Source organism: Bradyrhizobium ferriligni (genome assembly GCF_056837965.1).
The window spans coordinates 57,413-103,601 of sequence record NZ_JBXEJO010000028.1; the positions used below are offsets into that span (position 1 = coordinate 57,413).

Genomic DNA, 46,189 nt, shown 5'->3' on the forward strand with positions numbered 1-46,189 from the left:
ACAGCGTGAAGAAGGAAGAGCTGATCCCGCCGGGGTCGCCGCTCGACTTTGTGCCGAAGCAGAACTTCAGCTGATCAGGGAGCAGGGGCCGTGGAGCAGGTTGCAACACGTTGTTGTTCGAAGCACGGGGAGGCGCGGAACGGCGTCGCATCCCCGGTGATCGGCCCCGCCAGCGCTACCCGCCGGGAAGACATGGTCTGGATTCCCGGCGGCGCATTCCTGATGGGTTCGAACGCCTTCTACCGCGAGGAGCGTCCGGTCCGACCTGAGACAACGGCCGGCTTCTGGATCGACCGTCATCCCGTCACGAACGCGCAGTTCCGCCGCTTCGTCGAGGCAACGGGGTATGTCACGTTCTCGGAGCGAACGCCGACTCGGGAAATGTATCCGGACGCGGCCGAAGAATTCCTCGTTCCGGGTTCGCTCGTGTTTGTCAAACCGCCGCGCCCGGTCAGCCTGCGCGATCATCGCGCCTGGTGGGCCTATGTGCCCGGCGCGAACTGGCGGCATCCGAACGGGCCAAACAGTTCGATCGCCCAGAGGGACAATTACCCCGTCGTGCACGTCAACTACGAGGATGCCCAAGCCTATGCGGCATGGGCCGACAAGGCGTTGCCGAACGAGGTGGAATGGGAGTTTGCCGCTCGCGGCGGGCTTGAGGGTGCCGCCTACGCCTGGGGTGACGCGGCCAACCCCGACGGGCGCTATCTCGCCAACACCTGGCAGGGGCGCTTTCCCTTCGAGAACCTCGCAGAGGACGGCTACGAGGGCACCTCTCCGGTCGACGCGTTTCCGCCGAACGGGTACGGGCTCCATGACGTCTGCGGCAATGTCTGGGAGTGGACAGTCACGCCCTATGCGCCGGCAGGCGATGCCGAAAAATCCTGCTGCCATCGCGAAAGCCTCGATCCGCGCAGAATGCTGCGGGTCGTCAAGGGCGGCTCGCATCTGTGCGCCCCCAATTACTGCCTGCGCGCGCGGCCTGCCGCGCGCCAGGGCGAAAGTATCGATTCATCCACAAGCCACATCGGGTTCCGCTGCGTCGTGCGCGGGCCGAACTGATCAGGGGAAACCCATGCGAGCATCCTATCTCTTTACCAGCGAGTCCGTGTCGGAAGGTCATCCCGACAAGGTCTGCGACCGCATCTCCGATGAGATCGTCGATCTATTCTTCCGTGAGGGCGCCAGGGCTGGTGTCGATCCCTGGAGCATCCGCGCCGCTTGCGAGACGCTGGCGACCACCAACAAAGTGGTGATCGCTGGGGAAACGCGCGGGCCGTCCTCGGTGACCAACGAGCAAATCGCGCAGGTCGCACGCGTCGCGATCAGGGACATCGGATACGAGCAGGAGGGGTTTCACTGGGAAAGCGCCGACGTCGAGGTGCTGCTGCACCCGCAATCAGCCGACATCGCGCAAGGCGTCGATGCCGACCAGCCCGGCACCAACCGCGAGGAGGGCGCGGGCGACCAGGGCATCATGTTCGGCTACGCGACGAACGAGACCCCGGCGCTGATGCCGGCCCCAATCTTCTACGCCCATAAGATCTTACGGTTGATTTCGGAAGCCCGCCACGCCGGTGAGGAAAAGGTGCTGGGACCAGACTCCAAGAGCCAGGTCACCGTGCAGTACGAAAACGGTAAGCCGGTCGGCGTACGTGAGATCGTGGTCTCGCACCAGCATCTAATCGAGGACATGAGCTCCGACCAGGTACGCGAATGCGTCGAGCCCTACGTGCGGGCGGCGCTCCCTGAAGGCTGGATCGCGGACAAGACGATTTGGCACATCAATCCGACCGGAAAATTCTTCATTGGCGGTCCCAATGGAGACGCCGGGCTGACCGGGCGCAAGATCATCGTCGATACATATGGTGGTGCGGCGCCGCATGGCGGCGGCGCTTTCTCGGGCAAGGATTCTACCAAGGTCGATCGCTCCGCAGCTTATGCGGCGCGCTATCTCGCCAAGAACATCGTCGCCGCTGGGCTCGCCGACAGGGCAACGTTGCAGCTCTCCTACGCCATCGGCGCAGCGCGACCGTTGTCAATCTATATCGACACCCACGGCACCGGCAAGGTCGCCGAAGACAGGTTGGAGAAGGCCGTCGCCGAATCCATGGACCTGACGCCGCGCGGCATCCGCAAGCATCTCGAGCTCAACAAGCCGATCTACGCGCGAACCGCCGCTTACGGTCATTTCGGGCACGAGCCGGAGGCCGATGGCGGCTTCTCCTGGGAAAAAACCGACTTGGTTGATGCGCTCAAGCAAGCCATGAGTTGAGCGCCATGACGACGATGGACGAAACGATGAGCCAGATCGCGTTTGAAGACACGCCGTCGATTGCATCGGTGATGTCGTCTCCCCGCGAATTCGTCCGCGAGGTGCTCGCGGGCGTGGTGACGGCGTTGGCCTTGATCCCCGAAGTAATTTCCTTTTCCTTCGTTTCCGGTGTGGACCCAAAAGTTGCTCTGTTCTCGTCTGTTGTCCTAGGACTCCTAATGTCGGTGCTGGGTGGCCGCCCCGCGATGGTAACGGCGGCGGCAGGCTCAATCGCGCTCGTGATCGGCCCGATGGTCAAAACACATGGTGTTGGATACATTCTGCCCACGATCGTGCTGGCCGGCTTCATCCAAATTGCTTTTGGCTTACTCGGACTTTCGCGATTGACGCGCTTCATTCCACGATCGGTGATGATCGGTTTCGTCAATTCTCTAGGCCTCCTGATCTTCTTCGCGCAGGTGCCTCATATCCTCCATGTACCGTGGCTAGTGTACCCCCTGTTTGGACTGACGATCGCAATCGTGTTGCTTGCGCCACGCCTCATTACGATTGTTCCAGCGCCTCTTATCGCCATAGTGACGATCACAACAATTGTCATTCTTGGCCATCTCGTCGTTCCCAACGTCGCTGGCAACAGCGGCGCGATTGCGCCGGGACTTCCAGGAATCACACCGCTGATTGTTCCGGTCAACCTGCAGACCATAAACATCATCTGGCCGACGGCTCTCAGCGTTGCGCTAGTTGGACTCCTCGAGTCTCTTTTAACAGCCAAGCTGGTTGATGAAGTCACCGACACGCGCTCGCACAAAGGGAGGGAGTCTTGGGCCCTTGGCCTCGCAAACATCGTCGCCGGCTTCTACGGCGGGATCGGCGGCTGCGCGATGATCGCGCAAACCGTCGTCAACGTGAAAATCGGCGGGGCCCGTTCTCGGGTGTCGACGGCGGCGGCCGCGGCTGTCCTGCTTGTGCTAGTCACTGCATTGAGCGGCTTAATGGGACAAATTCCTTTGCTGGCCTTGGCGGCAGTCATGATGATCGCAGCTGTAAAGACCTTTGACTGGCACAGTGTGGCGCCAACGACATTGAAGCGAATGCCAAAATCAGAGACCGCCGTGTTGGTCATAACAGTCGTGATCACCATCGTCACTGGAAACCTGGCTTTCGGTGTAGGTGGTGGCGTTCTCCTCGCCATGGTGTTGTTTGCGCGCCGCGTCGCGCATGTCATCCGGGTTGAACGAAAGCCCGGTGAGGACGGAATATCGGTACGCTATTTTATTCACGGACCCCTCTTCTTTGGAAGTAGTAACGATCTTGTAGAACACTTCTCCTATGCGGATGATCCGAAGAGTGTCACCCTCGACTTCACGCATTCTCAAATTTGGGATGTATCGACCGTTGCGGCACTCGATGCGATTGAAACAAAGTACCACTCGCTGGGACGCAGGGTAGTCTTTGTTGGACTCGACTCCCGCAGTATGGCTTTTCATGAACGATTGACAGGACAATTAGCCTAGCTGGGGATGATTGATCAGTATGCCTGTCGTGTTTTCTGATCCACCGCATGGATTATTGTTTCGACTGCGGACGCTCATACGCAAGAACGAGTTTTTTCTCACTCCTATAGCCATCCTCGTCGGATGTTTCTCGGGCTTGACCGTGGCACTTATGAGCTGGGTGTCTCAATTGGCTCATGTGGCGATCTACGGTATTCCCTTGGATGTGCATCTCAGCGCGCACGAGTCTGTAAGCCCGGCCGCGGCATTGATGGCTCCCGCTTTTGGTGGTCTTGCTCTTGGATGGATGGAGTGGGGTCGGCGGCGATGGAGGATTTCGAATGCCGTCGACCCGGTCGAGGCGAATGCGTTGCGCGGCGGAAACATGTCTTTACGGGATAGCCTCGTGGTCAGCGCACAAACCCTCCTCTCGAATGGATGTGGCGCATCCGTTGGTCTTGAAGCCGGATACACCCAGATCGGTTCGGGTGCCGCTTCGCTTTGTGGCCGATGGCTCAATCTTCGCAGGAACGACCTTCGGTTGATGGTGGGATGCGGTGCGGCCGGAGCCATCGCGGCCGCCTTCAACGCACCGCTGACGGGTGCCTTTTATGCCTGTGAACTAATCATTGGAGCGTATTCCGTTAGTAGTGCGGCACCAATTCTCGCTGCGTCAATCTCGGCGGCTTATGTCGCCGAGCACGTCTCCGGGGCACCTTATTCTCTGGAGGTTTCAAGCATCGCGCCGGCGTCTATTGGTCAATCCGTGGCGCTGATCGGCTTGGCGGTTATCGTAAGTCTCATCGGCATCGCGACCATGCGAATCTCCGGCTTTGCCGAGCAGATACTAAGCCAAAAATGGATTCCCGTTTGGCTAAAACCTGTATTTGGAGGTCTCTGCGTTGGGGGGATGGCGCTCTACACGCCTCAAGTGCTGGCCGCTGGGCATGGCGCGATGATTTTGGACTTCGCTAAGGTCATACCGGCCGGCCTCGTTATCACGATCATTCTGCTCAAATTGCTGGCCTGCATCGTATCTCTTGCCTCAGGTTTTCGCGGTGGCCTATTTTTTGCGTCGCTCTTTGTTGGAAGCCTTTTGGGCAAGCTTTACGGTCTTGCGACGAATTTCGTAGCTGATGGGATGTTGGTCGGCTTGGACGCCACTGTAAGTGCGCTCACCGGCATGGCAACGCTGGGCGTAGCCATCGTTGGCGGGCCACTGACTATGGCGTTTCTGGTGCTTGAGATGACCCACGATTTTCAAGTGACCGCGACGGTCTTGGCAGCATGCACTGTAACAAGCATTCTTGTCCGCGGCCTGTTTGGACATTCGTTTTCCACATGGAGATTGTATCTTCGCGGCGAGACTGTTCGTAGCGCGGACGACGTCGGCTGGCTTCGCGGGTTGACGGTATCTTCCATGATGCGGAGGGACGTGGCTACTGTTCGCCTCAACACGACGATCGCCGCGTGCAGAAAGCTATTCCTACTCGGATCGCACCAAGCGCTTTTTCTCATTGACGACAAGGGAAGCTACCGGGGAGTCGTCCTCCTGCCAGATGTCTTTTCGAGCGAAGCGGATAATAATTGCGATTCAACGGAAGTAGTCGCGTTGGCCAAGTACGCGGAGACCATGCTCACTGGTTCATTAAACGTCGTTTCGGCCATGAAATGCTTCGAGGAGGCAGAAGCCGATGTGCTTGCGGTCGTTGACCGCAACGCGGAGAATTCCGTAGTTGGCTTTTTAAACGAAGCTTATGCAAGACGTCGCTATATCGAGGAACTCAATCATGCAACCGGCGGAATCGCCACGCAAGTTTCATAGGAGAGGTCAAATGGCGTACGTCGAGCTGATGGCGATGGTTCTTCTACTGATTCTGGGACGGAGCCGCCATATCATATACACGTCGTTCGATGACATCGGCCATCCCGGCAATCCATTCGATGGAACGTAGTGTCGCCTGACCACGATCGCGCTGTGCAGGTGACGAATTGGGCTGAGCTATGCCTGATAAGAGTAGCGCAACTTCGGCCCTTTCCAGGCGGACTTATACCTCATGTGAGGTCCAATTGATTTTTGCTCGTGATCCAAGCGCATCGGTCCTATTACGCAAGAGCAATCCAGCTCCGCTTGTCCAAAGCGACATCGCTCCGGACAGTCGTCTTGCCGCGCAGCGGCGACCTTAGTGTGAGCGAGACCTGCATACTATTCCGGCATCTGGGCAGACTTCGGCAAGGATTGGCCGTTTTTGCGACGTGCAGTTTGCAAACGGAGTGATCCTCGCCAATGCTGCGCACAGCGGCCTAAGCTTCGCTTGGCCCACAGACTTAATTGATCCACGGGGCCTTACTATGAACTTCAGCACGTTCCGTTCATTTACGTCAGTGTCCGCTTTGCAGAGTTCGAGAAAAGACTGGGCTTTGCTATCGTTGCGTCTTGTGGTGGGCTACGGATTTATGGCTCACGGTCTTGCGAAGTTCTTTCGTGGTCCAGAGAACTTTGGCTACATTCTCAACGCCATCGGCGTTCCTCTGCCATACGCCGCATCTTGGCTTGTGGTGCTGGTTGAGATCTTGGGAGGCCTCGCCTTTATCTTAGGGGCATTTGTGGCGCTCGCCAGTATCCCGATGGCAATCATATTGTTTGTGGCCACCTTTACCGTTCATCTTCAACACGGCTTTAGTTCAATTAAGTTGCAAGCCTACAAGGCGGGAGTCGCCCAATTCGGTCAACCCGGCTACGAAACGGATTTGCTTTATCTCGCGGGTCTCGTCACGGTTGTGGTGTGCGGGAGTGGCCCATTCTCTGTCGATAAGCTTTCTGAAGAGGAGTAAAGGTGTTTGAGACTTCCCAGTGAGCACCTAGCCTTATGAGATGTGCGCGTTACCTGTTGCTCCCGTGTGAACAATGATACTGGCTTTCTTTGCCCGCGCAGATCACGCGCGCAGGCCTCGCGGTGTCACCAACCTTACGTTACGTCGCATAGAGGGACGCGGCGAATTCGCGCCGGGACAAGTACCCCCCCCCGCGCGACAGTCCAAGTCCAGTACCTTTCTCATGGCGGCGCGGTAACTGAACGAAAATGCTTCGTCTGACAATTGGCCCGCAACGTTGGCTCGTCGCATCCCGCGAGAGGAACAGTCAGTAATCCGGCGTTACGTTGGAAGACGTGTAGGACGATCGCCGTCAAGCAGGTAGGGGCTGGGAAGCCGAGGTGGATGTGTAGATCGGCGATCGCTCCCGTGCAGGAGAGGGCGGTTGCAGCGAGGGCCACACAATTTCAGCGCGTAATCCAGTGGCGTCGATGCGGTTCAGCAGGCGCAATTGCGCGCCGCCCGCCCGCAGCGCCAAGGTGACGATGGACAGACCAAGGCCGCTCCCAAGAGAAGACTTGTTGCGTCCCCGGAAGAAGCGATTGGTTGCGAGTTTCAACTCGTCGCCGGCAATGCCGGGGCCGGTATCCTCCACCACGAGCTTCGTGGCGTCTGCCGTGTGTTCCGTTGACCAGCGAACAGTCCCGCGTGCCGGCATGTGGCGAACGGCATTTTCGTGCAGGTTGCGAACCGCCAGAAGCAATGCTTCGTGGTTCGTGGTAACGACGGCTGAATTTAACGAGGGGTCGATGAGGACATCCGCCTCCCGGTCGGAAGCCGGCAAAGCCTGCAGCATCTCCTCCAAGACATCGCCGACGCGAACAGGCGCTAGCGGCGCGCGAGTCTCGGAATCGAGCCTCGCCATTGTGAGCAACTGCCGCACGAGCCGCGCCGTTCGATCGACAGAAAGCAGGATATGCCGGAGCGCCGCGTTTCGGATGTCCGAATCCGTAGCGGTCATCGCGATCTGCGTTTGCGTGCGAAGACCCGCGAGCGGCGTGCGCAGTTCGTGCGCGGCAAATGCTGTGATGTCCCTTTCGTGCCGCAACGCGTTTTCGACACGCCCAAATAGATTATTAAGCGAAGCGACCATCGGCTGAATTTCAGTGGGGATGCCATCGGACCTGACGGGGGTCATATCATCCGCATCGCGTCGCTTGAAATCTTCCGCCAAGGTTTGTATCGGCTTGAGGCCACGATTAAGACTGACCCAAATAAGGAGCGCGAGAAGGGGAATGATCAGCAGCATGGGCGCCGCCAATCCCTTCATGATGTCCGTCACGAAGGCCTCCCGTAAGCCTAGCCGGTCACCGACCAGAACACGCACGTTCTTCACGGGATCCTCGGCCGTAAAGACGCGCCAGGTCTCGCCCTTGATGATGCGTTCGGAAAATCCCGTTCGGGTATCGCTCAATTTTTCGCTCGGCGCGCCGCTTGATCGCGCGACCAACCGGCCGTCGAGCGACCAAATCTGGCATGAGAGCTGGCGCTCGTAACTAAGCGGGTCGCCTGGGTGGCTGGCGTCGGCATCTTTCTGAAAGGACCCGGCACCGTTACTCGAAGCAAGCGACAGGACCATGCGGGCCGCTTCCTGCAGCCGGGAATCGAGGACGTTTTCAACTTCGCGGGTCGTCCCGACATAGATCCAGCAGGTGGCGGCGAGCCAGATCAGGCCTGTTGCGGCGACGAGGATGAAAAACAGCCTGCGCTTGAGCGAATTCATGACCGGTTTGACCTCATCCGATACCCAATGCCGCGAACCGTCTCGATCCGCGATCGCCCGATCTTTGCCCGTAGCTTATGGACATGAACTTCCACGGTATTGCTCTCGATCTCCTCTTGCCAACCATACAGCTTGGCTTCGAGATCGCTTTTGGAAAAGACGACACCCGGGCGGTCCATGAGTGTCGAAAGAATCGCGAATTCCCGGCGCGACAAGGAAATGTCCGTACCGTTTACGGTCGCCGTCAATCGCGCGAGATCGAGCGTGACCCCGTCATGCGAGACGGATGAGACGGCCCGTCCTGCTTGCCGGCGACCGATGGCACGTACCCGAGCCGCGAGTTCATCAAGATCGAAGGGCTTGCCGAGGTAGTCGTCCGCACCCGCGTCCAACCCTTTGATCCGATCCGACACCTCGTCAAGTGCCGTGAGAAGAACGACCGGAATTCGATCGCCCTTGGCGCGAAGCGACGCCAAAAGATCCAGTCCGGAGCCATCCGGTAGCATGACATCAAGAACGAGCGCGTCGAACGTGTCGGCCGCCAGAGCGGCCTGTCCATCGGCGCAGTTTGAGACGACGTCGAGCGTAGCGCCATGGAGACCAAGGCCGACCTTCAACCCGTTGGCCAGAACCGTGTCGTCCTCGACCACCAGAATGCGCATATCTGCCGCTCCCTTTGCTGAAGTTCGTGTCGGCGGCCAACCTTAAGGCTGGCTTAAGGTAGCGGCGTCACAGAGGCCCCCTTCGCTACGGAAGGGTCTCCATGCCATACGTCCGCATTCTCGGATTTGTTACCTTGCTCCTGGGCTTTATCGCGGGTGTCGGGCCTGCTGGGGCAGGCGGAATAACCCCGCCCGATCAGGCGTTCCGGTTCCGTGCGGAAGCGGCCGAAAATGGCGGTGTGCGCGTCGGCTGGTCCATTCTGCCCGGACACTATCTGTACCGCGATCGCATCCAGGCCTCTGTCGACGGGCGACCTGTTCGGATCGAGACGGCGCAGGGCGAACCCAAGGACGATCCCAATTTCGGGCCAACCGAGGTCTACCACGGATCCACAACAGCAACCGTTGGGTCTGATGTACTGCCGGCCAAAGGCACTTTGGTTGTCACCTATCAAGGCTGCGCAGAGAACGTTATCTGCTACCCGCCGATCTCCAAGGCCATCGATCTGGCATCCCTGTTGGTAAGCGACGCCCCGGACGGGGCTCAGGCGGCATCCACTTCCGGCCAAGACGCGGATGAGCTCCGAATCCCAGAGACGCCGGCGGCTTCACCCACCAATGGAATCGAAGACGAATCAGCGGCGCTCTTCGGCCGCGGCCTGATCTCGACCATGTTCGCGTTCCTTGGCTTCGGCATTTTGCTGTCGCTGACGCCTTGCGTGTTTCCCATGATCCCGATCATGTCGGGAATGCTGGCGCGCACCGAGGGAGAACTATCCCTCGGGCGCAGCTTCGTGCTCTCCGCCGCCTACGTCGTCGCGATGGCTATGGCCTACGGCACGCTTGGCATCTTTGCCGCGTGGTCCGGCGAAAATCTTCAAGCCGTCCTGCAGACCCCCGCGGCGGTCTTTGCAATGAGCCTGGTTTTCGTGGCTCTGGCGCTTTCCATGTTTGGTCTCTATGAGCTCCAACTTCCGCAATCCTGGACCGCCAGACTGGCGCAGTCGGCCGGAAACAAAGGCTCGGTCGGCGGCGCGGCCGCACTCGGCTTTGGATCCGCACTGATCGTCGGCCCCTGCGTTACACCGCCGCTCGCGGCCGCCCTGATCTATGTCGGGCAAACCGGGCAAGTGCTGCACGGCTCGCTTGCCTTGTTTGCGCTCGGTCTCGGAATGGGTTTGCCCCTTGTTGCCTTCGGCGTCCTGGGCGCCAGGGTACTTCCGCGCTCTGGCGCATGGCTCATGCGTACCAAGCATGTTTTTGGCTTCGTGTTTCTTGCACTTGCCGTCTGGATGTTGTCGCGGGTTCTGCCCGTCCGGCTGATGGCGGCGGCGTGGGGAGGGTTGTTCCTCGCTATGGGGGGATATTTCCTTTTGACCTGGTTGCAAGCGAAGCCGCGTAAGGGCGCGCACGTAGCCGCAGCAACGCTCGGCGCCTTGAGCGTTGCTTACGGCGGAGCGCTTGCTGCGGGTGCAGGCGTCGCTATCTATGAACCGCTTCAGCCATTGGCCGCGCTCGGTCTCGTCACGGCGCCTGCGAACGCTACGGGTTCAGCAGACGGATTACACCTCGTCACAAACGAATTTCGAATCGTCACGAATGGAGCCGATCTCGACGGCGCCATCGACGCGGCTCGCAAGCAGGGCCGGACCATCATGCTGGATTTCTCTGCCGAGTGGTGCACGGAATGCAAGCTCATGGAGCGCAATGTCTTCTCGCAGGAAGTCGTGCGCCGGGCCTTCCGCAATTTTGTTCTCGTTCGAGCGGACCTCACGCATTATGACCGCGACAGCAAGGACCTGATGAAGCGGTTTGGCGTCGTCGGTCCACCGGCCATCGTCTTCCTCAGCCCTGAGGGCCGCGAGATCCAAGAAGCTCGGATCGTCGGCGACGTCGGCGTCTCTGGTTTCCTCAGCAAACTGGCCAAGGCGATTCGGGCCTAGCCGCTACTAATGGGAGCTCTTCCGTGAGCAACGTGATATCGCGCACTCAATTCCTACAACTTGCGGCTCTCTCGACCACCATCCTCGTGATGCCGTCCGTAGCCTTTGCGGATGACAACGAAATCACGCGAGACATGATCTTCAACGATCCAGAGACGCCAACGGGCGGCAATCCAAATGGCGACCTGACCATCGTCGACTTCTTCGATTACAATTGTCCCTATTGCAAAGGGGCCGCAAAGCCTCTCGAGAAGGTCGTCAAGGCGGACGGTAACATCCGGCTCGTGTACAAGGACTGGCCGATCCTGCACCCGACCTCCATCATCGGGGCCCGTCTTGCGCTCGCGGCGAAATACCAAGAAAAATATCTGCCCGTCCATCACGCCTTGATGAACATCGACGGGTACGGGGTCGCCGAGGAGAAAATGGTTGAGGCCACCCGGAATGCCGGTATCGATGCGACGCAGCTCGATTCCGACATAACCGGTCACGCGGACGACATCGCGCGTCTTATCAAGCGCAACCTCAATATCGCCGAAGCCATTGGTCTGCAGGGAACACCGGGCTTTTTGGTCGGGCGGTTCAAGGTCAACCAGGCTTTGAATGAGCAGGGGTTCGTTCGAGTGGTCGCAGACGCGCGCGCACGTCAAAAGACGAAATAATCGGCGCTCTCTCGGGGCAATAATTTCATGCTGAGCTCTGCTCTTTGCCGCCGCGTGCGGCTAGTCGCGTCTGCCTGCGTCCTGTCTGCCGTCCTGGCGGGCTGTTCTGTCACCGGCGGGCCGGTCGCGACTGCGTCATTCATGCCTGCCGCTTCCAGCGCTCCCGCTCATTATGCCGCGATCGGATCGGAGAAGTTTCCAATCGACGAGGTCGACACTTCGCATGTGGATCCTCAGTTTCTCAGGCAGACGGTGGCGTACCGATCACCCTATCCGGCCGGCACGATCGTCGTCGATCCGCATAAGCGCTTCCTCTATCTCGTCCAGAAGGATGGTCAGGCGACACGGTACGGCGTCGGCGTCGGACGGGAGGGGCTCGCCTTTGCCGGTACCGGTATCGTGCAGGAGAAGCGCGAATGGCCGCACTGGACGCCCACCAGCGCCATGATCGCGCGCCAACCCGATCGCTATGCCAACTGGGCGAAGGGCATGGAGGGAGGCATCGGAAACCCGCTGGGCGCCCGCGCGCTCTACCTTTTCAAGGACGGGAAAGACTCGCGCTATCGCATTCACGGAACGACCGAACCCGAGACCATTGGTAAGGCCGTATCTTCAGGATGCATCCGCATGATGAATCAGGACGTCATTGACCTCTATTCCCATATCCCGCTGGGAACCAAAGTCGTCGTCCTGTAGAAACCGCGGGCGGCTTTCAATCCTTTTGGTCCTGTCGTTGCCAATCGCCAACGTTGCGCTCGCATGGGCTGATAAACGGGATTTGAATAGTCCAATATCGGTATTTGCCCCGCGCGGCGGCGCGGTCCGAAAGTCTTAAGCTGCACTTAAGGTGCGCGTCCCCTTTGGGCGGCAGCGTAACCATCTTCAAGGATCACCTCCCATGCGTCCATTCACTCAACCCATCGAAGCGCTCCGCGATTGGGCGCCACTTCCGATCCGTCTCATCGTTGGCTATGGCTTCATGGCACACGGCTTTGCCAAACTGACGCGCGGACCGGACACGTTTGCGGTCGTGCTGCACACGCTGGGCGTTCCTCTACCCGATATCGCCGCCTGGCTCACAACTGCCGTTGAGATATTGGGCGGCGCCGCTGTCTTCACGGGCTTTCTTATTCCGATTGCGAGCATTCCGCTGGCTGTGGTGTTGCTCACTGCGATCTTCACTGTCCATCTTCCCTACGGGTTCTTCTCAGTGAAGTTGGCGCAAGTGACCGAAACAGGCACGAAATTTGGTCCAGTGGGATATGAGATCCTTCTGCTGTACCTCGGCGGGTTGGCCACGCTTTCCCTCAGCGGCTCTGGTCATCTTTCGCTGGATCGTGTGCTGGAAAAAGCTCGCTCCCGCAATGCGCATCCTGGACCAGACAGCGGGATTGTCCCGCGTCGGCTGTAACAAAGCGCGCGGCAAAACGTATGACAACGTGAGCTGACCATATTCCGTAAGGATAAACGCCGATGCGGCGCAACCAGCGTACCGCGGAACAAGGGGATGCCCTGCCGTGACAACCGAGGAGCTCATACGCGGTCTAGCAGCTGATCGGTTGATCGGACCCCGCGTCGGCATCTCCCTACTTACCGCGCTGCTCCTCGGCACGAGCCTCGTTGCGCTCATCTTCTTTTCAGCCATCGGCTTTCGGCAGGACATCGTCCGGGCCCTTGGTACCGTGCGCTTTCTGTTCAAGTTCGTGATCGTCGTCCCGGTCGTCGTTCTTGCCGTAGGAGGGACTTTCCGCAATACGACGCCACTGTCGTCAACAGGACGGTGGGGGTGGCTGCTTCTCGCGCCCGCGCTGTTGTTGACCTTGAGCGTCTTCCTCGAGCTCGCCGTTGTACCCAGCACTCAGTGGGTGACAAAAGCGATCGGATCGAACTCCGTCAATTGCATGACCATTATCCCGACCCTCGGCTCGGTACCCTTGATCTTGTTCATCCGCGCCCTGCGGCGAGGGGCACCGGCCAATCCGGGCCTTAGTGGTGCACTCGCGGGTCTTGCTGCCAGCGGCATTGCCGCGACCTTCTATGCCACCAATTGCTTTGATGACAGCCCACTCTTTGTGATCACCTGGTACCCCCTGGCGACGGGTATCTTGGTTCTGTCAGGTTACGTTGCGGGCTTGCGTTACCTCCGGTGGTAACATCTCCCTTGGCCATGTCTGTCCGGGAGTTGGAGAGCGCTGCGAGCGTCGAGCGCGGACAGCGAGAGCTTCACGATTTCCTCGATGATCCGGGATCACGCACGCTTGCCACTGCATTTCGAAACAGTCGTAGGAGAGACTGTTGTACACAAAGTCGCCGATCAAATAGGTCGGCGTTCTCTATGCCCTTATCGTTGCAAACGAGTTGCCGCTTCACCCGGTTTTGAAAGCACGCAAGCGGCACGAATCACACTCTCGACGTTGGTGTTGAGTACCGTGCGATGGATCGCGCAGACTTCAGCCTCTGAGATCCGCGGCCGAGTCGGGCGATCTACCTCTTCACAAAGCGAGTTATGCATGACTAGGTCTAAAGCTCTGTATCCAACGTCCAATGCCCATCGCGGCCTTCTTGAAATCATCGCTAGAGGACAGAACCTTGTGTCATCCTCCGTGGCACGCTGGGCGCCTCTACCGCTGCGGCTCATCGTCGGATACGGATTTGCGGAGCATGGTTTTTCCAAGCTCTTGCGAGGATCTGATAACTTCACGGGAATTCTGCACGCCATGGGGATGCCGGCCGCAAAGTTCCTTGCGATCTTGACGATCTGGACCGAGATCATTGGCGGCATGTGCGTGGCTGTGGGCGCGCTCGTGCCGTTGATCAGCGTTCCCATGGCGGTGGTGCTGTTGGTGGCGATATTCACGGTCCACTTACAGTACGGCTTTTCTTCCATAAAACTGCAGGCCATTGAATCGACCGGCGCGCGTTTCGGGCAGCCTGGCTATGAAACGGACTTGCTATACCTTGCCTGCCTGGCCGCATTGGTTATCGGTGGAAGCGGCCCACTTTCGGTTGACGGTTGGCTTGCGCGAAGAATGAAAGCGTTTGCGCCTGGGGGGCCGAACCCCCGCGAAACGTGAAGTTCGCATCCAGGCCCCCGCTTCTCAAGAGCGGGGGTGCTTGGATAATCGATAGGCCAGTATGGTGTCATGCTGGATCGCGGGAAAAAGGAGCGCACTCCGGTTCGGTTGAACATTTGTGCCATTGCGGTTGCCCCCTAACCGTTTTAGTACGGTTGATATAGAATGAACGGCGGCCCCTAGCCCCCGGGCCGTCGACCCTCTCGGGAGGCAAAACAATGAAATTCTATGACTGTCCTACGGCTCCCAGTCCGCGGCGCGTGCGCATCTTTCTCGCTGAGAAGGGTGTATCTCTCGAAACGAAGATGGTCGACCTCGCCAACGGCGAGCAACTCACCGACGCGTTCGGGGCGATCAATCCCCATCGTACCGTGCCAATACTTGAACTGGACGACGGTACGAAGCTTCTCGATTCAACCTCGATTTGCATGTACCTTGAAGAAACTTTTCCAGACCCGAACCTGATGGGGCGCGATGCGAAGGAGCGGGCGCTCATTGCCATGTGGCAGCGCGACGTGGAAACGAACGGCATTATGGCCATCATGGAGTGCTTTCGCAACAGCTCGAAAGGCTTCAAAAGCCGCGGCCTGACCGGTCCGGTCGATTACGAACAGATCCCAGAACTAGCGGAGAGAGGTCGCCAGAGAGTGCGACATTTCTTCACCGAGCTGAATTCCCGGCTCTCTGGTTCTGAATATGTGGCGGGAGTTCGCTTTACGATCGTCGATATTACCGCGTTCGTCGCTGTAGAATTCAGTCGGGCGATCAGGGAGAAGGTACCTGAAGATGCTACGCATCTTAAGAGATGGCGTGACGCCGTCGGCGCTCGTCCAAGTGCACGTGCCTGAATCGCGGGCTTTGCAATGACGTGAGCCGATAGCCCAAGGCGATGCATGACCGCGTAGGCGGACCTCGGGTATCCGCCATGCGACGCCCTCGGCTATCGTTGCGGAGACCTCTTTGGAAGGTGGGTCTAGAACGCGAGCAGAGCAGTCATCCATCGTGCGAAGATGCCCTCATTCGTCGGACGCATGCTGCGCAACCGTCTCGCCACCCGTGGCCCTTTCGTCCGATACGAAGGTTCCGGATGAATGTGTCGCAAGGTCGATCGCTTTATGTATTGGCGGATAGCAGATCGCGTTCTGACCGCAGCCCTCGTACGTGACAACGAGCTCTCCTTGTTCTGGTAACTGTTCGCCGATTGTGTCGGCTATGGCGATGCTTCGATAGACCTCCCGAAGGCTCGAGCCGGGGGCATTCGAGTCTTCGGACACACCGCGTGGCGTTGCCGATCTTACGCTGCGCCCGTCGAGGGTGGCGGTGATCCGGTCCCGATAAAGGTAATAACCCGGAGCGATCGCCCAGGTGAGTTCTAGCGCCACGCCCTCCTCGTCGTGCTCGACACTGAAGGAAAAGACCGCATCTGGATTGGCGGCGGAGGATGTTGTGTCGCCACGCCCCACCATGGGAAGGGCGAGTAGCGGAAGAGCCAAGAGGGCGCTTTGGTAAGACATCCGGCGTTGTCGCTGCATGGAAAGGGCAATCATCTTCCCAGCTTAAGGCAGCCTTAAACGCGACCGTATGATGCGACAAAGCGTGGGGCTCGATCGCCTGACGCAAGACGATCGATAGTCCAGCCGGCCAGCTCTCGCAGGTTTCAGCAGAGTTCCATGGGGGATCAGCGGGAGGGACGTTCCGCCGATAGGCGCCATGCATGCGCGATCCAAGCGGCAATGAATTGATGACCTCCCGCGTGCAGACAGAGCTCTAATAGCGCTCCGTCGCGCCGCCGCACGGAGCGCGCGCAGGTGAGCGGCGTCTCGCTGACGAAGCCGGCCCTGACGCGTGGGAGGATGTGGAGAGGCAGCGACGGCCCAAGGATCGCAAAACTGTCCCGGACGCTGTCTTGACGTACGCCTGGGCTAACCTCTCTTCCCTCTAAAGGGACCGTGGCGTCGGCAAGGCCATGGAGATGGAGAAGCACCGGCGCAGGTCCCGCGCATGCACGAGGCGCAGGGCGCCAGAAAGCGCCTGAAACGGGCGCGAAAGCCGCGAAAAGGCGCGGTTGCCGGCAGGCCAGATACCATAGCATCGACGCGCCTTGCGAAAATCCGGCGCCCAGAATACGGCTGCGATTGATGTGAAAACGCTTCTCGATATCCTCGAGCACGGCGTGGACGTACGCGAAATCATCGCGATAATGGTGAGGTGAAGAGGGGAATGACCACGTCTTTCGTTCGCCGTTGAGCGCAACGAGCGCGACGCCGAGGCGAGCGGTTACCGCCGTCAGGGACTGATCGTTTATGACGTCTGCTGCGGTTTGCTGCCATCCATGAAAAAAGACGATAGCGCCGTAAGGACGTTTCGCGGGCGCGGGAGGTGATCGGACGCGATAGCTGCCGCCGGGCACGCGGCAATCACTGTCGACGCCACATGCGAGGGCCGTCCTTGACGAAAGGAAAACGAGCATCACGAGCAGGATTGAGGCCGTCCTCACGATGCGCGCACGTTCAGGCTGGAAAAAGGATCCCAAGCGATCGCGCCATCGCGCTAATTTGTCGTCGTTGCCAGCCGATGATCACGGCAGCGCATGTCCACACGGAGCACGCTTCCTTAAAAAGGATCCCGCCGTCATTGTAGGGATCGACACCCAGCGGACTAACGAGATGAAAGAAAATCGCGCCCGTCATGAGCATGAACGCGCCAATCGCGCCTATTCCCTGAAGAGCCGGGGTGAGGATGCAGGCGGATGCAAGGATCTCGCAAAGGCCAACACCGATGCGCATGGCGCTTTCGTATCCTTGAAACCCCAGCCAATCGGTCAACGTGGTGAAGAGTTGCACGCTGCCCTCGTCTCCGAGAAGCTTGTACTGTTCATACCAAAGAAAGATAAAGGCGACATAGGCTGCGCCAATCCAGCGAATGCCAATGACCATGGGCAGCGTGCGCGATTTTGAAGCCAGAGCGACTGCAAGCAGCGCGATCGGCAAAAGGATGCCTATCAGGCCGAACTGGGCGACAGCGGGATTTCCTGTCGCGATGGCCGCGCCGACCAGAAACGTCCCAAGAATATCGCGATCGTTGAACGAGCCGGTAATCCTCATAGGGCCGCACCAAGGGAAGGTCGCACGACGCACGGTGCGCCAAGGGCGGAGGACATGCCCAGGCGACCTTAAGGCAATCTTAAGAGCGTCCCGATCACTGCGGAAGCGAGCCATCAGTGGCGCGTTGACTTCGGGGACAAGGCGTCCAAAGCGGCCAGGGCGCTTAACCGTGCAGATGTCGTTTGCAGCCGACCGAGACGCTCCAGAGCAAACCGGCTCCGTCCCCTTCTGACCGATAACCGGCGCTCAAGAAGGGCTACGGCTTGTTCTTCGTCGCCGCTACGGATCAAGCTGTCAATATAGACTTGCTCAAATAGGTCACGCTGAGCATTGCTGCCGCCGACGTCGAGCAAGGTCGACCGACCGGCGGAAAACCACTTTGCCGCCGCAACATAATCGCCTGCCTGGAACGAAAGTAACCCGCACGCCATGGTGCCGCCGATTCGCGCAGCAATCCGGCGCTCGTCGCTGCCGCACGTAAAGGAATCGTCTAGATCCGCCGTGCGAGGGCATCGGCGCTCTTCACCCGGCCGGCGCCAAGCAAGGCCAAGACGTAATGAAGGTCCGCGAAGACCAGGCGGACATCCATCTGGTGACGCTCGGCTCGGTCGCCAATATCTTCCCAACGCCCGCCGACATCAACGCCCGCATACTCGAAACGGGCGAGCAGGGACGCGCAGCTTGCAATATCGCGATAGTCGTCCGAGCACCCGACGGCCATGCGGCGATCATAGAGAGCGATGGCTTCCGCGAACCGGCCCGCCTCCATCTGGAAGAGAGCTTGATGCCAGAAAAGGTGCAGACTGAAGTTGTTGGCATGCGCCCATCGGCTGGGATCCCCGAGCCAGGAGATGCCTTCGTCGGCCCGCCCCGTCATCTCGAGCACGTGGGCAACCGCATGCCGCCCCCAAACGTCCCGTGGGGTGAGCTCGACGGCCAAACGTCCAACGCGTTCCGCCTCAGCATGGAGACCCCGTTCTTCCAGCGCGAAAGCTAGACATCCCTGCGCAAACCCCGCGTACGGATGGTCGAGGCCAAATGAAGGCACAACGCGTTGCAGCACGGTCAACATCGGCAATTGGTCGTCAAGCATGAATCGCAGCATGTGGGCAAGTTTGACGGCCAGCATGTCCCGAGGATAGGACACAAGGATGTCTTCAAGAATGACCGCTGCCCGTCGCGGCGCGTCCATTATCCATTGCTCAAGGGCTTGCAGAAATTTGTCTTCGCGATCGCTTGTCGCGCGGGCGGATTTGGCGCGCAACGCGTCATCCATGCAAACGACGGCGGCGGGGATCAAATCGGCGCGCGCCAAGGAAAACAACAAAAGCCCGTTTACTGCGTGCGCGAGTGCGAAGTCCGGATCGGCCGCGATCGTGCCGGCAAGGCGGTCCGCCGCAGATCGATCATGAGCCAAAATCGCTTCCACAGCTTCATTCCACGCCTCGCGTACCTCGTGGCTTGCCACTGCAATAGGGTATCCAGATAGGTCATCATACATCGCGCATCATCCGACGAGGTGTAATAGAAGAACATGTTAGGAAGGGCTCAATTGGCGCTACGCATGAGCAAACACTGAGGGCAATCAAGGCTGCGCTGAAACGCGTCCGGTCGATCTTTGGGCTCCGATGATGGGGCTGCTATCTTCCACGGCGTGCGCTTAAACCACCGAACCGTGCGCGCCACGAGGTAAAGCGCCGCGAATGCGGCTACGTTGATCGCCGCAACGACGAACTCCGAGCCGCCGGCAAGTTCGGCCAGGGTCGCGCCAAATCGGGCGAGCACGACGCTCGCCAAAAAAGTGGCAAGAGATTGCTGCCCGATGGTTGTGAGCATGCTGCCGATGCCGCGCCCGAGCCGCGGGCGCCATGGCTCGATGATGCTGACGACGACTTAAGCCAGGGCCAGAAAATGCACGATACGCAGTGGATGCAAATCGGTTTTTTCACGCGCATCAAACAAGAGATCGCGGATGCTGTTCAGCTCGGGCCAGCGGTCAAGAATGACACAGAACGACAACGGCACAGACGCCAAGACAAAAATCGCGCGTGCCAGCATGACCGGTGGCAAACCGAGGCGGGGAACGATCAGCCACTTCATTCCGATGGCAAAGCCGATGAAGAAGATGACTTGCCAAGCGAATGGATTCAAGAACCAGCCGCTCCCGGTCCAGGGATTTCCCGGAAGGTTGAGACCGGTTGCCCAAACAAGCGCGTAAAGCGCTACGCTAACGACGAAAGGAAGCCACGGGTGAAGCAAGCGCGCCCCGACCATAATCGGCACCATGGCCAGGATGGCAATGTACATCGGCAGAATGTCGAGAAGGTCGGGCTGCCAAGTGAGCGTCACGAGCCCAAGAAGGCACGCGCGGGCTCATCCAGTAAGGGTCCGAATTGCGCGCGCAGTATGTTCAGGCCAAAAACCGCGTCTGACGCTGCCACGAGTGTGATGAGCGCAAGAACGAGGCAGATCTCCGCCCAATAAACCTGCCAGATGCGATAACAAATCCGCGCGGTCCCGATGAGCAGCCCGTGTCGCGTGAACGTTCCGCCAAACGCGATTGCGCTGGCGACGCCCGAGCAAAAGACGAATAGTTCGGCGCCCGATGAAAAGCCGAAGCGGGCCGGAATAAACCCATTCCAGCTGTTGCCGGGCATGTGGGCAATAAAGATGATAAACATCGTGATGCCGCGGAAAAAGTCGAGCCGCTCGTCTCTTGAACGCGACGCCACTGTCGGCGTCATATCGGCTTGAGCCGCGACCGTTGACAAGCTGTTGGCGTTCGCGAATGGCACGCTTTCATAGGACATAAAGACGCTCCCCCTGGATGTGGGAGGCGTTTGCGAGTGCTAGCTTAAGGCAGACTTAAGGGCGGGCCCAAGGTACCCTTGCTGCCGACACGCGATAGCAGCTATGGCATGAGGCTGGCGCGGATGTCAGTCCGTCCATGATCAACCGATTCGGCTGGTGAGGAGCGCTGACATGAGCGATCGCCGAGGGGCGATGATGATCACTACCGTGCCGTCGCCGTCGCGGCAGACGAACTTGGCGCGCCGATGGAAACCCACTGGTTTTGATCGGTCTGCGATTGGCGTTTCACGTAGCGGTAACCGGTCTGACTCCACGAAACGACGGATGTGATCTCGTTATCCAGAATGAACTCGCCTTTGTCCGTAGTGACGGTCAGGACGGCATGTCCCTCGTTGTTTCGGTCTCGCACTACGGTGATGAGGAGAGATTCTCGCGGCCAACCGGCGTCGATCAACATCTTCCGTTTCTGCAGCGCGTAGTCTTCGCAATCTCCGTAGCCGTCGGAAGGATACGACCACTTTTCTATCGTGCCCCAATGTTCGGCGTCCGTGATTGGTTTCACCGTATCATTGACGTACTTGTTCACGCGCCAGAGATCCGCCCACGCTTTCGGCGTCATGACGATATCGCGAGCAATCGTCTCTTTCGACGTACAATCGGCCGGATGGTCGGTGCAAAATTGCGTCCAACCCATCGGGGACGAAACCACAGTGCCGATGGCCGCGCGGTCACTTGCACTCTCTGCGCCGGCGCTTACGGTAAGAAGGAAAAGGAGAATTCCTGTGTGCAGGATATTGGCGGCCTTGCTGACCATGATGCTCTCCACGGCGTCTTGAGAGCATCCATGGCACGAAGAGTTTGCGAGGCCCGTACATTATTGCTTAAAACTTGAATCTTCGCCTGCCGCGACTCATGGCGTCGCGCCCGATAATGTCGACTGCATTCGATCAGCGCCGACGGCTCCGACAATGACTTGGTCGCCGATAATGAATGCGGGTGTCCGTTTACCCCGAGCGCCTCCGCTGCTGCGAAGTTCTCCCGCAAGATGGCGTCGATCTCCGGATCTTTCAGATCACTCTTCAGCCTCGCGCCATCCATTCCATGCTCGTTGCCGTGGTGAATGCAAGGCTTCCGGTCATTGAGCCTTTGGCTTTCATTAAGGCTTCATAGTAACGCGTGCGTAACCCCGTATCGGCGGTTTCGCGCGCAACTGCCAGGGCCAGCCGGCTCGTGGCCGTAGAGTCCGGGCCCAGAATGGGAAACTCACGAAGGACGACGCGCAGCTCGGGGTTATTGTCGACCAGCTTTTGAATGTCTCCGACCGACGCTCGGCAATACGGGCAGTTATAATCGAAGAACGCGATCAGACTCATGCGGCCGTTCGGATTTCCGATGATCGTAGCCCCGCGTGAGGAAAGAAGTTGGCTGCGGTACTGTGCAAGCGCTTTAGCCTGGCCCGCCTTTTGCTGCTCTTCGGACCGCCGCTCAAGCTCGATGCTGGCATCCCGCAACACCTCCGGGTCTGCAGCAGATACTCCTTTACGACTTCGCCAATGGCTTGCCTCTGCGCCGGGGTCAAGGGCACACGAAGATCATGGGCGCGAACCGTGCCCAAAAAAGCCAGACCGGCGAGCACGGCGATCGACAAAGCGGATCGCCGGGCAAGTGTTCCAACCTTCGGCATGAGCTCTGACAAGGGGCGATCCTCAATGCGCCAAGCTTGCGTTGATGCCCCAGCCGGCCTGTTGTCCTCACGTCGACGGATAAGTGCGCGTAGGCGCGCTCCCAACTCCTCCAACTCGAACGGCTTTACCAGACAAGTATCCACTCCGGCATTGAACCAGCGAATGCGCTCTTCGACGTCGTCGACGGCGGTTAATAACACGATCGGGACGCCGCCGTTTGCGCTTCTGTGGGCGGCGATGAGGTCCAGCTCTGCCCGATCAAGCCGCGCGAAGTCGAGAACGATCGCATCGTAGCTCGACAGAAGCGGATGATGCGACCGGTCAGCGCTCATCATGGCGTTATCGACACGGAAGCCAAGCCGGCTCAGGCCGGCTCTGAGACCCGTGTGCGGCAACGGGCCGTCTCCGACAAGGAGGATACGCATGGGGAAGGCTCCTGTTTGGCTTCCCCTGCGAAGCGAAACTTAACGCTAACTTAAGGCCGTTCGACGTGAGGGGTACAATGGCGCTGAAACCCCCTGCAGGGCGAAAAGATTTGCAGCGAAATCAACCAGCCACTTCGCTTGTCCTACGACGAGCTTGTGGGCCGCAAAGGAAGCCTCAACCTTTCCGGCATTCCGGGCGTCGGTCCCAAGCGTCGCGCCGCCGAGGAACAGGTCACCAACGCACAGCGTCGCGTCGACGAACTCGCCAAGGACGTTGCCGAAACCGATAAACGGATCGCGGCGCTGCGCGAGAAGGTCAAGGCCGACGGGGAAGGGAAGGCGAATACCGCTTCTACCATCAATGCCCGCAGTACGCCTCCCGCAGAACTCGCTCCACCGTCATCGCCGGCGGTGGAGGCAACCTATGATCCCGTCGCTGACGAGACCTCACGCAAGGCGGAAACGGCGGAGCCAAGCGTGACCGGGAGCGATGGGCCATTCGAACAGGAGCCCGTTCGCCGCGGGCCTAGACGTCAGCGCGGCTCGAAGAACAGAAAGCTGGAGGTACCGGAAGATCACGAAGCTGCCTGAAGGCAAGCTCGCAAAACCCGTCGGCCGATGAGGTAACCAGCGAAGTTGACCAGGGCTATGGCCATCGGGTACCAGGCGACCACGAAGCGCGGCCTGTCGTCATTGCAGTTTGCTGCATAGAACGTCGCTGCGATCCCACTTGCGGCGAGTCCTGCGACAGCGCCTGCGAATCCCGGATTGGATGGCGCGCCGTTGCGCAGCGCCGCGAGGAAGCAACCGAGCGGCCCGATCGCCAACAGCGGAATCAACGTCAGGCAGAATCGCGCATTGTGACCGACAAGATGCGGCGTCCACTGGTTATTCGGGAGCGCCAACAACTGCACCAGGGCCGAACAGACGAGCAGGGCGGTAACGATAAGCAACGGGGGCGTCTTGCGCGCGATTTGACCTCGGGACGTCCAACGCGCACGGCGACGATGCTCGCCGTAATAGCTAAGGACAGGGTGATCGTGAGCTTGAACAGGAAGCGAATATTCCCAAGCGCTTCCGTGATGTCTGGCCGGAATCCGATCGCGGCAAAAAACAAGCCTGCCGCGATCACGATGGCAACCATCGCGGCAGTTTTGGGCGTCGATCCGAGCGGACGGGTTTTTTGGAAATCGCGCGAGAGCACTTCAACGGGATTCTCAGTCTTCATGCGTGCGCCTCCGATAGAGGGCGCCCAGGGCTTTTAACGCGCGATGAAGATTGACGCGCACCGCGCCTTCCGACATCTTCAGCCGGGAGGCAGTTTCCTGAATGCTATCACCGTTGATTGAAATGGATTGGATGATGTCTCGTTGTGCAAGCTTGAGTTGGCCCAGCAGCGCGTCGATCTCGTGCGCCGCAATATCCTGCTTTGGCGCATCGGCCTGCAAATGATCCATCACGTCGTCGATCGGTATGTGCACCATTCGGCCGCGCCGCCGAAAGGAGTCGATGACCTTGTTGCGGATGATCGCGCTGATCCATGGCGATATCGGGCGCGACGGATCCCATGTCCCGCGCTTCAGATGAACCGTTAATAGTACCTCCTGCACAATGTCCTCGGCTTCGCTGTCCGCGGCGCCCACGTTTCGGCAGCGCTTGCGCGCGACCGCGCGGATATAGGGCGTCACCGAAAGAAGGAACTGCCGGTATGCGCCTGAGTCGCCGGTCAAAGCCGCGCGCATCCACTCCGTCCAATCGGCGTCCTGGGACGCTGCGACCATCCAATTCCTCTTACGGCAAAATCTTGAATTGTTGCAGGGGGTCACAGGGGCATAACCCGCTCCACGCCTATGGCCCGATAAGGGCGTCCGGTCCACGCTATCGCGTCCGATTCTGGAGCGACCGTTATATTAAAAGAGATTGGCCTTCATAATCAATCCGCGGAAAGCCGATCGGACCGCTCGATTCGGCGCCGGCGCCCCGACGACCCCGGTGCGCGCCGCCCGGCGCTTCGGAGGCGGCGTCTCTCGCTTGCACGACGTGAGCCTGCCCCAAGCCAAAATCTACCGGGATTTGATGCGCCGTGAGGATCCCTTGTCCTGCAACAGGGCGAATATCGGCCGCGCCAGCCCCTCGAGGAGCGCCCGCTCGGGACGAACCCGGGCCAGGACGCGGATGCCGAGCAAGATACCGAGCAGCGATTTCGAAAGGTCCGCCGCCGAGTAGGCGCGTGTGATCGTTCCGTCCTTTTGGCCCCTGGATACACACCGCAGGAAGAAGGCCTCCACCTCGTCGAGGAAGGTCGCGACGATGTCCAGGAAATCAGGATCGAAGGGGGCGCTTTCGATCGCCGAATTGACCAGCATACAGCCGCGCCGCTGCTTGTCCGTCAGCGAGCGCTTGATAATCTCCTGCAGGAACACAGTGATGGCTTCGCGGGGCGGGCGCGCGGGTTCGATCCGCCGAATGCGCTCGCGGAATGTTTGATCGAGATACCTGTTCAGCGCACGCTCGTATAATCCACGTTTGTCACCGAAGGTATTATAGAGGCTGGCGCCGGCGATATTCATCTCGTCAGCGAGATTCCGCACGGATGTCGCCTCGTACCCGCGCAGCCAGAACCGCTCGATGGCCGCATCGAGAACAGCAGCTTCGTCAAACTCGCGCGGCCTAGCCATCTTATCCTGCCTCCAACGTTTAAATAGCTGATTGCGTGAACAATTTCCTAGCATCCGGCCCGGTGGGTTGACAATTCCGCTACCGCCCGGGTCAACGCCTATTTTGGAGCCATTCCTAGCCATTCTAGATCGTATGATCTATAACGGCGATGCCTGCCGGATATAACGTGGCACGCCGACGCCGGACTGGGGAGGAACTTCGTGGCTTTGCCCTTGGATAACATGCTGCCGGAGGCCCTGCGCGCCCAATGGCCTTACGCGCCGCATTACGCAGATGTGAATGGCTGGCGCATGCACTATGTCGATGAGGGCGAAGGCGATCCCATCGTCTTGCTGCATGGCAACCCAACCTGGGGCTTCCTCTATCGCGATATGATCGGACCGCTGGTGCGTTCCGGTCGGCGTGTCATTGTCCCCGACATGATCGGCTTTGGTCTGTCCGAAAAGCCCACGCGGGAGCAGGCGCATTCTCTGGATGGGCATGTCGCCAACCTCACAGCCCTGATGCGCCAGCTTGATCTCACACGAATCATGCTGGTTTGCCACGATTGGGGCGGTCCCACCGGGCTTTCCTTCGCCATGAGCAACCCGGACCGCGTGCGGGCGCTCACGATTATGAGCACCTGGGCGTGGCCGTTGCCCCCGGCCGAATTTCACACCCGTATCTTTCCTTGGCGGATGATGCATGCGCCCCTGATTGGGCCTTACCTCCTCGGCAAGCACCGTGCGCTGGCCGGGCGTGGGGTTTACCTGTCTGTCGTCGACCGCGAGAAGTTCGCCAAGGGTGCGCAAGCAGCCTATGAAGGAGCGCTACCGGATCCCGCCTCTCGCCTTCTTACTTGGGTATGGCCGCGCTGGATTCCGCTCGATGAGCAGGCGCGGGCCTTCGAGCGCTTTCAGTGGCTGGAGCAGGAGCTATCACGATCCAAGCTCCCGACATTGATCGTGTGGGGACGCGAAGACGAGGTGTTCGATGCCGCAACCTTCTCCAACCGGTTTAAACAAATACTGCCTCACGCCGAAGGTCCGCTGTTGGTAACCGGTCGACACTTCCTGCAAGAAGACTCGGGCGCCGAAATTGCGGATTTGGTCCGGCACTTTCTGGATCGGCAGGACAAGCAGGAGCGCGCCCAATGACCGCCGTTAGCGTTGTCGGGAAGCCGGATCTCCGGGGAAAACGGTTAGCCTTTGCGCTGGCTGAGGACCGTGTCGCGCACTATCCCGAGTTTCGCGCGTTCTTTGTGAAGACGTTCGATCTCGACCGTATTGGCCTTGCGGAGCCGGGATATGTACAAGCGCCCTCCGGACTCTGCTACGCGTTGATCTTTATCGGCCGCAGCGGCGAGCCGTTCCCGTCAGGCCTCGAAATCCATGCGATTGTCGACGCACTGGAGCCGGTCGAGGAGGCTACCCTGGATCGCGATTTATGGGCGATCCTCCGCTGGATGATCGGTGGCGTAGGCGCACCGTGGACTGTGGACGATTTCGACCGCACGGGCCGGCTTTATCGCGTTCCGGCTGCGCCGCCCGGCTAGGGGATTCCCGGGAAGGCGGGGCCTTACGGCGTTTCAAACGAGCCCAGGAAATCGCGCTTGCCGACATCCACCGCGTTATGGCGCAAGATGTCGTGCGAGGCCGTGACGTGGAAGAAGAAGTTCGGAAGCATGAACGTGGTGACATAGGCCACGCTAACTGGGACGCCGCTTGCCGTTCGGAATTTTAACTCGATCGAGCGACCGGCGCTGTCTGCAAACATATCCGCTGGCACGGATTGAACGAAACTGACGGTCTTCTAGACGCACAAGCGAAGCGCATCAAAATCGTGCTCGTTATCCCGAAAGCTCGGCGTCTCGATTCCTGTCAGGCGTCCCATGCCGGCCTTCGAGGTGTCGCTGGCCCGCTGGATCTGCCCGGAGAAAGGCCGCATGTCGGGGAAAAGTCTCGCCTGGATCAGAGCAGCAGGCTCGATATTGTGGGCCCTTGCGAAAATCTCAGCGGCATTGACGTGGCGCGATAAGGCGCCCAGCCCCAGAGGTCGCAATTTCATGCATCGTGATCTGCATGCGCATAACCTCATGTTCCGGTGTTGATGAGTGGTTCGCCCGCGGTTCAAATACCTGTTGATCGGGTTTGGGCAAGGGCGTTTGCGCTGACGTTGTGGCGACGCTCACGTGCCTCTATGGCCACGCAGGCCCTCCGTTGGAAGCACGCATTTTCGAATAACATATATGTCAAGGCGGAATAGGCCGCATCACAGATGCGTCGTCGTCTTGATTCATTTTAGATCGTATGATCTAAAATTCAATAATGACATCACAGCTCTTGCATGATGAGACGCCTTTAACTTCCGCTCCGGACCGGTGGCGGATAGCACGGGGTGTGATTTGCGCCGGGCTATCGGTGGCCATCCTCTCGGGCTGGTTCGTGGTCACCCGGTTAGGCTTGCGGCACGAATTGTGGATCTGGGACGTCATCGCGCTCCGTTTTGGGGAGGGCGCACTCTTCCTGACCCCGTTCCTGCTTATGGGTCGCTCCCGTCTGCCGCTGCGCGACTGGGCTCAAGGCCTGGTCCTGGCATTTCTTTGGGGGGCGCCGTTCATCCTCTTGGTCGCGCTCGGCCTTCAGCTCACGACCGCGACGCTGACTTCCACCGTTACGCCCACGTTGATGCCCGTCTTTGCAGGCCTTATCGCCTGGAGCTTCTTTGGTGAAACCCCGCCAACGCGGCAGTTGGCCGGCTACGGCATGATTGTGGGCGGTCTCCTGGCGCTGATCTACGGTTATGTGAGGGAGCCGGGCGCCGTTGATCCCGCCGGCGGTGTGTCGCTCGTCGTCGCCGCGGTGTTGTGGGCGCTCTACACGCTCCGCCTGCGTCTGACCTGGCTCACGCCTCTACAAGCTGCTGCCTTGATCTGCTTTTGGTCGGCGATCTTCTACCTGCCATTCTATGTCGGCCTCGGTCTTTCCAATTTCGCCCACGCATCACGCATGGAGCTGCTGTTTCAGGCGATCTATCAGGGAGTCCTGATGAGCGTCGTTGCCATCTTCGCCTTTAACAAGGCTGTCTTCTCGCTCGGTGGGCGCGCGGCTGCCGCCATTATCGCGCTGGTACCTGTCACCGCAACCACGGTTGCGATTCCTGTGCTCGGCGAGTGGCCCTCGGTGATCTCAGCCGGAGCCATCTGCATCATCGCGATTGGTGTCGTGTTTGCCGCCGCCCAAAGTCATTCCAAAAACCCAAAGGGAGAACGCCAATGATCCGATTTTATTACCATCCCACGCCAAACCCGGCGAAAATTGCACTGCTGCTCGAAGAAACAGGCCTGGCCTACGAGCTCTTTCCAATCGACACCAGCAAGGGCGAGCAACACACGGCCGCGTTTCGCGCGATCAACCCCAACGGCAAGGTGCCTGCGATCGTCGATACGGAAGGTCCCGGCGGAAAGGAGATGCGGGTCTTCGATTCCGGCGCCATTTTGCTTTATCTCGCCGAGAAGACGGGCCAACTGCTTGGTGCACCGGAAGACAAGGGCGAACTTCTGTCCTGGCTCTTCTTCATCGCGACCGGCATCGGCCCGTTCTCCGGCCAGGCGGTCCACTTTCAGCATGCGGCGCCAGAAAAGCTGGCTTACGCGATTAATCGCTATCGACGCGAGGTCGAACGTCATTACGAGGTCCTCGATACGCATCTCAAAGGCCGCGAGTTTATTGTCGGCCAGAGCTTCACGATCGCCGACATCTCGGCCTGGGGATGGCTCGATCGGGCCCCGCGCGTTCTGCCGGGCGATGCCGCGCCGCTCGCGCCGTTTCCAAATCTCGATCGCTGGTTCAAGGCCATTGATGCACGTCCATCGGTGCTCAAAGCACGAGCCGTTGGCCGGGGCCATGCCTTCAAGAAAGAAGTGGATGAAGAAACCCGCCGAGCCTTGTTTCCGTCCAACTACCCAAAGGTGACCAACTGACACCGGAAGGGAGGATCTGATGAACTTAAAGGGAAAACAGGTACTGGTTACCGGCGGATCGAGCGGTATCGGCTATGCCATCGCCGAACTGATGTTGAAGAGAGGGGCGCGCGTCGTGATCACGGGCCGCCGATCGGAGGTGTTGCGCGAGGCGGCCCAGCGGCTGGCTGACCACGGTCACGTCGAGCACATCGCGGCCGATGTCAGTACGGAGGAGGGACGCAAGGCGACGCTCGTCGCAGCGCTCAAGTCATTAGGAGGGCTTGACGTGCTCGTGAACAACGCCGGCGGCGTGCGCGCGGGCCGTCTCGAAGACACCACCGAAGCGGAAATACGCGCCATGATCGAGGTCGATCTCGTCGCGCCGATCCTGTTGACACGGGCAGTCCTGCCTGCGCTGCGGGCGAGCGGCGAGGGGATGGTCGTCAACGTCACATCCGGTATCGCGCTTGTGGCGGCTCCGTTCTACGCGACCTATGCCGGGGTTAAGGCAGGCCTCGCCAAGTTTGGGGAGGCGCTTCGGCGGGAACTGAAAGGCGAGGGCGTTCATGTCATGACGGTTTACCCAGGTGCGACGGAAACGCCGATGATGAGCTCCAATCGCGCGGGTCCGGACCTCGGCTTCACCCGCGAACCTGCCAGCGCCGTCGCGGAGGCCGTTATCGATGGAGTAGAGCGAGACGCTTTTGAGGTTATTCGCGGGGGCGAAGCCCGCGCTAAAATGATCGCCCTTAATCGCGACGACCCGGCGGCGCTTGACAAGCGATTCTTGGATCTAAAGCCGGCATTGGCGGACGCTGTCCGCGATCATTCTGCGCTTTAGATGACTTTCAAGGTTTATGAAAAGGCAACGAGCCAATGACCAGCGTGGCATTATATGTGGAATTGAAAGCGAAGCCAGGGCGCGAGGAGGACGTCGCGACGTTCCTGGCAAAAGCGCGCGATCTGGTTGCCGCCGAGACCGGAACCGTTGCGTGGTTTTCGGTGCGCTTCGACAAAGCGAAGTTTGCGATTTTCGACGCGTTCAATGATGAAGCGAGCCGGGCGGCGCATCTTAGCGGCGCCCTGGCCGCCGCCCTTATGGCGAACGCTGCCGAACTTCTCGCGAGCCCGCCGGACATTCGCCGACCCTCGGTATTGGCCGACAAGCTTCCCGTCTAATCGGCCATGCTAAAGATCTGGGGCCGGGCGAATTCAATCAACATCCAAAAAGTACTCTGGTGCTGCGGTGAGCTCGGCCTTCACTTCGAAAGAATCTATGCGGGGAATGAATTTGGAATAACGGGAACGCCCGCTTACCGTGCGCTGAACCCGACAGGTCTTGTTCCGGCCATCGAGGATGGTGATTTCCGTTTATGGGAATCAAACAACATTATCTTGCTCGGAAAGATGAGGAAAGGCGGCTCTATCCGTCTGACATCCGTGCCCGCTTCGATGCGGAACGCTGGATGGACTGGCAGGCCACCCTGTTTTGGTCGGCACTGCGTCCGCTCTTCATCCAGCTGATCCGCACCCCGCCTGAAAGCCGCGACGCGTCGATTATCGCGCGGGCCGAGGAGCTCTCTCTGGTGGCCGTCCAGATGCTCAATGCACAGCTTTCGGACCGGCGCTATTTAACCGGCGATATATTCACGATTCCTGCATCTGCGGCGCTGGAATGAAGCGATGCGGCAACGCGAGGCCTTCCGAAGGGTAGTCATGACTCCCATGAATTGATGGGTGGAGCATCCTCAGGCGATGAAGCAATCGACCTGCTTTTCGTCGTCCACGGCCACAACGACATGATCGCCGGGCTTGACCGGATAGAGCCCGAGCGGCGTGCCTGCCAGTATGAGATCGCCGGGCGCCACCGCTTCTCCCCAACGTTTGAGCTGGCTTCGCAGCCATCCAAGGGCTTCTTCCGGACCGCCGTCCATCGCCCACAGAGCGCCGGAATCGATGAGGCGTCCATTAATGCTCACCTGCAGCGATCGCGCGTTGGCCCAGTGCGAGAGTGGCGTCGCGGCGTGATGATACGGGATGACCGCTCCGGCATTGATGCCGTTGTTCGCGACGAGCTCGGCAAGCGTTTTCTGCGGTCCGCGAAAAACAAAGTGGTGAAGCTCGATTACGGGAAACGCGGCGACGATGCTCGCATTGGCGCCGATACGGAGCGCCATCTCGCCTTCAATCGCGAGATTCGCATAAGCACTGTACGAAAGCGTGTCTCCCGAACGACGGAGTTCATCCTTGAAGAGGCGGGCATGGATCGGGCCGCTCATCCCGAATTGCGCAACCACTCCGGGACCGATACATCCGATCTTGTAACCCGCTAGGGCATCGCCTTCGGCGCAACGCAGGCTCGCCAGCTCGGCCTGCACATCGTAGGCTTCTGCGAGCGTCAAAGACAGCTCCGCTTCGGCAAAGGCGCTCCCGGGCTCAATGCGTTTGTAATCGTGCCACTGCCGTTCCGCGAGCGATCTTACCCATGCATCCGGATGTAAGTCCTTGCCGCGTTCCATGCCTAGGCAAGCTGATACGTTGCAACAGCGTCCTTGTCCCACGCGAGACCATTGCCAGTCCGATCCGGAACAACGACCATACCGTTCCTGATGACAAGCGGATCCTGCAGAATCGGATTCGCCCAATCGACATATTCGAGCCAATGACGCCCTGGCGTCGCTGCCATCAGATGGGCGCTCACTTCAGGAAAAAGATGTGAGGAAACTTCCCGGCCATAGGCCGCGGCAAGCCCCGCCGCGCGTTGCCAGCCTGTAACCCCGCCGATCCGGTCGAGATCGAGCATCACGTAGTCGGAAGCCCCGGCTTCCAGGGCGGCGGCCATGGGCGCAAGACCGGTGAAGTTCTCGCCAATCTGGATGGGCGTCCGTGCCGCTTGGGCAATGCGAGCCATATGGCGGTAATCGTCGTGACGGGTCGGCTCCTCGATCCAATATACGCCTTCTTGATCAAGGGTAAGCGCATAGGCCATGGCGTCCGAGAAGGTGAGGGCCTGATTGAAATCGACCATCAGCCGCACGGCGTCCGGGAGCCGCTTCCGCACCGCCCGTACCGTCGCAAGGTCGTGCTCAAAATGGCTCCGCCCGAGCCTGAGCTTTACACCGGTAAATCCGCCCTCGCATAGTGCTTCAGCTTCGTCGGCCGCGGCCTCCGGGGCCATCAGCCCCAGCCCATTGCTGTTATAGGCCCGGATCGGATGGCAGGCTGCGCCCAGATAAGTTGCCAGCGGTACGCCTGCTTCCTTTGCGAGCGCATCCCAGACGGCCGTATCGACGGACGATGCCACCATCGCCAGCGGCCCTGTCACCCCTGGGAGCCGGAAATAACGCGAAACCGTGTGTGCCAAGTCCAGTGGAAGCAGCCGCTGGCCGGCTAGCTGCCCGCTGAGCTCGGCAACGATGGGCACAAGAGCTCGCGCGATCGACGGCTGGTAGCAGAACGCGTATGCGTGACCTGTGATGCCATCTTCGGTCAGGAGGTCGACCAGCAACAGGCACGCCTCATCGATGCTCTTCGCGCTGGTTCCGAGTGGCCGTCTCATCGGTAGCTTGACAGCTGTGCCCGTTAGAGAACGAAGCACCGGCAGGTCAGACTTTGTCAAAATTATCTCCGCAACAGCCGGTCCGAGCGGTTGGCAGCTAGCGAGAATTATGGAGCGTACGATCTAGAATGCGCCCTGTGCGGGCGACCGTCAAGCGAGGGAATACAAGAATTATCTTATTGGGCGCGTAACTTCACCCTGGCAGGCGCGAACGGAGAGGGCCGGAATAGCCTCATAGGCCTTCCGTATGTAGGGGCAATACGTTGTTCGCGGCCGCGGCCGCCCGTGCGGCCACGACCCCCTAGGATAGATGAAGAACGGCGCTTAGTTCTTCTTCATTCCGTCATCTTTCTTCATGCCATCGGCCTTCTTCATGCCGTCTTTCGACATGCTGTCCTTGGACATTGCGTCCTTCGACATCGAGTCCTTCTTCATGCTGTCTTTGGACATCGAGTCCTTTTTCATGCCGTCGTCCTTGCCGATCTTGTCCTGGGCGAAGGCGGAAGGGGCGAGCACGAGGCTCAAGGAAAGGGCGGCGGCGGAAAGGCCAAAGGCGAGGCGGGAACGAGCGGTCATGGAGCGTCATCCTTGATGCGAAAGTTAAAGCGGCGGATGCCGCTCAACCCCCATACGTTGGTTTTGGGTCGTTGTTACCGGTTCTGGCGAATTCTTGTTCAGCTTACGTCGATCCGCCAGCCAAACGCGCCGCTCCCACGATGCGGCCATCGTGCGCCTCGATCACGACGGCAACATCGTCGCCATCCGGAAAGCGCTCGCGTATCTGAAGAGGCTTACCGAGCCAGTCGGCGACAGGCCGGACCGACCGGACCACATTCGCCTCGGCAAGCGTTCGGCCCCCATTCTCGCCGCGCCCGATTTTCGTTGTATGCTCGTGATCAAAGCCAATGAGCAGGACCTTGCCGCTCCCCGCACCGGCTCCAACCTGGATCGCGACGTTCCCGGCATCCTTGCTCACGCTAATCTCGGCCGCCGTCGTTTGTTCGCGCTTGGCCTGTTCGATCGCGGCATTGACCTCATCGCGACGCGAACCAACAAGCCCGACCCCTCCATCAACCACCATTTCCGGCGTGTAGGATCCGTCTCCGAAACGGTGGCCGTACCGATCCTGACGCAACGTCGCCGCTTCCAGGGAGAAGGGGTCTTTCCACCCAAGGCGGTCCCAGTAAGTGACGTGAAAGGCAAGCGGCAGGACGTCCGTCCGGCCCTTGGTCATCTCGTTGAGAAAGGCGTTCGCGGGCGGGCACGACGAGCACCCCTGCGATGTAAACAGCTCAACGACTACGGGCCGCTCCGCGGCGGCCGAAACCGCGGGCAGAAAGCCAAGGATTAGCCCGCCGATAATGAAAATGCGCGACGTCATGGGACTCTCCAGGTTAGTGGCTCCTAGAGTTCGCTGCCGGGGCGAAGTTGTTACAGGCCAAGACACACGAATTGGTGAAGACAACGTCTCTGCTGGTTGCGGCGCTGATGCCGGTGCTTACTCAACCGCATCGGATCAAATGCGGATCGGGGGCTGCAGTCGACATCGCCTGTGCCAACGATGGGCCCTATTGCCTTCATGAGGCGAGTCTGGGCGCACGCTGTGTCCCAAGGCGGCCATCCTGTCGCGAAGGCCAGGGCGGGGACAACACGTTCAACGCTCAGAGTACGGAGCTAGTCGGCCGACACAATCTGCGTCAGTCCCGACAGACCGTTGATCGTGTAGTCCGGGGTGAGGTCCAGCTCATCCATTTGCATCCGGAGAGCTTTGAACATCGTCAGGGGGGGAATCATGTCTGCCTTGAGGCAGGCCTTTGCCATGGCTTCCGGCGTTACCCTTTCGATCCAGGCAACCGTGAAGCCCGCGGCCTTCGCGCCGACGGCATCCCAGGGATTGGACGATACAAACAGCACCTCGTCCGGCGAGACGTGGAGTCGCGGTTCGATGAGGGAATAAGCCTCTGGGCTTGGCTTGAAGATGCGCTTGCTATCGATGCTGATTGTCGCGTCCAGAATATTCTCGAGGCCGGTGTTCCGGACCAAATCGGTTAGCATCTGCGTGCTGCCGTTCGACAGGATAGCCCGCTTGTAGCCCTTCAACGATACCAACGTGTCCTTGGCATCGGGATAGAGATCAAGATGCACGTATTTTTCCATGATCGCTTCGAAAAGCCGGTCATCACAGCTCAAGCCAAGGATCTTGAGCGTGTAAGACAGCGAATTCCGCGTGATGACAGAAAAATCCTCGTAACGGCGCATGAGTGATCGAAGCCACGTATACTCGAGTTGCTTCACGCGCCAGACCTGGGTGATAAGTTCGCCATAGCCCGGAAAGGCGCGATCGGTAATCGCGGCGACCGATTGGACATCGTAAAGCGTTCCGTAGGCATCGAACACGATTGCTTTTATCGTCACGAGACAACTTCCTTTTGCTTTCTCTTACTCGGCTGTGCGGCCCGTATGCACCTGCAACAGGAACGCGTCGAACCGCTTTTCATTCTCGGTGTCGCGGGTCGTGATCAGCGAACCGATGACGGCGCCGAGAAAGCCGATTGGCAGCGACACAATCGTTGGATTGACGAGCGGCCAGATCGCCTCGCTGCCGCGCATGGCCGGGCCGATCATCGCCAGCACGACGGAGCTGGTAAGGCCTGCTGCCATGCCGCAGATGACGCCGCCGGTATTAAAGCGTCGCCAGAACAACGACAGGACCAGAACGGGAAAGTTCGCGCTCGCGGCCACACAGATGGCAAGAATGACGAGCACCGCGACATTCACCCCCTGGGCCAGAATGCCAAGGGCGATGGCGAGAACTCCGATCACCACGGCCGCCAGACGCGCGATCCAGACTTCCTGCCGCCCTTCGACATGGCCACCTTTCAGCCAGTTAACGTAGAAGTCATGCGCGATACTGCTGGATGTCGACAGGGTGAGCGCCGAGACCACCGCCAGGATCGTCGCCACCGCGACGGCGGCAACGACCCCGAGCATGAGTTCCCCGCCAAAGCTGCCTTTTCCACCGCCAAGGTATTGGGCGAGCAGGGGCAGCGCGAGGTTACCGCCCTTGTCCGCGGCGCGAATGGCGTCCTGGCCCACGAAGCTGGCCGCGGCGAGGCCGAATAGGGTTGTGGCCGCGAAGAACGCACCGGCCAGGAACATAACCCACACAACCGAACGACGCGCCGTCTTTGCGTCAGGCACCGTATAAAAACGTGTCATGACATGGGGCAGGCCCGCGAGGCCGAGAACGTAACCGAGACCGAGAGATATCTGGTCGAACGGGTTTTTGAGATAGTTGCCGGGCAGAAGATAACCGGCACCGTACTTTACTTCCGTATCGGCGAAGAACGAGAGTGGATTGAAGTGGACTAGCGAGAACGCCAAAACGAGCACGACGGCGCCTGCGCCCAGCATCAGAACGGCCTTCACGATCTGCACCCATGTGGTCGCCAGCATGCCGCCAAAGGCGACGTAAACGATCATGCTCGCGCCCACAAAGATCACCGCCCAGTCGTACGAGATCCCTGTCAAGAGCCGAACGAGAACACCGGCACCTGCCATTTGAGGCATCAGATAGGCAAAATTGACGACGATCGTCCCAGTGATGGCCGCAAGCAGCGACGAGCGAGTTTGCATGCGGCTGCGGATCACGTCCCCAAGCGTGTACTTGCCTGAGTTACGGAGCGGCTCTGCGATCAAGAACAAGACCGTACAGAAGGCGACGAGAGGACCGAGTGCATAAAAAGCGCCATCCATGCCGTAGAGCGCTGTCAGCCCGCTGAAGCCGAGGAAGGCAGCTGCGCTGCACCAATCGCCCGCAAGCGCAAAGCCGTTTTGAGCGGCGGTTAGCTGACTGTCGGCTGCGTAAAAATCGCTGGCCGTCGTGGTTCGCCGCGCGGCCCAATAGGTGATACCGAGCGTCACAAGGAGGATGAAGATAAAAATGACAAGCGTTACACTCATCGCGCGGATCCCCGTGCCGAAGCGGCGGCGGCCGACGAGAGGGGATCGAACACGCGATTGGCGACGCGCTCGTAAATGAGCGCGAGGACCCACGACAGGACGTAATTCAGCGCAATGAGGGTAAAGCCGACATTGAGCGAGCCGACGACTTTCATCGCCATCAGGTCTTTGGCGAAGCCCGCGACGACCGTGAGACCGATATAACCGACGAAGTACGCAATCGTCATCGGCAAAAGAAACCGGATTTTCGCTGCTACCAAGGTTCGGACGCCCGCATGCGCCGCCTCGATGCGTGTATCGACGCCAACCATTGCTCCTCCCATCGCCCAGCTTTGTGCCGGGCCCGCCCTCGGCTCGCTCCCCTTATGGAGATGCACCGAAGGGCTTTCGGTCTTTACGAGGATCGTCACAAGTGACAAAATGAATAATCGTGATCATGATCATCGGGTTTCGCGATTATGGAGGCGAGGCGTGAACCTGGACATTGACTGCCTGCGTTCGTTTCTGGTCGTGGCGGACTCCATGAGCTTCTCGCGCGCCGCCGAAACGGTCGGGCGCTCGCAATCCACGATCAGCCAGCAGATTGCGAAACTTGAGATCCAGACTGGCCGGCCGTTGCTATCGCGCCGGAAGGGAAGGGTCCTGCAGCTCACACCGGAGGGGGAACGCTTGATGCAGTATGCGCGGCGGATCCTCCAACTCAATGATGAAGCGTGCGCCTCCATGTCGGATAATCTTTTGACGGGCTTCGTGCGCCTCGGCGTACCCCTCGACTTCTTTGGCCGCGACTTCACGATTTGGCTGGCTCGATTTAAAGCCAAACACCCGATGGTCACCCTCGAAGTCGAGGCTAATCAGTCAGAAAATCTGCAGAAAAGAAGCGCCCGCGGGGATTTTGATCTGGCGTTTTTCAAGCAGGAGGCGGGATCGAAACTGGGAACGATTGCGCAGCGTGAGCAACTCGTTTGGGTGAGCGGTCCTGCGCACATTACGGACGATCTAGAGTCGATCCCTCTGGTGCTATTTCCGGAAGGGTGCGCGTACCGCAATTGCGCCATTGGACAATTGAAGGAACACCGGCGCCCCTGGCACGTCAGCTTTGTAAGCCCCAGTTTTGAATGTCTGAAGACGGCAACCGCGGAAGGTATGGGAATCACGGTTCTTGCGCGTGCGCTCGTCACGCCGCCGCTGCGGATCGTACGCCATGGGAAGCGCTTGCCCCAACTTCCAGCCATCGAACTTGCCTATTCAAGTGGCCGGCGCGGTAACATGCGCGTGGTAAGCGAGCTCGCCAATTATTTGGCGGACCAATTGGCCGCTGCAGGATCGCAACCATCGCCGGTCGTGGCCTAAGGGGCGCCCGTCAATTATCAAGTGTATCGCAGTCGCCCTTTCGAACGGTGTTCCGGCGCGGCGAACAATGCGATAAGCGCAGCCCAAACCGCGGACGCGGCCGGCGATAAGGAACGATCGCGCCTTCGAACCAGGAAGATAGTGCGGCTCACGGTGGGCTTGACCAGCCGCCGCGTTGTAAGCGTCGGGTGGGCCTCGATGGGTGCCACCAGGGTTGGGATGACCGCAACGCCGAGCCCGGCGCCGACCATCGCAAGGACCGAGCTCGGCTGCGCGAGTTCGAGTACGATCTGCGCCTGCACGCCTGCTTTGGCCAACGTATCGAGGATTTGCGGTCGGCTCCCCGAGGTATTGTTCAACATCACGAGGTGACGCTCCGAGAGCTTAGCCCACGGCAAGCTCTTCGACTTGGCTAATGCGTCATCACGACGGCAGGCCAACACAAACGGATCCTGCATCAGGTTCTCGACATGGAGCTCCGTTGCTTCAATCTCCCCTCCTGAGAGGCCGAACTCGACGTCACCCCGTGTGACCCTGGCAATGACTTCCTTCGCGGCGATATCTTCGATGGAGAACGTGACCTCCGGCCATTTTTCTCGGCAATACGCCACGCAAGCGGGCATCAGTCCTCGCGCCACCGAAGGAACGCAAGCCAACACGACCCTACCGCGGCGCCGTTCACCGGTATCTTTTAATTCCCTTAGGATCGTATCGAGCTCATGAAGCAGTCGCGTGCCACTGGCTGCCAACGTCTCGCCGACAGCCGTCAACCTAACCTGACGCGTGGTGCGGTCCAGCAGACGCAAGCCCAGCTCACTTTCCAACTGCTGCACTGAAAAGCTGACGGCGCTTTGCGACACCGCAACTTCCTCGGCCGCTCGGCTAAAGCTGCCGTGCTTCGCAACCGCGAGAAATGCGCGCAACTGCCGCAGGCCGACGTTCATCTGTTTTTCTCATGAATATATCGAATATTTGAATTTTACTTCGAAATCGCTTGCTTATTCAATCCCCCCGAAATTCTAGGGAGGGAGAACATCATGTCCGATGTTTTGACGAAGACGAAGAGCTCCGCCACCGAGCTCACCAGGCCTTTGCGTATCCTGGGGCGCGCTAATTCGTTCAATGTGCGAAAGGTGCTGTGGACCTGTGATGAGATTGGCATCCAGTATACGCGTGAAGACTTTGGCCGCGGTTTCGCGCCGACGGACACTCCAGAATTCCTGCGTTTGAACCCGACAGGGCAAGTACCCGTCGTGATCGTCGGCGATCGCGTCATGCGAGAATCCAACACCATCGTTCGCTATCTCGCAGCCAAACATGGAGCAACGGATCTCTATCCGGAAGATGCGGAGGGACGGCAAGCGATCGAACAATGGATGGATTGGGTCGCCTACGACATCACGCATGCGCTGCGCGGCGCCTTCCTCGGCGGTCAACTGAAGGAGGCGCCTTATGATCACCCCTGGTACGTCGCGCAGGGCCAAAAGGAGTTAGTGCACCTCATGGGCCTGCTCGACAAACACCTGACGGAGTCAGGACCCTACATCATGGGCGAACGCTTCACGATTGCGGACATCCCGGTCGGGCTGGTGGTCAATCGCTGGTTCAGTCTCACCCATCCTGGCCTCGTCCGTCCCGATTACCAGGCACTGGCCGATTATTATGAGCTTATGACCGAGCGGCCCGCCTTCAGACGGCATGGCCGAAACGGCCTGCCATAACGACAGCGCTACCCAATTAGTCTTTTGAGGAGGTCGGAATGCATCACGCAACAGGTCGTCACTTTCTCCAAATTCCCGGTCCAACGAATTGCCCGTTGCCTGTCCTTGCGGCGATCGCCAAGCCGACCATCGATCATCGCGGCCCGGAATTTGGCGATCTGGGATTGAACGTGTTGAAGCGCGTGCGCAATGTCTTCATGACGGAAGCGCCTGTCGTCATTTACCCAACTTCGGGGACCGGCGCCTGGGAGGCCGCGCTCGTCAATACACTCTCGCCCGGCGATCACGTGCTGATGTTCGAAACCGGTTGGTTTTCGACGTTGTGGAGCAAGATGGCCACGGCGCTCGATCTAAAGCCGGAGATTGTTGCTGGCGACTGGCGCTCCGGCGTCAGCGCGGACACACTTGCCGAAAAGCTGCGGGCGGATAAAGAGCACAAGTATAAAGCGGTCGTCGTCGTTCATAACGAGACGTCGACCGGCGTCACGTCGAACATTGCGGCGGTCCGGCGCGCCATTGACGATGCAAAACATCCCGCATTGTTGCTCGTCGACACGATCTCATCGCTGGGTTCGATCGATTACCGCCATGATGCGTGGGGCGTGGATGTGACCGTCGGCGGTTCGCAGAAAGGATTGATGCTTCCTCCAGGGCTTGGCTTCAACGCGATCTCCGCAAAGGCCATCGACGCATCGAAAAAGACGCGGATGCCGCGCAGTTTCCTTCGCTGGGAGGATATGCTTTCGGCAAACGCGCGAGGTTTCTTTCCTTACACGCCGTCGACCAATCTGTTGCAAGGGCTGAAGGTCGCGCTCGATCTCCTCGAGGCTGAGGGGCTAACGAATGTGTTTGCCCGCCACGATCGCGCCGCCGCTGCGACACGGCGCGCTATTCAGACCTGGGGTTTCGAGATCCAGTGCCGTCATGAAACGGAATACTCCTCTTCGCTTACCGCGGTGCGGCTCCCCGACGGCCACTCGGCCGACGCCTTGCGCCAGCAGATTTTGAACGATGCCAACATGTCGCTCGGCAATGGCCTCGGTCCTCTGGCGGACCGTGTCGTCCGCATCGGTCACCTCGGTGACTTCAACGATGCATCCATTCTTGGAACGCTGGCGGCGGTGGAAATGGGACTGAAGGCGCGGGCGATACCGTTCGGCCGCGGCGCCATCGAGGCAGCGATCGACGCCCTGTCGGACGACCGAAAGGTGACGGCGCAGGCTGCGGAATAGGCATGCACGGCAGTCGCCGCAAAGAGCGACGCCGGTGGTTCTAAAACAGGGAGAGAGACGTGGCTCTTGCGCAGGAAGCTGACGAGATTTCGTCTAAGCCAACAACGGTTCGACGCTTATTCGATGCCCATAGCGTGGTGACGATGCTGTTATGCATTCTGTTCGCCATCATGTATCTCGACCGGGTCAATATTTCCGCAGCAGCCGCATCGCTCAAGATGGGATTTGGCCTTAACAACACGGAAATGGGCCTCGTCTTCAGCGCCTTTTCCTGGGCCTATCTCGGATCCGTGATCTTTGGAGGATGGGGCGCCAGGAAATATGGCGCGAAATCGACCCTCATCCTCTGCGTGCTGATCGTCGGTATCGGCACGATCGCGACCGGGCTTGCCGGCGGGCTCCTAACCCTCTTTCTGGCCCGGCTCGCCGTGGGAATGGGAGAGGGGCCCGCCTTTCCGGCGGCAACCCAGGCAATGCGCAACTGGTATCCGCCAGATCGCTTCGGATACATTCAAGGCATCACGCACAGTGCATCGCGCTTCGGGGCGGCGATCACCCCCCCGGTGGTTGCCGCGGTGGTGCTTTGGTCGGGATGGCGGTCCGCGTTTATCGTCTGCGGCGCTGCGGCGTTGCTGTGGTGCATCGCTTGGTGGATTGTTTTCCGAGACGACCCGCGCGAGCATCCCGGCGTCCGGGCCGCGAACATAGAGAGCCTAACCGTATCCGTGCCGGATCGGGGGGCCAGGATTCCGTTTTGGCTCATCACCCGACGTATGGCCTCCGTGACACTCGTCATGTTCGCCTATGGCTGGACGTATTGGGTATTCGTGTCATGGCTTCCACTTTACTTTGTCAACCAGCATCATACCGACCTGAAGAGCTCAGCCCTGCTGACGAGCGCGCTGTTTTTTTCCGGCCTTGTCGGCAACACGGTGGGCGGGGTCGTTTCCGACAGGATATTGAAGGCAACCGGCCGTAACCGACGCGCACGCTGTAGCGTCATTCTCGTGTCACTTCTCGGAGCCGCCATCCTCATTACGCCCACGATGTTCTTCGATGATCTGCGGATTGTCGTTCCGCTTCTCGCGGGCGCCATGTTCTTCTTGGAACTGACGATCGCTCCTATGTACGCCATCCCGATGGACATCTCCAAGGAGTACGCCGGGCTCGGGAGTGCTTACGTCATTATGGGCGTCGGCCTGTCGGGCATCGTGTCGCCAGTCGTCTTTGGCTGGTTGATCGACCTTACCGGCAACTGGAACATCCCATTCGCCACCGGTGTCGCCATTCTGCTTGCCGGTGCTGCGGCCATTCCCTGGCTACGGCCCGACATCCCGCTGACTACCGACATCGCGGCCCACGCACGCGATAGGCTCACCTCAATTTAAGCCCGTTGACCGTCAAAGGACTCGTTACAATGGCAAAATACAACATCCTCATCCTGGGCGCCTCCTACGGCTCGTTGTTGGCATCCAAGATCATGTTTGGCGGACATTCTGTGAAACTTGTCTGCCTTCCGGAGGAGGCGGCCCTGATCAATGCAGAGGGGTTTCGGGTTCGCCTGCCCATCCGCGGCCGCGCCGAGCAAGTCGAGATCGATTCACGCAAGCTGCCTGGCAAGGTGTCCGCCGCAGGGGCGAACGAGGTCGATCCAGGCGAATACGATCTTATCGGTTTGGCGATGCAGGAGCCTCAGTACGGGTCGGCCGGCGTTCGAGAATTGCTGGATGCGATTGCACGATCGGGCCTTCCTTGCATGTCGATCATGAACATGCCGCCACTTGCCTATATGAAGCGAATACACACCCTTGACGCCAGCGCGCTCGAACCTGCCTATACCGCGCCCGAAGTCTGGCAGCATTTTACCGACAACACGATCACGCTTTGTAGCCCCGACCCTCAAGCCATTCGGCCTCCCGGAGAAAAGGTAAACGTGCTGCAGGTTACATTGCCCACAAATTTCAAGGTCGCCCGTTTCGGCGACGCGCGGGGGAATGACGTTGTCCGTACCTTGGAAACGGACATCGACGCCGCGCGATGGAAGGCCCCCGAGGGCAATCTCGAACTCCCGGTCAAGCTGCGCTTCCATGATTCCATATTCGTCCCTCTCGCGAAGTGGGCGATGCTTATGGCCGGAAACTATCGATGCATCACCGAAGACGGCACGCGAACGGCCCAGGAGGCCGTGCATTCCGATCTTGCCGCGTCGCGATCCATTTATGACTTCGTTGTTGACCTCTGCATCCGTATCGGGGCATCGCCGGCAGATCTGGTGCCGTTCGAGAAATATGCCGCCGCTGCAAAGGAGCTATCCCGACCAGCATCTGCGGCTCGCGCGTTGAATAACGGTGCGCCCAATATCGAGAGGGCCGACAAGCTAGTGCAACTCGTCGCACGTCAGAACGGAATGGCGCATCCTCTTCTCGACCGGATCGTGGAGCTCGTTGATCGCAGGCTGGATGCAAATCGCAAGGCCAAGAGCGCTGCCGCCTGACAAAGAGGGGCTCGATGCTTCCGCACCGCTATGCGCACTTCGTCTTTGCGATAATGCAGTCGGGAATAACCACGGCTGTCGCTGCTGCGATCACCATCGTAAGAATGGCTCCGGACAATCCCCTGATCGACTGGGTTTGCTCCTGGGCGGTTGCTTGGACAACGATGGTGCCGGTCGTCATTCTCGCGGCTCCCGGTCTCAGAAAAGCCTCTTCGCTCCTAACGCGCGATGAGGATTAGGGCGGGCCGCTCCTGCGGCCTGCACCGGCGACCCTGACCAACCGGAGTGGGTTAGGCGCCTCGATGCAGTTCGCTGCCACTCCACAAGATGTCGCATACGATGAAGCGCTCAACGGTTGGATCGCAGACCCTTCATCAAAACCGCGATGACCTTATCCTCATCATCGACGGAGATCCGCTCGCCGGTCACGAGCTGGCGATACCACATGCGTCCCATAAACATATCTATCGCGCTCTGGCTGTCCACGCTCTTCGAGACCTCCCCACGGTCTTTTGCGCGATCAATCATCGCGATAGCCAGGCGCCGGCGTGGAAGAATGAAGCGTTGGTGCAAGAGCGAGGCCAGCTCGGCATTTTGGACGCTCTCGGCGATAAGTACAGGAATGATCCTGCCACCGCCGCTCATACCTGAAATCCAGTTGCGGTAAAGCATTCGCAAGTCTTCCGTGATGTTCTCGGACTTTACTTGCGGCATGGGCCAAGCGCTGTTCGCTGCGTCAAGCAGATCGGAGACCAGATCAGCCATACACTTCCAGCGCCGGTAAACCGTTGTCTTGCCGACGCCTGCCCGCGACGCCAGTCGCTCCATCGTGAGCGCGCGATAGCCCTCGGCGAGGAGGATCTCGCCGGCGGCTTTCAGGATCTCCTTCTGTGTCTCCGGGTTTCTCGGGCGGCCAGCGACCGGACGGGAGTCCTCTACCTTTGCCTTCTTTGTTTTAGGGCTTACCTGCATCGCCTTCGACATCTCCTCTTCGCGGCAACCGCCGCATCATCCGTACCCAAAATTCCTGTTGCATTCAAAAAATCTCAGACATACGATACGATACAATATCGTATCGTAATAGAAAAACCAGATAGGAGACACCCATGGCCCCGCGTTCCGTGCTGGCAAAATTCCCGCAGGTCGACCATCACCAAGCTTCGGGAAAGCTGGCGGAGGTCTATGACGACATCCACTGCACCCTTCGCGTTCCCTGGGTGGCTTTCGGCATTCGCGTGATGTCGCAATTTCCTCACTTCATTCCCGATGCTTGGGCCGCTCTCAAGCCGAACATCTCTACCCGGTACGCCGAGGATGGCGCCGATCTTGTACGATTGAACGCGATCGTGCCCGGGCCGATCATGCCCAACCCAACGCCGAAACTCGTCAAGTTGGGATGGAAAGAGACCGAGATCGCGAAGCTGAAGACGGCACTCGACTTGCTCAACTACGGAAACCCGAAATACCTTATCTTGATCACCGCGTTCAATGAAGCATGGCATGAACGCAACACGGGCGGACGAAACGACAAGCCTCTGCAGGGGCGCGACGCGGAGCTTATTCCGTACGGGCTGCCCAAAGGCGTTGAGAAGTTCAACCTCATCGATCCCGATGAAGCACCAGCCAGAACGCAAATGGTCCTTCGCGACATCCGTGACGCGTCTCTGCACCATGGACCGGCGAGCGACTATCGCGTCCTTGGGGTCTGGCCCGACTATCTCGAGATCGCGCTGAGGGACTCGCTTGCGCCGGTCGCCTTGAGCGCGGAATACGACGAAACCGCCCGACGGATCCGGAAGATCGCCCGCGAACATGTCAAAGGCTTCGACAAGCCTGCCGGCGTCGCCTGGCGAGACATGACCGACAAGCTTTCGCCAGAGCAAATTGCAGGTTTGACCGGTCTCCTCTTTATGTACAACCGCTTCATCGCAGACATCACGATTGCGATCATCCGGCTCAAGCAGGCCTTCGACGGGCCGATCGATGCGACGGAGAATAAGTACACAAACTAAACGCACAGCTGCGGCGCTGGCACAAAAACAAAAACGCCAGCGCCGTTCCCAAAATGGAAACGCGAGGGAGGAAGTCATGACGACGCACATCGCGACAGCGACAGAGGCGATCGACGATGCACGCATGTTGAAGAGAGCTCGGTTGTCGAGCTTTATCGGCACGGTGATCGAATGGTACGATTTCTTTATCTACGGAACCGCGGCAGCACTGGTCTTTGGCAAGCTGTTTTTTCCTCAGTCCAACACGCTAGCGGGGACGATGGCTGCGTTTGGAACGTTTGCCGTGGGATTTATCGCAAGGCCGCTCGGCGGCATTGTTTTTGGGCATTACGGTGATCGCCTCGGCCGACGTGCGGTCCTGGTCGCGACCCTCACTATTATGGGCTTATCTACATTCCTCATCGGTCTGCTCCCCACATACGAGCAGGTCGGTATATGGGCGCCGGTACTTCTGATCGTCCTGCGGGTCGCGCAGGGCGTGGCGCTGGGCGGGGAATGGGGA

Annotated in this window: 49 protein-coding genes and 4 pseudogenes (1 of these 53 only partly in view); 30 read left to right on the top strand and 23 right to left on the bottom strand. The window is 59.4% G+C overall.

The window, feature by feature from the left end:
• From AC1VNY_RS18315 to AC1VNY_RS18340, 6 genes are all read left to right on the top strand, one after another.
• Positions 1-74: the 3' portion of an arylsulfatase gene (locus AC1VNY_RS18315; protein ID WP_482406223.1), read on the top strand. It extends 1,291 nt beyond the left edge of the window; only the last 74 of its 1,365 coding nucleotides appear in the window; its start codon lies beyond the left edge, outside the window; its stop codon occupies positions 72-74.
• Between the two features lie 118 nt (positions 75-192).
• Positions 193-1,062: a formylglycine-generating enzyme family protein gene (locus AC1VNY_RS18320; RefSeq protein ID WP_482406224.1), complete on the top strand. Its 870-nt coding sequence runs from the start codon at positions 193-195 to the stop codon at positions 1,060-1,062.
• 13 nt (positions 1,063-1,075) lie between these two features.
• Entirely contained in the window at positions 1,076-2,275 is a 1,200-nt protein-coding gene (gene metK, locus AC1VNY_RS18325) for a methionine adenosyltransferase (protein WP_482406225.1), read from the top strand.
• A 5-nt stretch (positions 2,276-2,280) separates the two neighbouring features.
• Complete coding sequence (locus AC1VNY_RS18330; RefSeq protein WP_482406226.1) at positions 2,281-3,789, top strand: SulP family inorganic anion transporter; 1,509 nt, start codon at positions 2,281-2,283, stop codon at positions 3,787-3,789.
• 19 nt (positions 3,790-3,808) lie between these two features.
• Positions 3,809-5,593: a chloride channel protein gene (locus tag AC1VNY_RS18335; protein WP_482406227.1), complete on the top strand. Its 1,785-nt coding sequence runs from the start codon at positions 3,809-3,811 to the stop codon at positions 5,591-5,593.
• A gap of 527 nt (positions 5,594-6,120) precedes the next feature.
• Complete coding sequence (locus AC1VNY_RS18340; protein ID WP_482406228.1) at positions 6,121-6,603, top strand: DoxX family protein; 483 nt, start codon at positions 6,121-6,123, stop codon at positions 6,601-6,603.
• 352 nt (positions 6,604-6,955) lie between these two features.
• Here the strand turns inward: AC1VNY_RS18340 and AC1VNY_RS18345 are convergent, their stop codons facing one another.
• Positions 6,956-8,365, bottom strand: a complete 1,410-nt coding sequence (locus tag AC1VNY_RS18345) for an ATP-binding protein (RefSeq protein WP_482406229.1) — start codon at positions 8,363-8,365, stop codon at positions 6,956-6,958.
• On the bottom strand, positions 8,362-9,027 hold the full coding sequence (locus AC1VNY_RS18350; protein WP_482406230.1) for a response regulator: 666 nt from the start codon (positions 9,025-9,027) through the stop codon (positions 8,362-8,364). The genes AC1VNY_RS18345 and AC1VNY_RS18350 overlap by 4 nt, the downstream gene beginning before the upstream one ends.
• A 101-nt stretch (positions 9,028-9,128) precedes the next feature.
• Between AC1VNY_RS18350 and dsbD the strand changes: the two genes are divergently transcribed.
• The 7 genes from dsbD to AC1VNY_RS18385 all read left to right on the top strand — a co-directional run bounded on the left by dsbD (position 9,129) and on the right by AC1VNY_RS18385 (position 15,554).
• Positions 9,129-10,970, top strand: a complete 1,842-nt coding sequence (gene dsbD / locus AC1VNY_RS18355) for a protein-disulfide reductase DsbD (RefSeq protein WP_482406231.1) — start codon at positions 9,129-9,131, stop codon at positions 10,968-10,970.
• Between the two features lie 23 nt (positions 10,971-10,993).
• Positions 10,994-11,632, top strand: a complete 639-nt coding sequence (locus AC1VNY_RS18360; RefSeq protein ID WP_482406232.1) for a DsbA family protein — start codon at positions 10,994-10,996, stop codon at positions 11,630-11,632.
• 141 nt (positions 11,633-11,773) lie between these two features.
• A complete protein-coding gene (locus AC1VNY_RS18365) occupies positions 11,774-12,328 on the top strand; it encodes a L,D-transpeptidase (RefSeq protein ID WP_482406233.1) in 555 nt (184 codons plus the stop codon).
• A 202-nt stretch (positions 12,329-12,530) separates the two neighbouring features.
• Positions 12,531-13,043, top strand: a complete 513-nt coding sequence (locus tag AC1VNY_RS18370; RefSeq protein ID WP_482406234.1) for a DoxX family protein — start codon at positions 12,531-12,533, stop codon at positions 13,041-13,043.
• Positions 13,044-13,149: 106 nt separating this feature from the next.
• Positions 13,150-13,785: an NrsF family protein gene (locus tag AC1VNY_RS18375; protein WP_482406235.1), complete on the top strand. Its 636-nt coding sequence runs from the start codon at positions 13,150-13,152 to the stop codon at positions 13,783-13,785.
• 357 nt (positions 13,786-14,142) lie between these two features.
• A complete protein-coding gene (locus AC1VNY_RS18380) occupies positions 14,143-14,706 on the top strand; it encodes a DoxX family protein (protein ID WP_482406236.1) in 564 nt (187 codons plus the stop codon).
• Between the two features lie 218 nt (positions 14,707-14,924).
• Positions 14,925-15,554 carry a glutathione S-transferase family protein gene (locus tag AC1VNY_RS18385; RefSeq protein WP_482406237.1) on the top strand — a complete coding sequence of 210 codons (630 nt, stop codon included), beginning with the start codon at positions 14,925-14,927 and terminating at the stop codon, positions 15,552-15,554.
• A 168-nt stretch (positions 15,555-15,722) separates the two neighbouring features.
• Here the strand turns inward: AC1VNY_RS18385 and AC1VNY_RS18390 are convergent, their stop codons facing one another.
• From AC1VNY_RS18390 to AC1VNY_RS18425, 8 genes and pseudogenes are all read right to left on the bottom strand, one after another.
• Positions 15,723-16,253: a protein-disulfide reductase DsbD N-terminal domain-containing protein gene (locus tag AC1VNY_RS18390; RefSeq protein WP_482406238.1), complete on the bottom strand. Its 531-nt coding sequence runs from the start codon at positions 16,251-16,253 to the stop codon at positions 15,723-15,725.
• Between the two features lie 131 nt (positions 16,254-16,384).
• Positions 16,385-17,239 carry a CE1 family esterase gene (locus AC1VNY_RS18395; protein ID WP_482406239.1) on the bottom strand — a complete coding sequence of 285 codons (855 nt, stop codon included), beginning with the start codon at positions 17,237-17,239 and terminating at the stop codon, positions 16,385-16,387.
• Positions 17,217-17,810, bottom strand: a complete 594-nt coding sequence (locus tag AC1VNY_RS18400) for a DoxX family protein (RefSeq protein ID WP_482406240.1) — start codon at positions 17,808-17,810, stop codon at positions 17,217-17,219. The genes AC1VNY_RS18395 and AC1VNY_RS18400 overlap by 23 nt, the downstream gene beginning before the upstream one ends.
• A 490-nt stretch (positions 17,811-18,300) precedes the next feature.
• The gene (locus tag AC1VNY_RS18405; protein WP_482406241.1) at positions 18,301-19,311 is read right to left on the bottom strand and encodes a tetratricopeptide repeat protein; all 1,011 of its coding nucleotides are present in this window, start codon (positions 19,309-19,311) and stop codon (positions 18,301-18,303) included.
• A gap of 47 nt (positions 19,312-19,358) precedes the next feature.
• Positions 19,359-20,620 (bottom strand): annotated as a pseudogene (locus tag AC1VNY_RS18410) (OpgC family protein).
• A gap of 203 nt (positions 20,621-20,823) precedes the next feature.
• Complete coding sequence (locus AC1VNY_RS18415; RefSeq protein ID WP_482406242.1) at positions 20,824-21,435, bottom strand: transglutaminase-like cysteine peptidase; 612 nt, start codon at positions 21,433-21,435, stop codon at positions 20,824-20,826.
• Between the two features lie 265 nt (positions 21,436-21,700).
• The gene (locus AC1VNY_RS18420; protein ID WP_482406243.1) at positions 21,701-21,994 is read right to left on the bottom strand and encodes a DsbA family protein; all 294 of its coding nucleotides are present in this window, start codon (positions 21,992-21,994) and stop codon (positions 21,701-21,703) included.
• Positions 21,991-22,731: a response regulator gene (locus AC1VNY_RS18425; RefSeq protein WP_482406244.1), complete on the bottom strand. Its 741-nt coding sequence runs from the start codon at positions 22,729-22,731 to the stop codon at positions 21,991-21,993. The genes AC1VNY_RS18420 and AC1VNY_RS18425 overlap by 4 nt, the downstream gene beginning before the upstream one ends.
• Positions 22,732-22,869: 138 nt before the next feature.
• Here AC1VNY_RS18425 and AC1VNY_RS18430 point away from each other — a divergent pair, with 138 nt between their 5' ends.
• Complete coding sequence (locus AC1VNY_RS18430) at positions 22,870-23,322, top strand: hypothetical protein (RefSeq protein ID WP_482406245.1); 453 nt, start codon at positions 22,870-22,872, stop codon at positions 23,320-23,322.
• Here AC1VNY_RS18430 and AC1VNY_RS18435 read toward each other — a convergent pair.
• The 3 genes and pseudogenes from AC1VNY_RS18435 to AC1VNY_RS18445 all read right to left on the bottom strand — a co-directional run bounded on the left by AC1VNY_RS18435 (position 23,307) and on the right by AC1VNY_RS18445 (position 25,409).
• Positions 23,307-23,959, bottom strand: a pseudogene (locus AC1VNY_RS18435) (NrsF family protein). The gene AC1VNY_RS18430 and the pseudogene AC1VNY_RS18435 overlap by 16 nt on opposite strands.
• Complete coding sequence (locus AC1VNY_RS18440; RefSeq protein WP_482406246.1) at positions 23,949-24,512, bottom strand: sigma-70 family RNA polymerase sigma factor; 564 nt, start codon at positions 24,510-24,512, stop codon at positions 23,949-23,951. Before AC1VNY_RS18440 ends, AC1VNY_RS18435 begins: the two are co-directional and overlap by 11 nt.
• Positions 24,513-24,794: 282 nt before the next feature.
• Entirely contained in the window at positions 24,795-25,409 is a 615-nt protein-coding gene (locus AC1VNY_RS18445; RefSeq protein WP_482406247.1) for a TetR/AcrR family transcriptional regulator, read from the bottom strand.
• Positions 25,410-25,610: 201 nt separating this feature from the next.
• Here AC1VNY_RS18445 and AC1VNY_RS18450 point away from each other — a divergent pair, with 201 nt between their 5' ends.
• A complete protein-coding gene (locus AC1VNY_RS18450; protein WP_482406248.1) occupies positions 25,611-26,546 on the top strand; it encodes an alpha/beta fold hydrolase in 936 nt (311 codons plus the stop codon).
• Positions 26,543-26,944, top strand: coding sequence for a hypothetical protein (locus AC1VNY_RS18455; RefSeq protein WP_482406249.1), 402 nt, complete (start codon positions 26,543-26,545; stop codon positions 26,942-26,944). The genes AC1VNY_RS18450 and AC1VNY_RS18455 overlap by 4 nt, the downstream gene beginning before the upstream one ends.
• Before the next feature lie 23 nt (positions 26,945-26,967).
• On the opposite strand, the pseudogene AC1VNY_RS18460 reads toward AC1VNY_RS18455, so the two are convergent.
• A pseudogene (locus tag AC1VNY_RS18460) lies at positions 26,968-27,486 on the bottom strand (DUF1993 domain-containing protein).
• 230 nt (positions 27,487-27,716) lie between these two features.
• On the opposite strand from AC1VNY_RS18460, the gene AC1VNY_RS18465 reads away from it, so the two are divergent.
• The 6 genes and pseudogenes from AC1VNY_RS18465 (at position 27,717) to AC1VNY_RS18490 (ending at position 31,032) form a co-directional block, all read left to right on the top strand.
• Positions 27,717-28,667 carry a DMT family transporter gene (locus AC1VNY_RS18465; RefSeq protein WP_482406250.1) on the top strand — a complete coding sequence of 317 codons (951 nt, stop codon included), beginning with the start codon at positions 27,717-27,719 and terminating at the stop codon, positions 28,665-28,667.
• Positions 28,664-29,371 carry a glutathione S-transferase family protein gene (locus tag AC1VNY_RS18470; RefSeq protein WP_482406251.1) on the top strand — a complete coding sequence of 236 codons (708 nt, stop codon included), beginning with the start codon at positions 28,664-28,666 and terminating at the stop codon, positions 29,369-29,371. The genes AC1VNY_RS18465 and AC1VNY_RS18470 overlap by 4 nt, the downstream gene beginning before the upstream one ends.
• A 19-nt stretch (positions 29,372-29,390) precedes the next feature.
• Positions 29,391-30,194 (top strand): SDR family NAD(P)-dependent oxidoreductase, encoded by an 804-nt coding sequence (locus AC1VNY_RS18475; protein WP_482406252.1) that lies wholly within the window; start codon positions 29,391-29,393, stop codon positions 30,192-30,194.
• Positions 30,195-30,229: 35 nt separating this feature from the next.
• The gene (locus AC1VNY_RS18480) at positions 30,230-30,532 is read left to right on the top strand and encodes an antibiotic biosynthesis monooxygenase (protein ID WP_482406253.1); all 303 of its coding nucleotides are present in this window, start codon (positions 30,230-30,232) and stop codon (positions 30,530-30,532) included.
• 6 nt (positions 30,533-30,538) lie between these two features.
• Positions 30,539-30,688 (top strand): annotated as a pseudogene (locus tag AC1VNY_RS18485) (thioredoxin domain-containing protein); the annotation flags it as partial.
• Between the two features lie 38 nt (positions 30,689-30,726).
• Positions 30,727-31,032, top strand: a complete 306-nt coding sequence (locus AC1VNY_RS18490; RefSeq protein ID WP_482406272.1) for a glutathione S-transferase family protein — start codon at positions 30,727-30,729, stop codon at positions 31,030-31,032.
• A gap of 69 nt (positions 31,033-31,101) precedes the next feature.
• Here the strand turns inward: AC1VNY_RS18490 and AC1VNY_RS18495 are convergent, their stop codons facing one another.
• The 7 genes from AC1VNY_RS18495 to AC1VNY_RS18525 all read right to left on the bottom strand — a co-directional run bounded on the left by AC1VNY_RS18495 (position 31,102) and on the right by AC1VNY_RS18525 (position 37,186).
• On the bottom strand, positions 31,102-31,872 hold the full coding sequence (locus AC1VNY_RS18495; protein WP_482406254.1) for a 2-keto-4-pentenoate hydratase: 771 nt from the start codon (positions 31,870-31,872) through the stop codon (positions 31,102-31,104).
• Between the two features lie 2 nt (positions 31,873-31,874).
• A complete protein-coding gene (locus AC1VNY_RS18500) occupies positions 31,875-32,912 on the bottom strand; it encodes an enolase C-terminal domain-like protein (RefSeq protein WP_482406255.1) in 1,038 nt (345 codons plus the stop codon).
• Positions 32,913-33,236: 324 nt separating this feature from the next.
• Positions 33,237-33,488, bottom strand: a complete 252-nt coding sequence (locus AC1VNY_RS18505; RefSeq protein ID WP_482406256.1) for a pentapeptide MXKDX repeat protein — start codon at positions 33,486-33,488, stop codon at positions 33,237-33,239.
• A gap of 103 nt (positions 33,489-33,591) precedes the next feature.
• A complete protein-coding gene (locus AC1VNY_RS18510) occupies positions 33,592-34,293 on the bottom strand; it encodes a DUF1223 domain-containing protein (RefSeq protein WP_482406257.1) in 702 nt (233 codons plus the stop codon).
• Positions 34,294-34,586: 293 nt separating this feature from the next.
• The gene (locus tag AC1VNY_RS18515) at positions 34,587-35,327 is read right to left on the bottom strand and encodes a haloacid dehalogenase type II (protein WP_482406258.1); all 741 of its coding nucleotides are present in this window, start codon (positions 35,325-35,327) and stop codon (positions 34,587-34,589) included.
• Positions 35,328-35,351: 24 nt separating this feature from the next.
• Positions 35,352-36,875: a solute symporter family protein gene (locus tag AC1VNY_RS18520; RefSeq protein WP_482406259.1), complete on the bottom strand. Its 1,524-nt coding sequence runs from the start codon at positions 36,873-36,875 to the stop codon at positions 35,352-35,354.
• Entirely contained in the window at positions 36,872-37,186 is a 315-nt protein-coding gene (locus tag AC1VNY_RS18525; protein ID WP_482406260.1) for a DUF485 domain-containing protein, read from the bottom strand. Before AC1VNY_RS18525 ends, AC1VNY_RS18520 begins: the two co-directional genes overlap by 4 nt.
• Before the next feature lie 160 nt (positions 37,187-37,346).
• Here AC1VNY_RS18525 and AC1VNY_RS18530 point away from each other — a divergent pair, with 160 nt between their 5' ends.
• On the top strand, positions 37,347-38,228 hold the full coding sequence (locus AC1VNY_RS18530; protein ID WP_482406261.1) for a LysR substrate-binding domain-containing protein: 882 nt from the start codon (positions 37,347-37,349) through the stop codon (positions 38,226-38,228).
• A gap of 17 nt (positions 38,229-38,245) precedes the next feature.
• Here the strand turns inward: AC1VNY_RS18530 and AC1VNY_RS18535 are convergent, their stop codons facing one another.
• The gene (locus AC1VNY_RS18535; RefSeq protein ID WP_482406262.1) at positions 38,246-39,172 is read right to left on the bottom strand and encodes a LysR family transcriptional regulator; all 927 of its coding nucleotides are present in this window, start codon (positions 39,170-39,172) and stop codon (positions 38,246-38,248) included.
• 93 nt (positions 39,173-39,265) lie between these two features.
• Between AC1VNY_RS18535 and AC1VNY_RS18540 the strand changes: the two genes are divergently transcribed.
• The 5 genes from AC1VNY_RS18540 to AC1VNY_RS18560 are packed head-to-tail and all read left to right on the top strand — an operon-like array spanning position 39,266 to position 43,914.
• On the top strand, positions 39,266-39,949 hold the full coding sequence (locus AC1VNY_RS18540) for a glutathione S-transferase family protein (protein WP_482406263.1): 684 nt from the start codon (positions 39,266-39,268) through the stop codon (positions 39,947-39,949).
• Positions 39,950-39,987: 38 nt separating this feature from the next.
• Positions 39,988-41,181: a pyridoxal-phosphate-dependent aminotransferase family protein gene (locus AC1VNY_RS18545; protein WP_482406264.1), complete on the top strand. Its 1,194-nt coding sequence runs from the start codon at positions 39,988-39,990 to the stop codon at positions 41,179-41,181.
• 59 nt (positions 41,182-41,240) lie between these two features.
• Positions 41,241-42,569, top strand: a complete 1,329-nt coding sequence (locus AC1VNY_RS18550) for an MFS transporter (protein ID WP_482406265.1) — start codon at positions 41,241-41,243, stop codon at positions 42,567-42,569.
• A 29-nt stretch (positions 42,570-42,598) separates the two neighbouring features.
• A complete protein-coding gene (locus AC1VNY_RS18555) occupies positions 42,599-43,675 on the top strand; it encodes a hypothetical protein (RefSeq protein ID WP_482406266.1) in 1,077 nt (358 codons plus the stop codon).
• 53 nt (positions 43,676-43,728) lie between these two features.
• Positions 43,729-43,914, top strand: coding sequence for a DUF2798 domain-containing protein (locus AC1VNY_RS18560; protein ID WP_482406270.1), 186 nt, complete (start codon positions 43,729-43,731; stop codon positions 43,912-43,914).
• 109 nt (positions 43,915-44,023) lie between these two features.
• Here the strand turns inward: AC1VNY_RS18560 and AC1VNY_RS18565 are convergent, their stop codons facing one another.
• Positions 44,024-44,659: a TetR/AcrR family transcriptional regulator gene (locus AC1VNY_RS18565; protein WP_482406267.1), complete on the bottom strand. Its 636-nt coding sequence runs from the start codon at positions 44,657-44,659 to the stop codon at positions 44,024-44,026.
• 122 nt (positions 44,660-44,781) lie between these two features.
• Between AC1VNY_RS18565 and AC1VNY_RS18570 the strand changes: the two genes are divergently transcribed.
• Positions 44,782-45,687, top strand: coding sequence for a halocarboxylic acid dehydrogenase DehI family protein (locus AC1VNY_RS18570; RefSeq protein WP_482406268.1), 906 nt, complete (start codon positions 44,782-44,784; stop codon positions 45,685-45,687).
• Positions 45,688-45,811: 124 nt separating this feature from the next.
• Positions 45,812-46,189 (top strand): MFS transporter (locus tag AC1VNY_RS18575; protein ID WP_482406271.1); only part of this gene is annotated, 378 nt, incomplete at its 3' end.

Bases quoted from the DNA above. Each gene is read 5' to 3' on its own strand.
- AC1VNY_RS18320 (WP_482406224.1), top strand. From the start codon at position 193: ATGGTCTGGATTCCCGGCGGCGCATTCCTGATGGGTTCGAACGCCTTC.
- metK (WP_482406225.1), top strand. From the start codon at position 1,076: ATGCGAGCATCCTATCTCTTTACCAGCGAGTCCGTGTCGGAAGGTCAT.
- AC1VNY_RS18330 (WP_482406226.1), top strand. From the start codon at position 2,281: ATGACGACGATGGACGAAACGATGAGCCAGATCGCGTTTGAAGACACG.
- AC1VNY_RS18335 (WP_482406227.1), top strand. From the start codon at position 3,809: ATGCCTGTCGTGTTTTCTGATCCACCGCATGGATTATTGTTTCGACTG.
- AC1VNY_RS18340 (WP_482406228.1), top strand. From the start codon at position 6,121: ATGAACTTCAGCACGTTCCGTTCATTTACGTCAGTGTCCGCTTTGCAG.
- AC1VNY_RS18345 (WP_482406229.1), bottom strand. From the start codon at position 8,365: ATGAATTCGCTCAAGCGCAGGCTGTTTTTCATCCTCGTCGCCGCAACA.
- AC1VNY_RS18350 (WP_482406230.1), bottom strand. From the start codon at position 9,027: ATGCGCATTCTGGTGGTCGAGGACGACACGGTTCTGGCCAACGGGTTG.
- dsbD (WP_482406231.1), top strand. From the start codon at position 9,129: ATGCCATACGTCCGCATTCTCGGATTTGTTACCTTGCTCCTGGGCTTT.
- AC1VNY_RS18365 (WP_482406233.1), top strand. From the start codon at position 11,774: ATGCCTGCCGCTTCCAGCGCTCCCGCTCATTATGCCGCGATCGGATCG.
- AC1VNY_RS18370 (WP_482406234.1), top strand. From the start codon at position 12,531: ATGCGTCCATTCACTCAACCCATCGAAGCGCTCCGCGATTGGGCGCCA.
- AC1VNY_RS18380 (WP_482406236.1), top strand. From the start codon at position 14,143: ATGACTAGGTCTAAAGCTCTGTATCCAACGTCCAATGCCCATCGCGGC.
- AC1VNY_RS18385 (WP_482406237.1), top strand. From the start codon at position 14,925: ATGAAATTCTATGACTGTCCTACGGCTCCCAGTCCGCGGCGCGTGCGC.
- AC1VNY_RS18390 (WP_482406238.1), bottom strand. From the start codon at position 16,253: ATGATTGCCCTTTCCATGCAGCGACAACGCCGGATGTCTTACCAAAGC.
- AC1VNY_RS18400 (WP_482406240.1), bottom strand. From the start codon at position 17,810: ATGAGGATTACCGGCTCGTTCAACGATCGCGATATTCTTGGGACGTTT.
- AC1VNY_RS18405 (WP_482406241.1), bottom strand. From the start codon at position 19,311: ATGTATGATGACCTATCTGGATACCCTATTGCAGTGGCAAGCCACGAG.
- AC1VNY_RS18415 (WP_482406242.1), bottom strand. From the start codon at position 21,435: ATGGTCAGCAAGGCCGCCAATATCCTGCACACAGGAATTCTCCTTTTC.
- AC1VNY_RS18420 (WP_482406243.1), bottom strand. From the start codon at position 21,994: ATGAGTCTGATCGCGTTCTTCGATTATAACTGCCCGTATTGCCGAGCG.
- AC1VNY_RS18425 (WP_482406244.1), bottom strand. From the start codon at position 22,731: ATGCGTATCCTCCTTGTCGGAGACGGCCCGTTGCCGCACACGGGTCTC.
- AC1VNY_RS18440 (WP_482406246.1), bottom strand. From the start codon at position 24,512: ATGGTCGCAGCGTCCCAGGACGCCGATTGGACGGAGTGGATGCGCGCG.
- AC1VNY_RS18445 (WP_482406247.1), bottom strand. From the start codon at position 25,409: ATGGCTAGGCCGCGCGAGTTTGACGAAGCTGCTGTTCTCGATGCGGCC.
- AC1VNY_RS18455 (WP_482406249.1), top strand. From the start codon at position 26,543: ATGACCGCCGTTAGCGTTGTCGGGAAGCCGGATCTCCGGGGAAAACGG.
- AC1VNY_RS18465 (WP_482406250.1), top strand. From the start codon at position 27,717: ATGACATCACAGCTCTTGCATGATGAGACGCCTTTAACTTCCGCTCCG.
- AC1VNY_RS18470 (WP_482406251.1), top strand. From the start codon at position 28,664: ATGATCCGATTTTATTACCATCCCACGCCAAACCCGGCGAAAATTGCA.
- AC1VNY_RS18475 (WP_482406252.1), top strand. From the start codon at position 29,391: ATGAACTTAAAGGGAAAACAGGTACTGGTTACCGGCGGATCGAGCGGT.
- AC1VNY_RS18480 (WP_482406253.1), top strand. From the start codon at position 30,230: ATGACCAGCGTGGCATTATATGTGGAATTGAAAGCGAAGCCAGGGCGC.
- AC1VNY_RS18490 (WP_482406272.1), top strand. From the start codon at position 30,727: ATGGGAATCAAACAACATTATCTTGCTCGGAAAGATGAGGAAAGGCGG.
- AC1VNY_RS18495 (WP_482406254.1), bottom strand. From the start codon at position 31,872: ATGGAACGCGGCAAGGACTTACATCCGGATGCATGGGTAAGATCGCTC.
- AC1VNY_RS18500 (WP_482406255.1), bottom strand. From the start codon at position 32,912: ATGAGACGGCCACTCGGAACCAGCGCGAAGAGCATCGATGAGGCGTGC.
- AC1VNY_RS18505 (WP_482406256.1), bottom strand. From the start codon at position 33,488: ATGACCGCTCGTTCCCGCCTCGCCTTTGGCCTTTCCGCCGCCGCCCTT.
- AC1VNY_RS18510 (WP_482406257.1), bottom strand. From the start codon at position 34,293: ATGACGTCGCGCATTTTCATTATCGGCGGGCTAATCCTTGGCTTTCTG.
- AC1VNY_RS18520 (WP_482406259.1), bottom strand. From the start codon at position 36,875: ATGAGTGTAACGCTTGTCATTTTTATCTTCATCCTCCTTGTGACGCTC.
- AC1VNY_RS18525 (WP_482406260.1), bottom strand. From the start codon at position 37,186: ATGGTTGGCGTCGATACACGCATCGAGGCGGCGCATGCGGGCGTCCGA.
- AC1VNY_RS18535 (WP_482406262.1), bottom strand. From the start codon at position 39,172: ATGAACGTCGGCCTGCGGCAGTTGCGCGCATTTCTCGCGGTTGCGAAG.
- AC1VNY_RS18540 (WP_482406263.1), top strand. From the start codon at position 39,266: ATGTCCGATGTTTTGACGAAGACGAAGAGCTCCGCCACCGAGCTCACC.
- AC1VNY_RS18545 (WP_482406264.1), top strand. From the start codon at position 39,988: ATGCATCACGCAACAGGTCGTCACTTTCTCCAAATTCCCGGTCCAACG.
- AC1VNY_RS18555 (WP_482406266.1), top strand. From the start codon at position 42,599: ATGGCAAAATACAACATCCTCATCCTGGGCGCCTCCTACGGCTCGTTG.
- AC1VNY_RS18560 (WP_482406270.1), top strand. From the start codon at position 43,729: ATGCAGTCGGGAATAACCACGGCTGTCGCTGCTGCGATCACCATCGTA.
- AC1VNY_RS18565 (WP_482406267.1), bottom strand. From the start codon at position 44,659: ATGTCGAAGGCGATGCAGGTAAGCCCTAAAACAAAGAAGGCAAAGGTA.
- AC1VNY_RS18570 (WP_482406268.1), top strand. From the start codon at position 44,782: ATGGCCCCGCGTTCCGTGCTGGCAAAATTCCCGCAGGTCGACCATCAC.